This window comes from Bradyrhizobium sp. HKCCYLS1011 (assembly GCF_051167795.1).
Classification (GTDB): Bacteria; Pseudomonadota; Alphaproteobacteria; order Rhizobiales; family Xanthobacteraceae; genus Bradyrhizobium.
In genome coordinates, this window is sequence record NZ_JBNPTT010000010.1 from 54,582 (window position 1) to 111,307 (window position 56,726).

Consider the following 56,726-nt stretch of genomic DNA (forward strand, 5'->3'; position numbering starts at 1 on the left):
TCGCCACGGACGATCGCCTCGTAGACCTTGGTACGGCCGGCGACGTCGTCCGACTTTACGGTCAGCATCTCCTGCAGCGTGTAGGCGGCACCGTAGGCTTCGAGCGCCCACACCTCCATTTCGCCGAAGCGCTGGCCGCCGAACTGGGCCTTGCCGCCCAGCGGCTGCTGGGTGACCAGCGAGTACGGACCGATCGAACGCGCGTGGATCTTGTCGTCGACGAGATGGTGCAGCTTCAGCATGTAGATGTAGCCCACCGTCACCTTGCGATCGAACGGATCGCCAGTGCGCCCGTCATAGACGGTCGACTGGCCGGAGGCGTCCATGCCGGCGAGCTTCAACATCTCCTCGATGTCGCTCTCCTTGGCGCCGTCGAACACCGGCGTTGCGATCGGCACGCCGCGGCTCAGATTGTGACCAAGCTCGAGCAGCTCATTGTCGTTGAGCGTCCGGATGGTCTCGTCCTCGCCGTAGATCCGCTTCAACGTCTCCTTCAGCGGCTTGATGTCCTGCTTCGACAGATAGGCATCGACGGTCTGCGCGATGCGCCGGCCGAGGCCGGCACAGGCCCAGCCGAGATGGGTCTCGAGGATCTGGCCGACATTCATGCGCGAGGGCACGCCGAGCGGATTGAGCACGATGTCCGCGTGCGTACCGTCTTCCAGGAACGGCATGTCCTCGATCGGCACGATCTTGGACACGACGCCCTTGTTGCCGTGACGGCCGGCCATCTTGTCGCCGGGCTGGATCTTGCGCTTCACCGCGACGAAGACCTTGACCATCTTCATCACGCCGGGCGGCAATTCGTCACCGCGCTGCAGCTTCTCGACCTTGTCGAGGAAGCGCTGCTCGAGCCCCTTCTTCGACTCGTCGTACTGCTTCCGCATCGCCTCGATTTCGGCCATCAGCTTGTCGTTCGGCGAAGCGAACAGCCACCATTGCGACTTCGGATACTCGTCGAGCACCGCGCGGGAGATCTTGGTGTCCTTCTTGAAGCCCTTCGGGCCTGCGATGCCCTGGCGGCCTTCCAGCATGTCGGCAAGACGGCTGTACACGTTGCGGTCGAGGATCGCCTGCTCGTCGTCACGGTCCTTGGCGAGACGCTCGATCTCCTCGCGCTCGATCGCCAGCGCACGCTCGTCCTTGTCGACGCCGTGGCGGTTGAACACGCGGACTTCCACGATCGTGCCCTGCACGCCCGGAGGCACGCGAAGCGACGTATCGCGGACGTCGGAGGCCTTTTCGCCGAAGATGGCGCGGAGCAGCTTCTCTTCCGGCGTCATCGGGCTCTCGCCCTTCGGCGTGATCTTGCCGACCAGGATGTCGCCGGCGCGGACCTCGGCACCGATATAGACGATGCCGGCTTCGTCGAGGTTCTTCAGCGCCTCTTCCGAGACGTTCGGAATATCGCGGGTGATTTCCTCAGGGCCGAGCTTGGTGTCACGGGCCATCACCTCGAACTCCTCGATGTGGATCGAGGTGAAGACGTCTTCCTTCACGATCCGCTCGGAGAGCAGGATCGAGTCTTCGAAGTTGTAGCCGTTCCACGGCATGAACGCGACCAGCACGTTGCGGCCAAGCGCGAGTTCGCCGAGGTCGGTCGACGGACCGTCGGCAATGATGTCGCCCTTCTTGACGATGTCGCCGACCTTCACCAGCGGACGCTGGTTGATGCAGGTCGACTGGTTGGAGCGCTGATACTTCATCAGCCGGTAGATATCGACGCCCGACTTGGTCGGATCGAGATCCTCGGTGGCGCGGATGACGACGCGGGTGGCGTCGATCTGGTCGATCACGCCCGAGCGGCGCGCCGCGATCGCGGCCCCGGAGTCACGGGCCACCACGCCTTCCATGCCGGTACCAACGAACGGTGCCTCGGCGCGAACCAGCGGCACCGCCTGGCGCTGCATGTTCGAGCCCATCAGCGCGCGGTTAGCGTCGTCGTTCTCGAGGAACGGGATCAGCGCCGCGGCCACCGAAACCAGCTGCTTCGGCGACACGTCCATGTAGTCGACCTTGTCCGGCGTCATCGGCACGACTTCGCCGGCATGACGGCAGACCACGAGATCCTCGGTGAAGCGGCCCTTCGGGTCGAGCGGCACGTTGGCCTGCGCGACGCGATAGCGCCCCTCTTCCATCGCCGACAGATAGACCACCTCGTCGGTGACCCGGCTGTCCTTGACCTTGCGGTAGGGCGTCTCGACGAAGCCGTATTTGTTGACGCGCGCGAAGGTCGCGAGCGAGTTGATCAAGCCGATGTTCGGACCTTCCGGCGTCTCGATCGGGCAGATGCGGCCGTAATGCGTCGGGTGCACGTCGCGCACCTCGAAGCCGGCGCGCTCGCGGGTCAGACCGCCCGGGCCAAGCGCCGAGAGGCGCCGCTTGTGGGTGATCTCCGACAGCGGGTTGGTCTGGTCCATGAACTGCGACAGCTGCGAGGAGCCGAAGAACTCGCGCACCGCGGCTGCCGCCGGCTTCGCGTTGATCAGGTCCTGCGGCATCACGGTGTCGATGTCGACGCTCGACATGCGCTCCTTGATGGCACGTTCCATGCGGAGCAGACCGATGCGGTACTGGTTCTCCATCAGCTCGCCGACCGAGCGGACGCGGCGGTTGCCGAGATGGTCGATGTCGTCGATCTCGCCCTTGCCGTCACGCAGGTCGACCAGCGTCTTGATGACCGCCAGAATGTCTTCCTTGCGCAGCGTGCGCTGGGTATCGGGCGCATCGAGCTCGAGGCGCATGTTCATCTTGACGCGGCCGACCGCGGACAGGTCGTAGCGCTCGGCGTCGAAGAACAACGACTGGAACATCGCCTGCGCGGACTCCAGCGTCGGCGGCTCGCCCGGACGCATCACGCGGTAGATGTCGAACAGCGCGTCCTCGCGCGTCATGTTCTTGTCGGCATTGAGCGTGTTGCGGATGTAGGGGCCGACATTGACATGGTCGATGTCGAGCAGCGGCAGGTCCTTGTAGCCCTGCTCGTTCAACAGCTTCATCAGCTTGTCGGTGATCTCCTCGCCCGCTTCGGCATGGATCTCGCCGGTCTTCGGGTTAACGAGATCCTCGGCGATGTAGTTGCCGAGCACCTCCTCGTCGCCCATGCGCAAGGCCTTCAGCCCCTTCTCCTGGAGCTGGCGGGCGGCACGCACGGTGAGCTTCTTCCCGGCATCGAGTACGACCTTGCCGGTGTCGGCGTCGATCAGGTCGTTGCTGGTCGAGTAGCCGCGGAAGCGGTTGGCGTCGAACGGCACGCGCCAGCCATCCTTGGCGCGCTTGTAGATGATCTTCTTGTAGAAGGTCGACAGGATCTGCTCGCCGTCAAGGCCGAGCGCGAACATCAGCGACGTCACCGGCAGCTTGCGGCGACGGTCGATGCGCGCGAACACGATGTCCTTGGCGTCGAACTCGATGTCGAGCCAGGAGCCGCGATAGGGAATGACGCGGGCGGCGAACAGGAGCTTGCCCGACGAATGGGTCTTGCCCTTGTCATGGTCGAAGAACACGCCCGGCGAACGGTGCATCTGCGAAACGATGACGCGCTCGGTGCCGTTGACGATGAAGGTGCCGTTCATGGTCATGAGCGGAATGTCGCCCATGTACACGTCCTGCTCCTTGATGTCCTTCACCGACTTGGCGCCGGTCTCCTCGTCGATATCGAACACGATGAGGCGCAAGGTCACCTTGAGCGGCGCAGCAAAGGTCATGCCGCGCTGACGGCACTCGTCGACATCATATTTCGGGGGCTCGAATTCATAGCGGACGAATTCCAGCATCGAGGTGCCCGAGAAGTCGGAGATCGGGAACACCGAGCGGAACACCGCCTGCAAGCCCTCGTCCGCCCGCCCGCCGGTGGGCTCGTCCACCATCAGGAACTGGTCATAAGACGCTTTCTGAACCTCGATGAGGTTCGGCATCTCCGCGACTTCCTTGATGTGTCCAAAAAACTTGCGAACGCGTTTGCGACCGGTGAATGTCTGCTGCGCCATCGTGGCCTCTCATTTCGTCGCCCGGAGGGGCGGACCTTCCGAAACGGCGGCTGCCACCGCCTTTCGGGTTGAATTTCGATCCATTTCGAAGGTCGGAAGCGCGAGGCTCGGAACCAAAACGTCCCAACTTCGTTCTTCAGACCACCAAAACGCAAAACGACGCGCGAGGCGCAAACGCGCACCCGCTCGTCAGAACCATCTCGTCACGGACTGCAAAAGCCCGAAATTGCCTATCTCCCAACGGCCCGCGCGGGACACCTCGCCGTTCCCTGCGCCACCGGCTTTTCGTGCTGCCGACCCAATATGGGGCGACCATAGTCGAGATTCGAGGGGCAAGCCCCCAAATCCCAACACTTTTTCGTGTGTTACGCGCATCGGGCGATCCCTTTGCACGCCTCTTGCAACGTCACGGGCCCCGGCGCCGGATACCGCTACCGTCTCTTGGACGCGATGGCCGGGAGGACTTCCGTCACCCGACCACCGAAACCTTAGGCGATAGATCCCGGGTCTCGCTGTCGCTCGCCCGGGATCTTCGCTCACGTAACCTGCGGTTACTTGAGCTCGACCTTGGCGCCAGCCTTCTCGAGCTGGGCCTTGATCTTCTCGGCCTCGTCCTTGTTGACGCCTTCCTTGACCGGCTTCGGCGCACCCTCGACCAGGTCCTTGGCTTCCTTCAGGCCCAGGCCGGTGATGGCGCGAACTTCCTTGATGACCTCGATCTTCTTGTCGCCGGCCGAAGCCAGGACAACGGTGAACTCGGTCTTCTCTTCCACCGGAGCGGCAGCGCCGCCACCAGCACCCGGAGCGGCCACGGCCACTGCGGCTGCAGCGGAGACGCCCCACTTTTCTTCCAGCAGCTTGGCGAGCTCGGCAGCCTCGAGAACGGTGAGGCTGGAGAGGTCGTCGACGATTTTCTGCAGGTCAGCCATTGATCTATTTCCTTAAGATGGTTGGTTCGAAACCAGATTGTCGAGGGATTGCGAAGGGCGTCAGGCCGCTTCGCCCTTTGAGGCATAAGCCTGAATGACCCGCGCGAGCTTGCTCGCGGGCGCAGTGGAGAGCTGAGCGAGCTTGGTCGCCGGAGCCTGGATCAGGCCGACGAGCTTGCCGCGCAGTTCGTCCAGCGACGGCAGCGAGGCGAGCGCCTTGACGCTGTCGACATTCAGGACGGTTTTACCCATCGAACCGCCAAGGATGACGAACTTTTCGTTCGCCTTGGCGAATTCGACGGCAACCTTGGGCGCCGCGACGGGATCGCTCGAAGTTGCGATCACGGTCGGCCCCTTCAACAGGGGACCGATGCCGACGACGTCCGTGCCTTCAAGAGCAATTTTGGCGAGACGGTTCTTCGAGACCTTCACCGACGCACCCGCGTGCCTCATCTGCTTGCGCAGAGTCTGCATCTGGGCGACGGTGAGGCCGGAATAATGAGCGACGACCGCAACGCCCGTGGCCTTGAAGACCTCGTGCAGCTGGTCGACCGCCTCTTTCTTTGCCGCTCGTTCCACAGCAAGCTCTCTCCGGTTGGCGGCCTTCGCCTTTGAAGCGGGACCGCCGGATTGCACCCATCGTCCCGCCAAACCTGACCTCGGTTGAGAACCTCAGAGGACACGCAGGGCGGCACGACGACTTCAATAGCCTGCCCTTCCGCCCCGGTTGGGAGACGGAGTGTCGAGGTTCGAACCAAACCTGCACCTACCACCCGAAGGGCAGCGTGATGCGAGAAATCCGGTCTTCACCCGTCTATGCAGGCCATCTGATTAAGCCGTGGAGGACATTTGCATATCCTCGCGGGCGCCTGCAGTCTCGGACAGGATCGGGGCCACTCGGCAAGCCGAAGGACCCCTCACCCGCACGCCAAAAACAAAGAATGGCCATCCGTCCTTTCGGGGATCCGCAAGGGACGTCCTGAAAGGAATGATCTCCTATTCGTCTCTATTCGGAATGCGAGCGCGCACGTGCCAGCCAAGCCAGCACGTCCAGGGGGCGGTTCTTAGCCGGTCTGCGCCGGCTTGCCAAGAGCAAATTTCGCACCAGTTTGGGGGTAGCCACCCGTCCCGGAAGAAATTTGAGCCGCCCGCGTCACATCCGGCCGTTTCCGTTCGTCTGGAGCCGAACGGGCCGCTTCCCGCGGCCTTTTACCCCGGAACCGAGGAGCAAACCATGCGGACATTTATTGCGCGGCGGATGCTGCGCTCTTTTGGCAGACGCTACGGCTATGACACCAGCTATGCGGAGATGATCCTGAAGGAGGCACCCGCGGCATTCTTCAAGTTCGCACCTCTCATCAAGGCGGCCGAGCATCGCGAGGTGGTGCCGGTGGATGCGGCGTTCGCCGCCAAGATCACCGGCGCACTCGCGGAGGATTGCGGTCCCTGCACCCAATTGACGGTCGATATGGCGCTGGAGGCCGGCATGTCCAAGGGCCAGATCGAGGCCGTGCTGCGCCGCGACCTGGGCGCAATGAGCCCGGACACCGCGCTTGGCTTCCATTTCTCGGACGCGGTCATCCGCCGGTCGATCGAGGACGAAACGTACCGCAATGCCGTCCGCGCACGCTGGGGCGACAAGGGCGTGATCGAGCTTTCGATGGGACTGCAACTGGGCCGAATGTTCCCGATGCTCAAGCTGGCGCTCGGCTTCGCCAAGGAATGCCGCCGCGTCACGGTGGCGGGTGACCAGGTCGATGTCGTCAAGCAAGCCGCATAATTCCGATCCCATCGCGCCCTACCGCGGGCGGCTGCTCGGGCTCGCCTATCGCATGCTCGGCAGCCGCAGCGATGCGGAAGACGTGGTGCAGGACGCCTATCTCCGCTTTGCGTCCGTCCAGGATGCGCGCAACCCGGAAGCGCTGCTCGTCACCATCGTCACGCGACTGTGCCTGGACCGATTGAAGAGCGCGCAGGCACAGCGCGAAATCTATGTCGGCCAGTGGCTGCCCGAGCCTGTGTTCGACGCCGACGGCCTCTCCGCCGACACCGCGACCGAGCTCGCAGATGATCTGTCGTTTGCGCTACTGCTGACGCTCGATCGGCTGTCGCCGCTCGAGCGCGCGGCCTTCCTGCTGCACGACGTATTCGACCGGCCATTTGGTGAAATCGCCGGGATGCTGGAGCGGAGCGAGGCGGCTTGCCGGCAGCTGGCGGCGCGTGCCCGGCGCGCGGTGCGCGACAACCACCCTCCTCTCGCAACCGCGCCGGAAAGGCACGCCACCCTGTTGCGTGCGTTCTGCGAGGCGGCGGCCAGCGGCGATGTCTCCGCCCTGGCGGGGCTGCTGCGCGACGACGCGATCGCCATCACCGACGGCGGCGGCCGCAAGACCGCGGCGCTCAACCCGATCCGCGGGGCGCAGAAGATCATCCGCTTCCTGATCGGGATAGCCGGCAAGAACGCCGGTCGCGACATCCGGATGGAGCCGAAGACGATCAACGGAAGCGCGGGCGCCATCGTCTTTATCGACGACGAGATCGACCATACGCTGAGCATGGCGATCGACGGCGAACAGGGCAAGATCGCCGCGATCTATGTCGTCCGCAATCCCGACAAGCTGCGACACGCACCGCTGCCGGGCTGACGCTCAGCCTGGTTATCCTTTCGGACAGGCCGCGCCGGCATCGACCCAGGCTTTGATCAGCTCGCCGAACTGCTGCTGCGTGCCCGGCGCAGGCGTCCGCCCGGCGCCCGGATGCCAGCCCCAGCCAACCAGCTCATCGTCAGCCATATGATGAACCAGCTGAGCCAAGCTCTTGCCGCCATTGCGGTTCGGATCCTTGATCTGGGTACAGATCTGACCCAGCGTCTTGCCCTGCCAGGCCATCTCGATCGGCGCGAGCTGCCATTTCGGATTGCCGGGCACACCGGCGGCATCGAAATTGGCCTCGTGATGACAGGTGGTGCAAGCAAGGCCAGCAGATGCGCCCATGCCCGCCTCACCACGGACCACAAGCGGCTGATGCGGAATCATCCGGTCGGTCTGGGTGGGACGGTCGCCGGCCGGGTGGCAGTTCATGCAGCGCGGCGACTGCAGCACCTTGCCGGCTTCCTCGAACAGCGCGGCCGCGCGCTCGTCCTTGTTCTTGATCTGGGCAAAGTCGGACACCGGCTTCAACCCGCCGGCGACGCGAGCGGCTTCAGGGGCCGCGTCGGCGCGCTGCAAGCCTGACAATGACGCCAGCGCCGCAGCCGCGAGGCTGCCGACGAGCAGCGCCGCGGCTCCAGTCCTGAGCAGGCTCATGCCGTGTCTCCCGGCCGGATCGGCAGCTGGGTTGGTCGCGGCAGGCCGAGCTTGGCCATCGCATTGGCGACCGCCGGTCCAAGCGGCGGAACGCCGGGCTCGCCGACCCCACTGGGCTTCTCGGTCGACGGCACGATCACGACTTCGATCTCGGGCATCTCATTGATCCGCAGCGAGCGATAGGTGTTGAAATTGCCGGACACCGGCACGCCCTCATCGAGGGTCTGCTGGGCGTAGAGGATGTGGCCGAGCGCAAAGCCGATGCCCCCTTCCATCTGGGCGCGGATGATGTCCGGATTGACGGCGACGCCGCAATCGACCGCGCACCAGACCTTGTGCACCACCGGTCCCTCGGAGCCCATCGACAGCTCGACGACCTGGGCCACGAAGGTGTTGAAGCTCTCGACCACGGCGACGCCGCGGGCGCGGCCGGCTTCGACCTTGGCGCCCTTCCAGTTCGCGAGTTCAGCCACCGCTTTCAGCACCCCGGCATGCCGTGGCTTGTCCGCCATCATGGCGAGCCGCCCCTCGACCGGGTCCTGCCCGGCCGCTTCCAGGAGCTGGTCGACGAAAGACTCGACCGCATAGCCGGTATGGGTATGACCGACCGAGCGCCACCACAACACGGGCACACCGACATCGACCTGATGCAGGTCGCAGCGGAAATTTGGCACCGCGTAGGGGATGTCGTTGGAGCCTTCGTAGGCCGTCGAGTCGAGACCGTTCTTCATGGTCATCGCCTCGAACGGCGAGCCCTTCATGATGGACTGGCCGACGATGGTGTCCGCCCATGCGACGATCTTGCCGTCACGCACGACGCCGCGCATGCGGTGAACGCCGAACGGCCGGTAGTAGCCGCCGCGCATGTCGTCCTCGCGGGTCCAGACCAGCTTGATCGGCCGGCCCGGTCCGATCGCCTTGGCCGCCTGCGCCAATTCCATCGCAACATGCGTCGATTGCTGCGCGCGCCGGCCGAAGCTGCCGCCGGCGAGGATCGTCTTCAACTCGACCTTGCTGATGTCCAGGCCGAGGACCTGGGCAATGACCGCGTGGTCGGGCGTCGGAAACTGGCTGCCATAGCGGGCGGACGCCGTATCACCTTTCCAATCGATGAAGGCGTTGATCGGCTCCATCGGCGCGTGCGCGAGATACGGAAAGACAAACTCGGTCTCGAGCAGCCGGCCGCCTTTGGCGATCTCGGCCTCGACGTCGCCCTCCTGCTTCACCAGCGCGCCGGGCGTCTTCGAGAGCGCCCGGAACTCGTCCAGGAGCTGTCCGGTGCCGCGCTTCTCGGCCTTGCTGTCGTCCCAGCTAACCTTGAGCAGGTCGCGCGCCGTCTTGGCCGGCCAGAAACCTTCGGCATAGACCGCAACACCATTCGGCACTTCCTTGATGTCGACGACGCCCGGCACTGCCTTGGCCGCGGAGGCATCAAACGAGGCGACCTTGCCGCCGAACCTTGGCGACCGCGCCACCAGCACCGTCAGTGTGCCGGGATCATGGATGTCGAGCGTGTACTCCGCCGTGCCGTTCGACTTCGCGATGGTGTCGAGGCGCTTGACCGCCCCTTCCTTGCCGATCAGCTTGAATTCGGACGGGTCTTTCAGCTTCGGATTGGCCGGCACCGGCAGTTGCATGGCCTTTTCGGCAAATGCGCCGAAGCCGCTCTGCTTGCCGGAAGCATGCTTGATCACGCCCTTCTCGACCGTGATCTCGCCGGCCGACACCTTCCACTCGTCCGCCGCCACCGCAACCAGCATCTCGCGCGCGGCTGCGCCAACCTTGCGCATCTGTTCATAGGAATTCGAGATCGCGCTCGAGCCGCCGGTGCCCTGCACCCCGAACAGCAGGTTTTTGTACAGGACGGGGTTCGAAGGCGCGTGGTCGGCGCGCATCTGCGCCCAGTCGGCATCGAGCTCCTCGGCAACCAGGGTCGCCATGCCGGTGAACGGTCCCTGCCCGAACTCGATGTGTTTGCAGAGCACCGTGACCGTGTCGTCCTTTCCGATCACGAGGAAGGTGTTCGGCACGATATTGACCGACTTCGCCGCCGGCGCGTCCTCGGCAAAGGCGATCCCGGACCGCGCGACATAGACCCCGAGCACCAGGCCAGCACCGGCCTTCAGCAGCGAACGACGCGACAGCTCGGTCGCGGGCTTCACATGCGCATTCATGGCTTAGCCCTCCAGCGATTTCGCGGCCGCATGGATCGCGGCACGGATGCGCACATAGGTGGCGCACCGGCAGAGATTGCCGTTCATGGCAAGATCGATGTCCTGATCGGATGGCTTCGGATTGAGCTCCAGCAGCGCAGTGGCGCTCATGATCTGGCCGGACTGGCAGTAGCCGCATTGCGGAACGTCGAGCGCAGCCCAGGCTTTCTGAACCGCGCCGCCCTCCTTGCTGTTCAGGCCTTCGATCGTCGTCACCTCGCTCTTGCCGACCGCGGAGACCGGCAGCGAGCAGGACCGCACGGTCTGCCCATCGAGATGAACGGTGCAGGCGCCGCATTGGGCGACACCGCAGCCATATTTCGTGCCGGTCAGGCCGACATTGTCCCGGATGGCCCATAACAAGGGCGTGTTGGGGTCGACATCGATCTGATGCTCGCGCCCGTTGATCTTAAGAGTGAACGCTGCCATTTGCCGCTCTTTCGTGAAACCCGGCGACTGCTCTCCAGCAGTCACTTTGGGGCGGAAACTTAGAGGCAGCTTAGAATGACTCGCAACTCACAGAGCCGTGGGAAGTAACGGAATATTTCTGAGCCGCTGCTGGAACTAAATCGAGCCAATTGCGTTTGATTGGGTTGGCATCGGCGAATAGTCGCAATGCGATGACTATGACGTGCATCTCACCTCGTAAGGCAGTTTCTCCCCAGCAAAGAACGCCGTGAGATTGGCCAGCACGCAAGCCTGCATGGCGACGTGAGACTCCTGCGTATTGCCGCCGATATGCGGGGTCAGCACCACGTTCGGCAGCTTCGTCAGTTCGCTCGGGGCATGCGGTTCGGTCTCGTACACATCGAGGCCGGCACCTGCGATCGCATGGCTCTTCAAGGCAGCAACCAGTGCCGGCTCGTCGATCACCGAGCCCCGGGAGATGTTGATCACGTAGCCGTCGGCGCCGAGCTTGGCGAGGAGATCGGCATTGACGACATGGTTCGTATCCGTGCCGGCGCGGACGGCGATCACGAACACACTGCACCATTCGGCGAGCGCGTCGAGGCTCGGCAAATATCGATACGGCAGGTCGTCGTAGCGCGTGCGGCTGAAATAGCCGACCTCGGCCTCGAAGGCTGCGACACGCGCGGCGATCTTGCGGCCGATCTCGCCCATGCCATAGATGCCGACCTTGCGGCCGGCAAGGCCCATCGGCGGCTTCATCAGGGGGGAAGGCTTGGCGGCGGCCCAGTCGCCGCTGCGCACATAGGGATCGACGACCGGGAGCCGCCGCATCGTCGCCAGCAACAGCATCATCGCAACGTCGCCGACCGACGACGCATTCGCGCCCGGGCTGTTGCCGACCACGATGTTGCGCGCGGCTGCAGCCTTGAGGTCGACGCCATCATAGCCGGTGCCGTAGCAGATGATGGCCTTAAGCGCCGGCAGCTTGTCCATGTCGGCCGCGCGCAGCGGCGTGCCGCCGGCTGTGATCAGCGCCCGAACCTGCGCCAACTCGTCCGCGGCGAACATCTCCTCCACTGGCTTGCCAACGGCATCGAGCAGGTCGAAATGCGCCGCGAAGCGCTGGGTCATGGATCGCGGAAGACGGGAATAGATCAGGACTTTGTCAGGCATGGCGCTCTCAGTCTGGCGCAGTTCACACGGCGCCCACTCATGGCGCCCCACTAAAGCAAGAGCGGGACCAGTTGCCTGGCCCCGCTCGCAATCTCTCTACAATGTCGCGCCGTATCAGGCGAGCACGGTGCCCGGCTCGACCTTGACACCCGGGCCCATGGTCGAGGACACCGCGACGCGCTGGACATAGGTGCCCTTGGCACCAGCCGGCTTGGCCTTGACGACCGCGTCCGCCAGCGCCTTGATGTTCTCGACCAGCTTGTCCTCGGCGAACGAGGCCTTGCCGACGCCGGCCTGGATGATGCCGGCCTTCTCGACCCGGAACTCGACCGAGCCACCCTTGGCACCCTTCACAGCGCCGGTGACGTCCATGGTCACGGTGCCGATCTTCGGGTTCGGCATCATGCCGCGCGGGCCGAGCACCTTACCGAGACGGCCGACCAGCGGCATCATGTCGGGGGTGGCGATGCAGCGGTCGAAATCGATATTGCCCGCCTGCACCTTCTCGACCAGGTCCTCCGCACCGACCACGTCGGCACCGGCAGCCCTCGCCTCGTCGGCCTTGGCGCCGCGCGCGAACACGCCAACGCGAAGCGTCCGGCCGGTGCCGTTCGGCAGCATCACCACGCCGCGGACCATCTGGTCGGCGTGACGCGGATCGACGCCGAGATTGATCGCGACCTCGATGGTCTCGTCGAACTTGGAGCTGGCGCGCTCCTTGATCATCTTGACCGCTTCGGGAAGCGCGTAGAGCTTCGTGCGGTCAATCCCCTCGCGGGCCTTCTTCAAGCGTTTTCCGATCGCCATGGCGCCTTACCCCGCAACTTCCAGACCCATCGAGCGGGCCGAGCCCTCGACCATCTTCATGGCCGCTTCGACGGTGTCGCAATTCAAGTCCTTCATCTTTTTCTCGGCGATCTCGCGCACCTGCGCTTTGGTCACCTTGCCGGCCTTGTCGCGGCCCGGAGCTTTGGAGCCGGACTGGATCTTGGCGGCCTGCTTCAAGAAGTAGGACATCGGCGGGGTCTTCATCTCGAAGGTGAAGGACCGGTCCGCATAGATCGTGATGACCACCGGGATCGGGGTGTTCTTCTCTTCCTTCTGGGTCTGGGCGTTGAACGCCTTGCAGAACTCCATGATGTTGAGACCGCGCTGACCGAGCGCGGGGCCGATCGGGGGCGACGGGTTCGCCGCCCCGGCCGGGACCTGCAATTTCAGGTATCCCGTTACTTTCTTTGCCATTGTTCAATCTCCAATGCGTCCGCGATTTTGCCTGTTGCGGACACCCGCCGAGGGCTCAACAGACCCTCAAGCGATGGTTTGGGACCGTGGTGCGGCACGCTTGGTCCGGCTTGGCAATGCCGGCCGTGCCTCCCACGAGCGGAATGCCCCCGACGCCAAGCCGGGAGCGATGCGCGCCCGATACACGAGATCGGGCGAAAAGGAAAGCCTCAAGCAGGGCGCGCGCCCTGCCCCAGCTCAACCGGCGATCTTCTCGACCTGGTTGAACTCGAGCTCGACCGGGGTCGCGCGGCCGAAGATCGAGACCGCGACCTTGAGCCGCGAACGGGCCTCGTCGATCTCCTCGACCACGCCGGAGAACGAAGCGAACGGACCGTCGGCAACCCGGACATTCTCGCCGATTTCGAACGAGACCGTCGATTTCGGCCGCTCCACGCCCTCCTGCATCTGATTCAGGATGCGCATGGCCTCGCCTTCGGAGATCGGCATCGGCTTGTTCTCGGCGCCGAGGAAGCCGGTCACCTTGGGCGTGTTCTTGATCAGGTGAAACGCCTCGTCGGTCAGCTTCATCTTCACCAGCACGTAACCGGGGAAGAACTTGCGCTCGGCGTCAATCTTGCGGCCGCGCCGCACCTCGGTGACCTTCTCGATCGGGACCAGCACCTGCTCGAACAGCTCCTCGAGCCCACGCTGCTTGGCCTGCTCGCGGATCGATTCCGCGACCTTCTTCTCGAAGTTCGAGTAGGCGTGAACGATGTACCAGCGCTTGTCAGCGGTCTGCGTTGCGGTCGCCATCAGTGAATGCCCAATACCAAAGTGACGAGATAGCGAATGATCTGATCGGCGGCGAAGAAGAAGATCGAGGCCAGCGCCACCATCACGAACACCATGATCGTGGTGATCATCGTCTCGCGACGGCTTGGCCAGGTGACCTTGGCGGTCTCCGAGCGCACTTCCTGCAGGAATTTGAACGGGCTGGTGGCCATCGTCGTGGGGTCCACATGGTCTTCAGACGATCAGGTCTTCGGACGATTAAAGAGTTTGCAAGGAATCCGAACAGTCTTCTTGAACAGCCATCTTCAGCCCACCCTCGTGTCGAGAGATGAGCCGGAGTGCGGGCTCGATTGTTCGGGGAGTGAAAAGCCGCGCCGGAAATCCGCTTTTGTGACGGGCCGGCAGCAGGTTGCGCGATATCTACTGTCAGACCGCGCAAAGGTCAAGATATGGGCAGATCACGCGCGCCGCGCACTGTCCTTCATGCCGTTCTTGGATTTGCGGCTTAAGTGCTTGATCTCGCTGGCAGGAGTGGAGAGGCTCGAACTCCCAACCCCCGGTTTTGGAGACCGGTGCTCTACCAATTGAGCTACACTCCTAGCGAACCGCGACTGCGTCGGCGGTTCGCGCCGGTTGAAGCATAGTCGCAGCCCCCAATGCAAGGGCGCAGTGGGGCAAATCCGCTGTTCAAACCACGGCATCTCGGCCAGACTTGATGCAATCCGACAACAAGCCTTCCGGGAGAGCCCATGACCGCGCCAGCCGCCCGCCCCTCGTCTTCCCTCCACACGCCGCCTTTGCCGCATGCAAGGCCTGAGCAGCTCGGGCTGTCGCCCGCCCGTCTGCAGCGGGCCTCCGACGCGTTCAAGCGGGAGGTGGACAAGGGAACCGTGCCCGGCGTCACCCTACTGGTCGCCCGCAAAGGCCAGGTCGGCTGGTTCGATGCGATCGGCCGGCAGAGCCCGGCGTCCGCCGCGCCGATGGCCAAGGATTCGATCTTCCGCATCTTCTCCATGACCAAGCCGATCGTCTCACTCGGCACCATGATGCTTGTCGAAGACGGCGAGCTCCTGCTCAGCGATCCCCTGGTCAAATTCATCCCGGCGTTTGCGAACCCGAAGGTCGGGGTCGAGATTGGCGGCCGCGAACTGGAGTTGATCCCGGTCGAAAGGCCGGTGACGATTCAGGACCTGCTCCGCCATACCTCGGGGCTCGCCTATGAGCACACCGGCACCGGCCTTGTGCACCAGCGCTACCAGCAGTCGCGGGTGCGCAGCCGCAAGCTCAGCAATGAGGAGCACGCCACGATCGTCGCCGGTCTGCCGCTGATCTGCCAGCCGGGCGCCGAGTTCAACTACAGCCGCTCCACCGACATCCTGGGCCGCGTCATCGAGGTCGTCTCCGGCAAGCCGCTGGGCAGCTTCATCACCGAGCGCATCCTGGCGCCGCTCGGCATGGCCGAGACCGGGTTCTTCACCGCGCCGGAGAATGCCGGCCGCCTCGCCGAGCCGTTCGCGACCGATCCCTGGACCGGCGAGTCGACGCAGCTCTTCAACATGCTCGAGCGCCCGACCATGGAATCCGGCGGCGGCGGACTGGTCTCGACCACGATGGATTATGCCCGCTTCTGCCAGATGCTGCTCAACGGCGGCACCCTGGACGGCGTCAGGCTGGTCGGCCGCAAGACCGTCGAGCTGATGGCCTCCGACCATCTGCCTCCCGGCTGTCGGATCCAGGGCAGCATCCTGTCGCCCGGTCACGGCTTCGGCCTCGGCTTCGCCGTGCGGACCCAAACGGGGCTGGCGCCCTTCCCCGGCTCGGCCGGCACCTTCTTCTGGAGCGGCATCGCCGGCACCTTCTTCTGGATCGACCCGAAGGAGGAGCTGTTCTGCGTGTTCATGGCCCAAGGCCCCGGCCAACGCGATTACCTGCGCACGCTGGTGCGCGATGTGGTGTATGCGGCGGTGGAGTGACGCTGGCCGCCGCGGAGCCGCTGTTGTCCTTGCGAGCGGGACGCTACCAAGTTTGCCGCGCTAAGGCGGCAACCACATCCGTCGTCCCGGCGAACGCCGGGACCTCGGCGCGAGCGCTTCGCGCTCGTCGCCATACCGCGTGATCTTTCGTGGAATGTCGCTACCAGTTGCTAGTCACATTCCGGCCGGTGGTTATGGGTCCCCGCTTTCGCGGGGACGACAGTTATGAGTGTGGCGGCACCACCGGCCTGACTAAGAGTGCCCCTCAACTGATCGTCGCGCCGCCGTCGATCACCATGGTCTGGCCGGTCATGAAGTTGCCGGCGGCCGAGCCCAGGAACACCGCGGCGCCCGCGATCTCGTCGGGGATGCCGATGCGGAGCATCGGTGTGCGCGAGGTCGAGGCTTTCAGGTTGTCCGGATTGTCCCACAGTGCCTTGGCGAAATCGGTCTTGATGAGGCCCGGCGCGATGCAGTTCACCCTCACATTGTGCGGCCCGTATTCGCAGGCGAGATTGCGCGCGAGCTGCATGTCGGCGGCTTTCGAGATCGCGTAGGCGCCGAGGATGGTCGAGCCCTTGAGGCCGCCGATCGAGGACACGATGACGACAGAGCCGTCCTTGCGGGCGATCATCTGCGGCACCACCATGCTGATCAGCCAGTTGTTGGCGACGATGTTGTTGTCGAGGATCTTCCGGAACTGGTCGTCGGAGATGCCAGCCAGCGGACCGTAATAAGGATTCGACGCGGCGTTGCAGACCAGCACGTCGATCTTGCCGAAGACGCGGTTGGACTCGTCGACCAGATGCTGCAGGTTCTCCTTGCTGGAGATGTTGGCCGCGACCGAGGCCGCTTTCCCCGCGCCGTATTTCGCGTTGATCTCTTTCGCCACTTGATCGCAGACATCAGCCTTGCGCGATGAGATCACCACCTTGGCGCCGTGCTCGGCCATACGCTCGGCGATGGCAAGGCCAATGCCGCGGGTCGAGCCGGTAATGACGGCGACTTTGCCGGTCATGTCGAATAGGGTCATTGTCGTTTCCTCCTTGGCCTATTTGAATGAGACTAGTTGTGTACCTTCAGCGCCGTCATGCTCCGCCCCCGGGTCGGCGCGTAGCGCCGCCCGAAGACAGGCTCCGGCGGAGCATCCAGTACGCCGCGGCGGTCGTGAGACTCGATGGCCGGTGATTACTGGATCGTCCGCCTTCGCGGGCGATGACAGCTGTGATCAGGGCTGCGCCGGCAATCCGCCCCATCCTTCACTCCTTCAGCTTCCGGTCACGCGCGCTTCACGCCAGCTTGCTGGTCGTCACCTCCGGCCCGGCCGGCTGATGCATTGCGGCGTGCGCGACGTCGGCCATCCAGGGCTGCTGATTGACCATCGGCAGGCGCCAAGTGCTGTTGTCACCGGCGGCGATATGATCGAGCCGCGTGACCGAGCAATTGTCGATATCGAAGGCCAGCGCCTTTTCGACCAGGCCGCCGAGCGCCAGGCCGACCGCGGCCTTGATGGTGCCACCATGACCGACGGCGATCACATCCCTGCCCGCCTGTTCAGCGCTGATCCGCGCGATCGCGGCTACGACGCGATTGTAGAGATCCAAAAAACTCTCGCCGCCGGGCGCGGGCTGATCGATCGCGGCAAACCAGTTGCTGCCGGCCGGTTGGCTGGCCAGGAAGGCCTTGCGATTCATGCCTTGCCACTGGCCGAGATTCTGTTCGGCAAAGGCGGCCTCCTTTGCCATCACAGCCGGCTGCGGAAAGCCGGTAGCCCAGATCGCCTCCGCGGTCTGATGCGTGCGCCTCAGATTGCTCGCATACCAGACCGCACTGCGCGGCAGGATCTTCGCCACCGCCTCGAACACGATGCGGTCGCTGGTGTCGCAGGCAATATCGGTCTGGCCATAGATGTTGCCGCCGTCGTCGCGGACCGGCGCATGGCGCACCCACCACCAGCGCGTGGTGACGACGCCTGGTCTGTCCTGATTGTCCGACATGAGGATCACCCTTCCCTCTCCAGCCTTGTGGCTGTACGTGAGTGACAAAGCCGTCTCAAGCAGCTTCGCATATTGAAGCATGTTTGAAACGGCGTTTGAATTCCATCGCGCGGACTGCGCCTGGATAGAACGAAGCAGGAGGAAACCATGGGCCGCCTCGAAGGCAAATCCGTCATCATCACCGGCGCGGGCAGCGGCATCGGCCGCGCCGCCTCGCTCATGTTCACGAAGGAAGGCGCCAGGCTGATCGCGGTTGACCGCACGGACGGCGTCAAGGAGACGGTCGATCTCGTCAAGCAGCAGGGCGGCGTCGCCGAGGCCGTGCTCGCGGATGCCGGCTCGGAGGCGGACGTGATCGGCTTCATCGACCGCGCGGTCGCAACTTATGGCCGGCTCGACGTGATCTGGGCCAATGCCGGCGTCTCCGGCGGGCTAAAGCCGATCGCCGAGCAGACGGTCGACCATTGGCAGGAGGTCCTGCGCGTCAATCTGATCGGCCCGTTCCTCGCGGTCAAACATGCGACCCCGCACATGGTGCGGCAGCAGCGCGGCGCGATCGTCTGCACGGCCTCGGTCGCGGGCCTGAAGGCGGGCGCCTCGGGACATCCTTATGCGGCGAGCAAGGCCGGCGTGATCAGCCTGGTGCAGACCACGGCCTATTCGCTGTCCGGCACCGGCGTGCGCATCAACGCGGTCTGTCCCGGGCTGATCGAGACTGGCATGACCAAGCCGATCTTCGACGGCGCCAAGGAGCGCGGCACCGAGGGCAAGATCGGCCAGCTCAATCCCTTAAAGCGCGCCGGCCAGCCCCACGAGATCGCCGCGATGGCCCTGTTCCTTGCCAGCGATGAGGCGTCCTATGTCAACGGCCAGGCGTTTCCAGTCGACGGCGGCCTAACCGCCTCGATGCCGTATACGGGCAAGCCGGTGTAGTCCTGCGGCAGCTGCCACGTATTCCGCTGTCGTCCCGGCGCACGCCGGGACCCATACTGCGGAGTCTCTCGAGGAAGCTCGCTGCCAGGCACCCGTGACATGATGGCCGTGGTTATGGAGCCCGGCTCGGCGCGCGGGAGAGCGCGCTTGGCCGCAACGACAGTCTGCGCTTCATCGACGCAGCAGTGGTAGCTGCGCGGCCATGCCATTCCGGTCCAACCCCTAGCCGCCCGGCACCAGACTTCGTCCTTGCGCGGGAGAATAGTCGACCGGCCTCAGCAGGCGGTCCTCGATCGTCCCGACCATCAGCCCATGCTCGGCATGCGTGACCCGCTTGATCTCCGTCCATTCGGCATCGGCCATGAACGCAGACCAGGCTGCAATCTTCGTCGCCTCGTCGGGCCACTCCAGCACATAGACGAACTCGGTGCGACCGCCGAACGTGGTCTCCCACATCGCGACGAACTTGAAGTCGTATTTCGTGCGCATGATGCGGGCGGCGTGATCGCGAAAGCGCGCATGAAACGCCGCCTTGTTGTACTCATAGATCTCGTAGATGCGAAGCTGCTGGATCATGATCATTCTCCTGGCGTGAGATATGGTGGCAGACAGAATGCTTGCCAGAGCATCGCGGGGATCAGCTGGTACTACACATCAAAAAATCTCGATGTCATCGACGAGAGCTACCAACGCGATACAATTTGTTACGCTTATGTGCGCGCACGTGACGTGCTCCCCAGGATAAGTTCGCAATCATCTTGGAGACCTCGCCATGACCTTCCGCCTGCTGTCGGATCCAACCGCTCGCGCGACGCAATCGCTGTCGAAGCGTCTCGTCACGATCGGGCTTGCGATCGGCCTCTGGGCGGGCACGGTGGTCGCCAGTGCCGCAGGCAGCACCGATGCAGGCAGCACCGATATTGTCATTCCGAGCCGCGACGGGCCGCGCAGGGCCATCGTCCAGGCCTCACGCCGCGGACCGCAGCCGACGGTCATCGTGTTGCACGGCGCGACCATGACGGCCGAAAGCACCATCCGCGTCTCCGGCTTTGCCGAGGCTGCGGCGCGTAACGACTTCGCGGCCGTCTTTCCCCAGGGGCTCGACCGCCAATGGAATGACCAACGGGCCGGAGGTCCCGGCGGCGCCGACGACGTCGCGTTCCTGCGCGCGCTGGTCGAACGCCTTGTTGTGGATGGCATCGCCCTGCCCGGCCATATCTATCTGGCGGGCATTTCCAACGGTGGCATGATGAGCTTCGCCATGGCCTGCAAGGCAGGCGATCTGTTTCATGGCATCGGCACCGTGATCGCCAACATGCCCGCCGGCATCGCGCCCTGTGATGTGCCGCCACTGCCGCTCGTCATGATCAATGGTACCGATGACCCGATGGTGCCCTATCAGGGCGGCGGCGTCGGCTTCTCGGGAGGTCGCGGCGAGGTCTGGAGCGTGAAACGCACCGCAGAGCTCTTCATCCGCCGCAACGGCTGCAAGGCGCATGAGGAGCAGGTGGTGCCGGGTCGCGGCTGGTCGGACGCAACGACAACGACCAAGGTGACTTGGACGTCCTGCCAATCCGGCAAGCCCGTCACGCTTTACCGGATCGACGGCGGTGGTCACCAGATCGCAGGCCGACGCGCCTTCCTGCCGCGCCTGCTCGGCCAGAGCACGTCTGATTTTTCGGCGGCAGATGAAATCCTCAAGATCTTCGCCAACGAGGAGCGGGCCACGGCGCAATTGTGAGCAGCGGCTTGGCCGCTTCGCCCGCACGTGTCAGAAGGTCACGAGACGGCAGTCCTCGGTCCCATATTCCGGCACAGCCGCGTGTCAGCATCGGGCGCGCGGTAATCGTCAGCTTCCCTTCACACCTCCGATCGGTGATAATCGACGGCAGGCTGGCCTCGGCGTGGTGATACCGCCGCTCTCGGCCTGACGAGCCGCGACAATCACAATTCCAGACTGCCATGCCAAGTGAACGTACCGATCGTATTCGCAAGCTTTTGGCCGACCTCGTCGGCTTCAACACCGTCAGCGACAAATCGAATCTCGCGCTGGTTGGCTATGTCGAAGTCTATCTCGCCGGCTTCGGCATCACTGCACGGCGAATCACCGATGACACCGGCCAGAAGGCCGCGTTGTGGGTGACGATCGGCCCGGCCGATACACCAGGCATCGTGCTCTCCGCCCACACCGACGTGGTGCCGGTGACGGGTCAGGACTGGAGCGCCGATCCGTTCACGCTGGTGGAGCGCGACGGCCGGCTCTACGGCCGCGGCGCCGCCGATATGAAGGGCTTTGTCGCGGTGTGCCTCGCCATGGTGCCGGAGGTGGCGCGCGCCAAGCTAGCTACGCCGATTCACCTCGCGCTGTCCTATGACGAGGAGGTCGGCTGTGTCGGCGTGCGTCCGTTGCTGGACGAGATCAACAAGCTCTCCGTCAAGCCGCTCGCCTGTCTGGTCGGCGAGCCCACACTGATGCAGGTCGCGATCGGGCATAAGGGCAAGCATGCGCTACGCGCGATCTTCCGGGGCCTTGCCTCTCACTCGGCGCTGGCGCCCCAGGGCGTCAATGCTGTCGAACATGCCGCCGACCTGATCACCGAGGTACGCCGCCGCGCGCGAGAGATCGCCGCCCACGGCACGCGCGACGAGCTCTATGAGGTCGCCCACACCACTATGCTGAGCAGCGTAATCCACGGCGGCACCGCGCTGAACATCGTGCCCGACAGCTGCGAGCTGCAGTTCGAGGTGCGCGGGCTCGGCGTGCACGAGGCCAAACAGCTGACCAGTGAGATCGTCGCCTGGGCCAAAAGCGAGATCGAGCCGGCGATGCGGCGCGGCCATCCCGACAGCGGCATCGACTTCGAAGACATTCTCGACTATCCCGCGCTCGACATGGCGGCCGATCACCCGCTGGTGACCTTCGCCAAGACGCTCGCAGGGCGCAACGACAACATCAAGGTCTCGTTCGGCACCGAGGCCGGGCTGTATGTGGCGATGGCCGACATCCCGACGGTGGTGATCGGCCCCGGCTCGATCACCCAGGCGCACAGGCCTGACGAGTTCATCGCGATCGCCGAGCTCGAACGCTGCGCCGAGATGATCGAGAGACTGATCGCGCAATGCGAGAAGGCGGACGGGCTTGAGGCGTTGCGGCGCGCTTGAGCTAACTGCGATGCGCCCAACTAAGAGAAGGCGCGCAAATCCATCCTCGCGTCATCCGCCGACACAGCATGCGGACGGATGGATTCCGGTCGCCGGTATCTTGTCCCGGACGCGGTGCGGCACTAAGTGACGCACCGCAGAGCCGGGACCCAGAAGACCTTGGCGGCGCTGTTCAGACATGCAATCTTAGATAGCACACTCTCCGCCGAACGGCCGTCCCGACATGCCCTTCTTCGTGTACATCCTCGCGAGCAAGCGAAACGGTACTCTTTATGTCGGAGTGACCAACGACCTTGTCCGCCGCATGACGGAGCACAAAGCCAAACTCGTACCCGGCTTCACGCGACAGTACGACGTGACCTTGCTCGTCTATTTCGAAGCTTTCGATTCGATCCTCGAAGCGCGAGCGCGTGAACATTCGTTGAAGCGTTGGCGACGTGCGTGGAAGCTCAAGCTGATTGAGCAAGACAATCCCAATTGGCGTGATCTGACCAACGAGCTGAACACTTTGGCGACGTGACTGGGTCCCGGCTCTGCGGCGCAGCACTTCGTGCCGCACCGCGTCCGGGACACAAGAGCGGCGCGCGAAAGGCGCAGCGCAAAGAACGGAATGACCGATATCTTGTCCCGGACGCAGTGCGGCACGAAGTGACGCACTGCAGAGCCGGGACCCAGAGCACCTCGGCAGCACTCTTCAGAGACGCAAATCTAGGTGGCGCTCCGACCCCGCCGTCTCGTATCCCGGCGTGACTGGCCGCGCCATGTCGCCGCGAGCAGCGATCCGGTTCAAGCGGCAATGCGCGCGCCGGGGATTATTTTTGCGCCTGTCCCCGAACCGCCTTCTTTTCCGGGCCGTCGAACCCCGCAAGCGGACCATTCCGGTTTCGCCGAACCGAAGGATGGATCACATGTCGATGAAATCAAGATTGCCCCTCGTTGCCTTGATCGGCGTCATTGCCGCGAGCGCCACGCCGATAACAGGCGCCAATGCGCGTCAGCTCTACCTTTCACCTTGCGACCTGGTCTCGTGGGGAGCCTGTGGCGATAGCGCGGTGACGGTGTCGCCCTCGATCAGTCGTTCCCGCGGTCGCGACATTTCGCCGACCTACATGAAGCAGAGCGACCCGCGCTACACGACGTCGATGACCAATGCCGGCGGGGGTGGCGGAGGTGGTGGTGGTGGAGGTGGAGGCCGCTGAGCGGGTCAGGCCTCGTTCAGTCACAGCCGAGCATTGAACAATGGATATCGTGTCCCGGACGCGGTGCGGCACGGAGTGACGCACCGCAGAGCTGGGACCTTGAAAGCTTCAGGCGGCACGACGGCGTGACCCCGCTCGTCCATCTCGAATCTTTCGAGTCGATCCTCGAAGCCCGAGCACGTAAACATTCGTTGAAGCGTCGGCGACGTCAGTGGGTCCCGGCTCTGCCGTGCAGCACTTTGTGCTGCACCGCGTCCGGGACACGAGAACGGCGCGATGATCTCGAAAGCGGCGCGGCAAAACAAGCGCGGCCATCGGCCGCGCCCTCGTGTTGTTCAAACCGCTCCCGCCTTCTGCGCGTAAGCCCATGAGGCCTTCGCCAGCGGCACGGTGCGCTTGGCGGATTCGATCGCCTTCGCATTGGCCGCGGTGCCGTCACGGATGCGCCCCGCAATGCCCTGCGTGATGCCGGCGAGGCGGAACATGTTGTAGGCGAGATACCAGTTGAGGTCGGGCATCTGAACGCCCGTGGCGTCGCAATAGATCTGCGCCGCCTCCTCCATGGTCGGGATATTGAGCGGCCTGGGGTCGACGCCCTCCAGGCCCGGCATCAACCATTGCATCAGGAGATACGTGAAGTCGGCCATGGGATCGCCCAGAGTCGACAGCTCCCAGTCCAGCACCGCAATTACGCGCGGTTCGGTCGGATGAAAGATCATGTTGTCGAGCCGGTAGTCGCCATGCACGATGGAGACGCGCTCCTGCTTGGGCAGCGTGCGCGGCAGCCATTCGATCAGCTTCTCCATCTCGGGGATGTGCTCGGTCTCGGACGCCCGGTACTGCTTGGTCCAGCGGTCGACCTGGCGCGCGAAATAGTTGCCTGGCTTGCCGAAGTCGGCGAGCCCGATCGCATTGGGATCGTACATGTGCAGCTTGGCCAGCGTCTCGATCTTGCTGGTAAAGATCGCGCGCCGCTGATCGGCATCGACATGCGGCAGGGTCGGATCCCAGAACACCCGGCCCTCCTCCATCGACATGATGTAGAAGGCCGCGCCGATGACGGAATCGTCCTGGCAGAGCGCATAGGCATGCGCGACCGGAAACCCCTGTTTGCCGAGCGCGGATATGACGCGAAACTCGCGGTCGACCGCATGCGCTGATGGCAACAATTTGCCGAACGGCTTGCGCCGCATCACATAGGACCGCGTCGGCGTGTTCAACCGATAGGTCGGGTTGGATTGGCCGCCCTTGAACTGCAGCACGGTCAAAGGCCCGGCAAAGCCCTCCACATGCTCCGCCATCCAGGCGGCGAGCTTGGCCTCGTCGAAGCGATGCCGCTCCTCAACCGGCTTGGTGCCGGAATATTCTTCGTCCTTCCTCACGGCATCAGCCAAGATGAGGCTCCCTGTCTTTCTTATTGCTCATTCTGGGCCCGATGCCCTGCGCAGAGCAGCTTCGTTGCCTTGGCGGCTAGCATCGCCCGGAATGACGGAAGAGCGTTAGCGACGCTCTTCCGTTCTCACTCAGTGGTTCGTGTTTGCATACTTCCGGATTTCGAGCCTGGCAATGGCGCGGTTGTGCACCTCGTCCGGACCGTCGGCGAGCCGCAGCGTGCGGATGCCGGCATAGTCCTTGGCAAGGCCCGCCTCGTCGGAGACGCCGGCGCCGCCGAAGGCTTGGATCGCCTCGTCGATGATCTTGAGCGCCATGTTGGGCGCGGCGACCTTGATCATGGCGATCTCGAGCTGCGCGGTCTTGTTGCCGACCTTATCCATCATGTCGGCGGCCTTGAGGCACAGAAGCCGCGTCATCTCGATGTTGGTGCGGGCTTCGCCGATGCGCTGCTCCCATACCGAATGCTCGATGATCTTCTTTCCGAAGGCGGTGCGCGACATCAGCCGCTTCACCATCTTCTCTAGCGCCTCCTCGGCCTTGCCGATGGTGCGCATGCAGTGATGGATGCGGCCCGGGCCGAGCCGGCCCTGCGCGATCTCGAAGCCGCGGCCCTCGCCGAGCAGGAGGTTGCTGACGGGCACGCGGACGTTCTCGAGCAGCACCTGGGCATGGCCGTGCGGTGCGTCATCGAAGCCGAACACCGGCAGCATCTTCTCGACCTTGATGCCGGGCGTGTCGAGCGGCACCAGGATCTGCGACTGCTGCTGATGCTTGGCGGCGGACGGATCGGTCTTGCCCATCAGGATCGCGATCTTGCAGCGGGGATCACCGACGCCGGACGACCACCATTTGCGGCCGTTGATGACATAGTGATCGCCATCGCGCTGGATGCGGGTCTCGATGTTGGTGGCATCGGACGAGGCCACCGCAGGCTCGGTCATCAGGAAGGCCGAGCGGATCTCGCCATCCATCAGCGGCCGCAGCCATTTGCGCTTCTGCTCCTTGTTGGCGTAGCGGATCAAGACTTCCATGTTGCCGGTGTCCGGCGCCGAGCAGTTGAACACCTCTGACCCCCAGGAGATGTGGCCCATCTCTTCGGAGAGCAGCGCATATTCGAGATTGGTGAGGCCCGCGCCGCGGAATTCGTCGTCCTCATGCTCCGACGGCGGCAGGAACATGTTCCACAGCCCTTCCGCCCTGGCCTTCGCCTTCAGCTCCTCCAGGATCGGGATCACCTTCCAGCGGTCGCCCTCGGCGTCCTGCTGCTTGTAGATCGGCACCGCCGGGCGGACATGCTTGGTCATGAAGCTACGTACGCGCTCCAGCCATTCCTGCTGCTTCGCCGACATCGTGAAATCCATCGGGCCCTCCTTCTCGTCTTTCCTCGCTTGTTTTGCCGCAGTGTTCGTCCGCAACCTGCGCGCCGCAAGCCTCTTGTTGCAGGCGCCGATCACGATGCGAGCTGCTGCAGCGCCGAAATGCCGCCTCGCGAAATCCCTCGCCTTGACATTCCGGCCGCCTCAAACGATAGTTTCATACAAATGTTTGAAAAGCAACTGCCGTCGTTCTGAGGCCATGGCCAGCGATCTGACCCGCACCGCGATCCTCACTGCCGCCGAGCGGCTCTATGCCGAACGCGGCTTCTCCGACGTGACCTTGCGCGACATCGTGGCGGCGGCGAACGTCAATCTCGCCGCGGTGAATTACCATTTCGGCTCCAAGGACGAGTTGATTGCCGAACTGTTCGTGACGCGCTCGATCGCGCTCAACCGCGAACGCCTGCGCGAATTACGGGCGGCGGAAGAGAAAGGCGGCGGCCGTGCCGAGATCAGCGACATCCTGCGGGCGCTGGTCGGCCCCACTTTGCGCGGCTGCCTGGGGCCGGAAAACGAGCGCTCCACGGCTGCGCGCTTCATGATCCGCGTCAACATTGAATCGGTGCCGCCGATCCGCCGAATCCGCAACCGCGAGATCGATCATTTGCGCAAGTTCATCGCCGCGATGGCGCGCGCCCTGCCCGGCTGCGGCGAGGTCGAGCTCTATTGGGGACTGCATTTCGCGCTCGCCATGGCGCAACAGACAGTGCGCGACAGCGAACGGCTTCAAAAGCTCTCGGACGGCAAATGCGATGTCGACGACGTCGAGGCCGTGGTCGAGCGCGTGGTGGCTGTTGCCGCAACGGCGCTGACGGGCGGCAGGCCGACATCCCTGCCCTCGGCTGCCGCCAAGCCGGCGCGCCAGCTGCAGTAACGCCGACGCGCGCCTTGCTTATTTTTTGCGCCTCTCAGATCATAGCGATGCAGTCGATCTCGATGTCGAACGGCCCGGTCCATTCGGGGATGCAGACGAAGATCCGCGCCGGCGGATTGTCCTGGAAATAGCGGGCATAGACCGCGTTCACCGCGCCGAAATACTTCGACGAGGTGCAGTAGATATTGCACTTCATCACATTGTCGAGCGTGGCGCCGGCCGCCTCCAGGCATAGTTTCATTTGTTCCAGCGCACGCTCTGTCTGCACGTCGATCGCAACGTGCCCAAGCTCGCCGGTGTCGGGATCGAACGGCGGCAGCCCGGAGACGAACACCATGTTGCCGGCCCGCGTCACCGGCGAGGCCCGGACCGTGCTCCATCGTTCGAGAAAGGACGAGATCGGCTCGACCCGCAGCGCTTCGCGTTTCATCTGTCATCTCCGCTTGTCAGGAGACGACAGGCTAGCCTCGCACCGCGCCATCATGCTTCGGAAGCGATCGAAGCATGCCCGACAGCCAGACTAGATCGCGCCCTGCGCCTTGAGCGCCGCGATCCTGCCCGCATCGTAGCCGAGTTCGCCTGACAGGATCTCCTCGGTGTGCTCGCCCAACAGCGGCGGCGCGCGATAGTCGGTGACCGGCGTCTCCGAGAAGGTCAGCGCGTTGCGGATCAGCGACAGGTTCGATTCGAACGGGTGATCGACCTTCACCTCCATGCCACGCGAGCGGACATGCGGATCGGCGAACACATGGGCGAAGTCGTTCACGGGGCCGCAGGGCACGCCGGCCTTCTCCAGCTCATCGAGCCAATGCGGCACCGTGTTCTTCAGGAACAGGCCGGCGAAGATCGCCATGATCTCCTTGCCGTTGACGACGCGGTCGTTGTTCTTGACGAATTTCGGGTCGGTCGCGAGTTCCGGCGCGCCGAGTACGGCGCAGGTGCGCGCGAACTGCGCGTCGTTGCCGACCACCAGCATCAGCTCGCCGTCGGAGCAGCGGAACACGCCGGCCGGCATGCCGCCATTGCCCCAGGTGCCGCGGCGCGGCGGCGACTTGCCGTTGATGAGGTAGATCTGGGCGTAATGCGACAGCGAGGCGATCACGGTGTCGAACAGGCAGACGTCGATATGCTGGCCGCCGCCACCATTGACATCGCGATGGTAGAGCGCAGCCAGGATGCCGATCGAGGTGTTCATGCCGGTCATGTAATCGACGATCGACGGGCCGACCTTCATCGGCCCCGCCCCCGGCTCGCCGTCCATGTGACCGGTGACGCTCATCAAGCCACCCATTGCCTGGAAGATCGCGTCATAGCCGGCGCGCGGCGCATAGGGCCCGGTCTGGCCGAAGCCGGTCACCGAGCAGTAGATCACGTCCGCGTTGACCGCGCGGATCGCTTCATAGTCGAGGCCGTAGCGCTTGAGGTCGCCGACCTTGTAGTTCTCCATGAAGACGTCGCAGTCCTTGGCGAGCTCGCGGATGATCTCCTGGCCTTCCTTGCAGGCGATGTTGACCGTGACCGACTTCTTGTTGCGGTTGGCGCAGAGATAGAAGGAATTGTTGTTGTTGACCTGGCCCTCGGGATCTCTGAGGTAAGGTGGGCCGAAGGCGCGGGCGTCATCGCCGGTGCCGGGCCGCTCGATCTTGATCACCTCGGCGCCGAGATCGGCGAGCATCTGCGCGGACAAGGGACCTGCAAGCACGCGCGTGAGATCGAGAATCTTGATGCCAGACAGCGGCAGAGCCGACATGAACCTTCCTCCGGGAGCCTTATTCCTTGTCGCGGGAACACCGAGCATCCCCCCGCGAAGCTTCCCTCGCGGATACACCATTTTCAGACCAAGAGCACTGCGCTGTCGGCATGCCGCCATCCCGCCGGCTCTGGCGAGGTGATACGGCGTGCCTTCAACGGAATGGGCAGGCCGGTCGCCTCATAGCGAGGGAATGTCGGCTGCGGCCGCCTCGCGCGCCTGGGCGGCGAGCCGGATCGCGGCGTTGGCTGCGCCGAAGCCGTTGTAGTTCCGCCGCTCGACGATCTCGAAGAAGAAGCGCTCCTCGAAGGCGCGGGTGTAGATCTGAAAGAACTCGCCCTCGCCGTCCCGGTCGTAAAGGATCCTGTTGGCGCGGAGCGCCGCGATCGTGGCGGGGGCGAGGTCATATCGGGCCTCGATATCGTCGTAATAATTATCGGGGATATCGAGGAACGCGGCGCCCTGCGCCCGCAACTCCGCCACCGTGGCAAAGATGTCGGTGCAGGCAAAGGCGATGTGCTGCACGCCGGAGCCGAAGAATTCGTCGATGAAGCGGGCCGACAGTGTCCGCCGCGCCTGGGAACCGTTGAGGATGATGCGCAGGCTGCGATCGCCATTGATCAGCGCCTGGCTGTGGACGAGGCCCCTGATGTCGGCAATCTCAAGCTGCGGCATGCGGGCGAGATCGAGAATGCCGGTGTAGAACAGCAGCCACGACAGCATCTCCTCATGCGGCATCGACTGCGAGATGTGATCGACGGCGGCGAGACGATCGGAAGCGTCCTGATGCTCGACGGTGACAAAGTCGACGTCCCAGTTCGTATCGCCGGTGTCGAGGAAATAAAGCAGGCTGCCGCCGACGCCATGAATCGCCGGAATCTCCAGTTCGCCCGGCCCGACCGGCTGGTGGAAGGTCTTGGCTTTCAGCGCCTCGGCACGCGCCATCACGGATCCGGCATTGGCAACGTCAAGGCCAATGGCGCAGACGCCCGGCCCATGCGTGACATAATGCGAATGGGCAAAGCCGGTCGGATTGGCGTTGATGACCAGCTCGATCGCACCCTGCGACCAGCGCTCCACCGCCTTGCTGCGATGCTGCCCGGTCTTGCGGAAGCCGAGCTGACTGAACAGCGACGCCAGCGCGGCCGCGTTGGACTCGTTGACCGCGAATTCGATGAAGCTGACGCCGCGGCTCACCGCTTTGGGCGGAAGCGCCGTGGACATGGCCGCCGGCGCAGCCGCCTGCGCCTCCTCCAACAGGATCAGCGAGCGCATGCCGTCGACCGCGGTCCGCGCGGCGGAGCCAGCCCGGAATTGGTCATTGAAGATCTCGAGCGACAGCGGCCCGGCATAGCCAGTCGCCTGCACGGCCTGCATGAAATCGGTCACCGGCAGGTCGCCCTGCAGCGGAAAGCAGCGGAAGTGGCGGCTCCAGGACAGGACATCGAGTTCGAGACGCGGCGCGTCCGCGAGCTGCACCAGGAAGATCTTGTCGGCCGGGATCGACCGGATGGTGCGCTCAGGGAATCTGGGCGCGAGCGTATGGAAGCTGTCGAGGATGATGCCAATAGCGGGATGATCGGCACGCCGCACGATCTCCCAGGCGTCGCGGTGGTCGCTGACGTGACGCCCCCAGGCGAGCGCCTCATAGCCGACGCGCAGGCCGCGCTTGGCGGCGCGCTCGCCGAGCGCACGGAAATCATCCGCCGCTCGGTCGATACCGCCGAGCGATAGCGGCGAGACATTGCTGCAGACCAGCAGCAGATCGGTGCCGAGCTCCTGCATCAGGTCGAATTTGCGCTCGGCGCGCACGAAGTTGCGCGCGCGTTGCGGCTCGGGCATGCCCTCGAAATCGCGGAACGGCTGATAGGCGCAGATGATGAGCCCAAGATCGGCGCAGAGCTTAGCGATCTCGCGTGGCCGGGCGCCGAACGAGATCAGATCGTTCTCGAAGATCTCCACCGCGGTGAAGCCGGCGGCGGCGATGGCGCGCAGTTTCTCGTCAAGCGCGCCGCTGATGGACACCGTGGCGATCGAGCGCTGGTTCATAGCGACGTCCTTCCTGTCTCTTGTCTCGTAGGGTCGTCAAAGCGAAGCGTACCCACCACTTCTATGCGTACTCGACATCGCGGTGGGCACGGCGCTCCGCGCCTTTGTCCACCCTACGCCAATCATGCCGCCGCGTATCGCCTCGCCATCACGCCATCAAAGGCCCGCGCCATCGCGTCCGCAGAGGGCGCCATGCCGGTGAAGAGCTGGAAGGCATCGGCGGCCTGATAGATCGCAAGATCGCGGCCGCTCATCACCTGCGCGCCCTTGGCCTTAGCGGCCGATAGCAGCGGCGTCCACAGCGGCGAATACACCGCATCCGCCACCCACAACCCGGCATGCAGCAGCGTGTCCGGCACCGGACTGTCACGGTTCGGCAGCATGCCGACCGGCGTGCCGTTGACAAGCCCGACGGCACCGCGCAGTGCAGCACCGACATTGTCCGCCACGCTGACGCCTGGATGGTCGCGCAGCAGCGCCGCCAGCACATCCGCCTTGGCGCGGTCGGCATCGACGATGCGCAGCTCGCTCACACCGAGGCTTGCAAGCGCAAATGCGATCGCCTTGCCGACCCCGCCGGCGCCGACCAGAGCCACCGGCCCGCGGCCTGATGCCGTGACCAGCGGCGCAACGGCGCGCGCAAAGCCGGTCGTGTCGGTGTTGTGGCCGACCAGCCTGCCCTCGCGCACGACAACGGCATTGACCGCGCCAATCGCCTTCGCCTCCGGCGCTAGTTCGTCGAGCAGCTCGACCACGGCCTCCTTGTAGGGAAACGTGACGTTGACGCCGGCAAAGCCCATCTGCCTGACACTGTCCAGCAGGCCGCGCAGCCGTTCCCGGTCAGCGCCGGCAACCTCGATCAGCTGATAGTGACAGCGCAGGCCGAGCGCGCTGGCTGCCTCCTCATGCATCGCGGGCGACGCCGAATGCTTGATCGGCGCGCCGATCAGGCCGGTGAGAACATGGGGTTGCGGCGGGGCCGAGGACACAGGTATTGCGGGCTGGGCCGCTTCGGTCCCGCCTTCGCCGCCGAGATAGGCCAGCACCATATCGACGATCTGCTGCTTGTTGCGCATGCTGGTTTCGGCCTCCGCAAGATCGCGATTGAACAAGGCACCGAACGTGTACTGATTGGCGACGCGGAAGAAGCAGAACGAGCTGATCGCAAGATGCAGGTCGATCGGGTCGACATCGCGCCGGAACACGCCCTCCACACGGCCACGCTCAAGAATCCGCCGCAAGGTCGCGATCACGCTGGCGTTGATCTCGCGCAGCTGCGCGCTGTGCTTCAGATGCTTGGCATGGTGGATGTTCTCGATGCTGACGAGGCGGATGAAGTTCGGGTTGCGTGAATCGTGCTCGAAGGTCGCCTCCACCAGCCGGCTGATCGCCTCGACCGCGCTGCAATTGCGGGTGTCGAGGCTCTCCTCCAGCTCGCGGATGCTGCGATAGGCCTCCTCCAGGACAGCCAGATAGAGCTGCTCCTTGCCGCCGAAATAATAGTAGATCATCCGCTTCGAGGTGCGGGTCTTGGCCGCGATGGCATCGACCCGTGCGCCCGAATAGCCCGATGTCGCGAATTCCGTCGTCGCGACATCGATGATGTTGCGGCGGGTCGCATCCGGGTCGTTCTTTCGCCGGCTCGGCTTCGGCTCCATGGCGGTCCGTTCCAACATGATCACCCTCTAAACATTAGCGAATTTGGATCGATCGTGGGGCCCTGCAGCGAATGCCCGTCACCGCGAACGAACGGACTTGAAACGAACTAGTTCGTACATTATGGTTCGCTCATCAAGAATGCAACCCGGATGGTTGGCGCGGTCCCAAAAATGATCTCGCGCTGGCTCTCTGGGCCAAATGCAGCAAACAACAACCGAGAGGGGAAACATGAGCCCAGTCACGCCCAAGGACCGCCTGCCGCAGCGCGCCGCCGTGGTCAGCTTCGTCGGCAGCATGCTCGAATACTACGACTTCTTCATCTACGGCACCGCCGCCGCCCTGATCTTCCCGAAAGTGTTCTTTGCCAATGTCGACCCTGCCACGGGCACGGTGCTCGCGCTGTTGAGCTTCGGCATCGGCTATATCGCGCGGCCCGTGGGCGCCGTCATTCTCGGCCATTTCGGCGACCGCGTCGGGCGCAAGACGGTATTGGTGGTCACGCTGGTCCTGATGGGCGGATCGACGCTCGCAATCGGGTTGTTACCGGACGCCACCATGATCGGCAGTGCCGCCCCTCTCCTGCTCACGTTGCTGCGGCTGTTGCAGGGCCTGTCCGCTGCCGGCGAGCAGAGCGGCTCCAACTCGCTGACGCTCGAACATTCCGACGGCGGGCGTCGGGCCTTCTTCACCAGCTGGACGCTGACCGGCACCCAGGCCGGCGCGATCCTGGCGACCCTGGTGTTCATCCCGGTGTCGACGCTGCCTGAGGCGCAGCTCCTGAGCTGGGGCTGGCGCATTCCGTTCCTGCTCTCCTTCGTCGTGCTCGTCGTTGCCTATCTGGTCCGCCGGACCATGCCGGAGACGCCGGCCTTCTCCGAGATCAAGACCCGCAACGAGGTTGCGCGGTTTCCGGTGGTGGCGCTGCTGCGCGATTTCTGGCCTGACGTATTGCGCGTCATCGTCTGCGCGCTGATCGCGACCGTCAGCACGGTCACCGCGGTGTTTGCGCTCGGCTATGCGACCAGCAAATTCGGCGTGCCGCGCACGACCATGCTGTGGGCCGGCGTCCTGGCCAATGCGACGGCGCTGCTGACCCAGCCGCTGTGGGCGATTCTCGCCGATCGCATCGGCCGCAAGCCGGTGTTCATCGGCGGCGTGCTCGGCTGCGCGGTGCTGATCTTCCCCTATTTCATGGCGATCACCTCGGCCGAGCCGGCCAAGATTCTTGCGGCAACCTTGATCCTGTCCGGCATCATCTACGCCGCACCGAACGCGATCTGGCCGTCTTTCTATGCCGAGATGTTCGAGACCCGCGTGCGCTATTCGGGCACGGCGATCGGCACCCAACTCGGCTTCCTGGCCGCAGGCTTCACGCCGGTGATCAGCCAGAGCCTGCTCGGCGATGGTCCCACCGGATGGATTCCGGTCGCGATCTTCATCGCCTGCGCCTGCGTGATCTCGGCGGCGGCCGCGGCCACCGCGCGCGAAACCCACAGCGTGGGCATCGAGGATCTTGGCAAGAAAGCCCCAGAGTTGATCAATCATGACAGCAAAGCTGCTTCCGTCATCGGCTGACACCGTTGCGCCGTCGCCGCTGGTCCAGACCAGCAGCGGCGGCGTGATCGGCACAGCTCAGCGCGGCGTGCGCGCCTTCAAAGGCATTCCGTTCGCGCAGGCGGAGCGCTTCCGACGCGCGACCGCCGTGCCGAATTGGGAGACACCGCTGCGTTGCACGGCGTTCGGTCCCGTCGCCCCGCAACGCGGACTGATCGCCGGCAATGCCGAGGCCGAGTGCCTCACCCTGAACATCTGGACGCCGGCCGAGGTCACCAAGCCACTGCCGGTGCTGTTCTTCATCCATGGCGGTGCCTTCATCACAGGCGCCGGCTCCGACTATGATGGCGCGTTCCTCGCCAAGCATGGTCCCGCCGTGATCGTCACGATCAATTACCGGCTCGGCCCGCTCGGCTTCCTGCAGCTGCACCCCTTCGGCGGGGTGCTTGCAGAGGCCAACAATCTCGCCGTCACCGACACGCTCGCGGCACTTATTTGGGTGCGCGACAACATCGCCGCGTTCGGCGGCGACCCTGATAACGTCACCCTGCTCGGACAATCGGCCGGCGCGTCACTGGTGGTGACGATGATGACGCTGCCGCAGGCGCGCGGCCATTTCCGACGCAGCGTTGCCTTCAGCGTGCCCGGGCGCGGCATCATGCCGGCGGCGCAGGCCGACGACATCGCCGATCGATTTCTGGCAGCCCTCGAACTCGCGCCGCATGATGCGGCTGCTATCCGCGATGTGCCGGTGGCGCGGCTGTTGGACACCGCCGAAACGGTCGGTCGCGAGGTCGCCAGTCGCACCGCCCACGGAACGTTGTTCGGCCCGGTGCTCGACGGCGTGGTGATCCCGCGCGATCCGCGCGATGCCATCAGCGCTGGCGCCTTGCGCGAGCAGAACCTCTGGCTCGGCTCCTGTCGCGACGAGATGGTGATGTTCCTGAAGAGCGACCCGCCCGCTGCGATGATCCGGGTGACGGAAGGCCGCATCCGTGCACAATTCGGTGACGACGGTTGGGATCGGTTGCTTGCATCTTATCGCGCGACCGCGCGGGCCGACGAAGACCCCTACGAAGCGCTGTCGTCCGATGCGATGTGGCACCGGCCGATGGGCGAACTTGCAGAGCTGCACCACGAAGCGGGCGGGCGCGTCTGGCTGAGCCGTTTCGACCACCGCCCCGCCCTGGCCCCTTTCCTATCGCAGGGACCGACGCATGGCGCCGACAACGCGTGCCTATGGGCGCACTTGCCCGACTTCGTCGATCGTCCGGTGCTGCAACGCCCGGGCGGTCCGATGACCCTGGCGGACATCGAGGTCGCAGCGCGGCTGCAGGCCTGCGTCCTGCGCTTTGCTGAGCAAGGTCGTCCCGATGATGAAAGTATCTGGCCGGCGTTCACGCCAGCTGAGGCTCAGTTCGCGATCTTCGCGAGCCCGTTCCGCGTGAACGGTGCGACGAACGCGCCGCGGCAGGAGGCCTGGCGGAGCCTGGGCGCAGATCAGGCCAGCGACTGATTGGCGCCTCTCTGCTCAGGCCACGCGCAGCTGACCTACGAACTGATCGACATCGCGACGCAGGTCCGACGACAACAGGGCCAGCGTCTTCGCCGAATCCAGCACCTCTCCGGCCGCACTGCCGGTTTCAGTGGTGGATTGCGACACACCCACAATGTGTCGAGACAGTTCGGTCGTACCTTCGGAGGCCTGCTGCACATTGCGCGCGATCTCGCGTGTCGCTGCGCCCTGCTCCTCGACTGCAGCCGCGATGGCGGAGGCAATCTGATTGACCCGCTGGATCGTGCTGCTGATCGCCTGGATCGCATCAACAGACGAGCGCGTGGCCCCCTGGATGCCGGTGACCTGCGCGGTGATCTCCTCGGTCGCTTTCGCGGTCTGGTTCGCCAAGGTCTTCACCTCGGCCGCGACGACCGCGAAGCCCTTGCCGGCTTCGCCAGCCCGCGCCGCCTCGATCGTTGCGTTCAGGGCGAGCAGATTGGTCTGCTCGGCAATGCCGCTGATCAATGCGACCACGTCGCCGATGCGCTGAGCCGCATCGGACAGCGTGCGCACCTCCTCATTGGTCTTCTCGGCCTGCATGGCGGCAGCACCCGCGATTGCCGTCGACTCCGCAACCTGGCGGGCTATCTCGGCGATCGAGGCCGAGAGCTCCTCCGTCGCTGCCGCAACCATCTGCACATTGCCGGACGCCTGTTCCGATACGTTCGCCACCGACGACGCTTTCGAGCGTCCCTGGTCGGCAATCGCCGACATCGATTGCGCGGTGGCATTCAGCTCGTTCGAAGCCGAGGCAAGCGTCTGCAGCGAGGTCGTCACCGTGGTCTCGAACGCCTTGATCAAGCTCTCGACCGCACTCTGGCGCCGCTCCTTGCGCTCCTGCTCGGCTGCCTTTTCGCCGGCCAACCGGTCGCCTGCGATCATGCTCTCCTTGAACACGGCGACGGTCCGCGACATCTCGCCGACTTCGTCACGACGGTCGAGGCCGACCAATTCGACGGAATAATCGCGATCGGCAAGCCGCCTCATGGCGGCCGTCAGTGACAGAATGGCCGCGGAGATGCGGCGCTGCACGACCAGCAGGCCAGCGACAGCCACCACGATCGCTACAACCATCATCGTGATATCGGCAAGAAGGCTCGCGCGCGCTGCACTGATCTGCCGTCCCGCAGCGGCGACCATTTCGGCCAGCGCGGCGTTGGCGGCCTCGACGCTATAGTTCAGGATGGCCGTATTGAGCTTCGAGAGGTCAGCGAATTTGATGTCGATCGTCTGATTGTTCCGCAGCGCCTTGACGTAGGCGGCCTGCTGCTCGGCCAAAGCTTGCGCATCGGGCTGCCTGGAGCGATTCACCACGTCGATCAGCGCAGCCGGTGCATCCGGCCGCGCGGCCGCCATCAGCACCTGGCTCCATGCCTGGGCCTGCCGTCCGACATCCTCGGCACCGGCCACAATGTCAGGCGGGCTCCATGGCTTGCCGGAGGCTGCGGCGTTCTCGATGCGCACCGCGAACAGGCCACCAAAGTTGCGCGCCGCCCAGGCCGACTGCTTGACGTTGACCATCTGGTCGACGACGGGATCGACAAGTTTGAGGGTCTCTTCAAGGTCAGCTGCCAGCGCGAGAATGGCGTCGAGATAATCCTGCGCCGCCTTGCGGAAGGCGTCCGCGACCTGCGTATCGCGCGACGCCCTCGGCTGGTGAATGGCGCGCTCCGCATCGGAGCGCAGCGATGCAAGCCGGTCATGCGTCGCAACGAGCGTACTGAGCCGGCCGGCGATCCTGGGATCCGCAAATGCGGAGATCGCGTCGCGCACATTGTTATAGGCCGCATCCGATATCTGGCGATTGGTTGCGATCCGTGCATCGGCAGCTGCATCGGCCGCTCCTTCCGCAACCAGGGTCGCGAGGAAGGTACCGCGCTCGAGGCGAAAGCCGATCAATGTCGCGAACAGGTGCTGGTCGGCTCCGGCGAGCTGCGCCACCCGCTGAGCCGCCTGATGGCGGCCGAACGAGTCGGTGAGGCCGACACCGAGACTCCCGACGAGGAGCAGCGCGAGGATGCCGATGATGAGACCGAGAATGGTGCGGATCGAAAGACCGGCGAGCAGCTTCATGTGTCGGTATCCAATCATGGTCAAATTTGCCGATCGGCAATTTGTGCTCAATTCGCGTTAATTTTTCTCTCAGTTGTGAGGACTGCGATAACTACAATGGCTCTCTCTTCTCAGCATACGGTATCATCATCCTCATTGGCCCGAGCAGATGGCGATGTGGGATGCCGCTTTATCCGCGTGGTGGCGCACACCACCCGAATCAACTTGGTGCTAATTAGTTCAGCTCCACCGCCAGAGCGGACGGTCCGTATCCGCGTGCGTCACATTAAGCCGCACGTAATTCCACGGACGTGGGAGAATTTTCTTGCTTCATTGTGTGTTCGATCGGCGGCCGGAAATATCGGGAAATATGGCGCAAGAGCTCATTAAGTCGCACGATTTTACCTGCTCACAGTTTGGAGTGTCACCACTGGGAGCAAGCCATGACATCGATCTCTGCGACTTCGACCTCTGCCTATTCGCCGCTCGACCTCTTGAAGCAGGAGCTCGCCAAGGAGGTCTCCTCCGGCAAAGTGAGCTCATCCGATCAAAGCGCTTTATCCTCGGCACTCGACGACATCGACTCCGCGTTGAAGAGCGGCGCGAGCAGCTCATCATCGAGCTCGAGCGCAAGCTCCAGCACGCCGCCATCGCCGCAGGACATGCAGTCCAAGATCGACAGCCTGATCGACAAGGAGGTCTCGGCCGGCAAGCTCACCTCCGACCAGGCCAGCGAACTGAAGAACGTGTTCGCCAACACGTTCTCGGGCGGCCCCGGCGGAGCGGCTAGCGCCCAGACCAGCGACAGCACCTCGACTGGTAGCAGCTCGAGCACGGATTCGACGTCATCCTCGTCTTCGTCGTCGAGCACGGATTCGGATATCGCGGACCTGTTGAAGAAGCTGCTGGCCGCCCTGCAGGACACCAGCAAGAACTCCTCCTCGTCCTCCTACGGCGCGAACGGCACATCGTCCTCGAACGCGAGCAGCACGTCGCTGGTGCTGGACTACTCGGCCTGAATTGGCTTTGGCGGCGCTGTCTCCCCTGCCATCGCCGTCCTGGCAGGCGTCCGGCCACATGTCTCGATGTGCGGCCGGCCGCTCTGGGCATCGCTCACGACTGGCTCCGGCTCACTCCGGCGGATTGAAGGTTCGCGCGAAATAGACCGGCTCCTTCGCTGCCTTCAGCCGATAGAGCTGCGCCGGCCGGTTCGGCCCCTTGCGCATTTTCGCAATCGGCTCGATCAGATCCGCCGACAGCATGCGGGTGCGGAATGCGCTCTTCTCCAGCGGACGGCCGAGCACGATCTCATAGCTCCGCTGCAGCTCCGGCAGCGTGAACTCCTCCGGCATCAGATAGGCCGGCAGCGAGGTGTATTCGACCTTGTTGCGCAGCCGCTGCACGGCGGCCGCAAGAATCTCGTCATGATCGAAGGCGAGCTTCGGCTTGACGCGCTCGCCGGCCAGCGGAAACCACTGCGCATCAGCTGCCAGCGCGCGGTCCGCGATCGACGCCGGAAGCAGCGCGAAATAGGCGTGCGTCGCCGACCAGAAGCGGGGATCGCGCGCCGCGCTGCCCCAGCTTCCCAGCTGCTCGAGATAGGGACTGACCACGCCGGTCTTCTCCTTCAGCTTCCGCAACGCGCAAGCCTCGAGGTCGCGATCCCTGGCGATATCGACGAAGCCGCCGGGCAAGGCGAATGCGCCAGGAAACGGCTCGTTCTCGCCCGCGCCCCTTTGCACCAGGAGCACGTGGAGCGCGTCGTTTCGGATCGTGAAGATCACGACATCGACCGTGGTCAGGGGCCGCGGGAAATCCAACCCCGCCGTCCGGCCGCCACTCCCCTGGGCCTTTTGCCCCGCCCTCTCCGCCACCTTTGAACCTCTTCGCTTTGCCGCTTGACAATAGCATACTTAGTTGTACTGTCCAACTTACTTAGTTGGCGTGACGCACTTATGGAGGCCGCCATGTTCGGCATTCGTTTCATCAAGGCTCAACCCACCACCTACCTCCTCAAATACCGCGCGGGCCAGGTCACGGAGGAAGGCACCGGTCTCTCCACCTTCTATTACGGCCCGGTCACCTCCCTGGTCGCGATCCCGATCGGCAGCCGCGACGCCGCTTTCATCTTCCAGGAGACGGCACGCGATTTTCAGACGCTGACGATCCAGGGACATGTCACCTACCGGATCAGCGAGCCGAAGAAGGCGGCCGCGATGTTGAACTTCACCCTCAAGGCGGACGGCAAGACGTATGAGTCCGACGATCCTGAGAAGTTGCCGCAGCGCATTCTCGGAGCGGTCGAGGTGCTGGCGCAGCAGGCGGTCAAGGACATGACCCTGAGAGAGGCGCTGCGCGCTTCCGACCACATCGCGGGCACCATCGCGCTGGGCCTCAAGAGCCGCGCCGACATCGAGGCCCTGGGACTCGAGATCCTTGGCGTCTCCGTGCGCGCCGTGAAGCCGACGCCCGAAACGGCGAAGGCGCTGGAGGCGGAGGCGCGCGAGGCGATCCTGAAAACGGCGGATGAGGCGATCTTTGCCCGGCGCAATTTCGCGGTCGAGCAGGAACGCGCGATCGGCGAGAGCGAGCTCGATACGGAAATTGCGGTCGAGCAGAAGAAGCGCTCCATCCGCGAGACCCAGATGGATGCGGACGCCAGCGTCGCCGCCAAGCAGAACGAGCTGCGCGAGGCCGGCATGGTCGCCGACATCGCGCTGGAAGGCCGGCGCAAGGACTTTGTCGAGCTCAACGCGGCCAACACCCGTACCCTCGCGGAGGCCGAGGCCTATCGCGTCGGCGCGTTGATGAAGATCTTCGATGGTGTCGACACCCGTGTGGTCCAGGCGCTGGCCGCGACCGGCATGCAGCCGGGGCAGCTGATCGCGCAGGCGTTCTCGGGGCTGGCCGAGAAGGCCGAGAAGATCGGGCAACTGAACGTCTCGCCCGAGCTTCTGAACGCGCTGATGGACAAGCCTGCTCCGACCGACCGGGAGGCCGCCCGTGTCCGCCGCCAATGACCGCAAGGTGGTGCTGGTCGTCAGAAAGACGCGGCTGGAGGACCTCATCGCGAGGTTCCTCACCGCGGAGCAGGCGAAGTTCTATGTCGAGCACCTCGGCGCCGACTTCTCCGACTACGAGCGCGAGCACGAGATCTACCAGGCCGCGCGCCTCAGTACGGTGCAGACGCTCGAACGATGGGGCCGCTACCAGGTGATCGACCGCGGCTTCCTGCCCAACTTCATCTTCGGCCCCCATGACATCGTGGTGGCGCTGGGCCAGGACGGCGTGGTCGCCAACACCATGAAATATCTCGATGGCCAGCCGCTGCTCGGGCTGAACCCGGATGCCGGCCGCCATGACGGCATCCTGCTGCCGTTCAAGCCGAACGATCTCCCTGCCCTGCTGCCGGAGGTCGCCGCGGACAAGCGCGCGGCGAAGGCGGTGACGATGGCCAAGGCGAGCCTCTCCGACGGCCAGGTGCTCCATGCCGTCAACGACCTCTTCATCGGCGCGCGCTCGCATGTCTCCGCTGTTTACGAGATCGCCACCGCGACGCGGCACGAGCGGCAATCCTCCAGCGGGCTGATCGTCGCCACCGGGCTTGGCTCGACCGCCTGGTTCAAGAGCATCGTCACCGGCTCGCTCGCGATTGCCGGCAGCTTCGGTGCTTCGGGCGCAGCGGCGCATTACGACGCTCTCCCCTGGGATTCACGCGAGCTGCGGTTCGCGGTGCGCGAGCCGTTCCCGAGCCGGAGCTCGCAGGTGGGCCTGGTCTGCGGCAGCCTCGGCACCGATGACATCCTGCGGCTGCGTTCGCTGATGCCGGAGAACGGCGTGATCTTCTCGGACGGCATCGAGGCCGACCGGCTCGACTTCAATTCCGGTACCGAAGCGATCATCGGGATCGCGGAGCGGCAGGGCCGGCTGATCGTGTGACACCGCCGGCCACGCCTACCACCGAGCGAACACCAAGAGCCCGTTGGCCGGAATCGTCAGATGCGCCGAGCAGGGACGGCCATGCATCGGCGGACCATTTGCCATCACCTCGCGATCCTCGGCAGGATGAGCGCCCTCTTCATAATCCTCGCTGCTGAAGGCCAGGTGCCAGACGCCGCCGGCCGGGAAGCCGATCGCATAATCGGTCCACGCGGTCTCGTTCAAGCTCACGACCACCATGACCGCATCATCTGAGCCTGCCGCCCAGCGCTCGAAGGCGAGCACGCGATTGCCATCATGCACGTGGACGATGCCGCTGCCTTCACCCGACAACGCCTTGAGCTTGTGACGAAGGTCGATCAGCTCGCGCGTGAAGCGCAGGAAATCCTGCGTCACCGCGTCGCCGCCATCGAGCCGCGCCCAGGCGATCGATGTATCCGGATGCGGCGTGTCACTCCACGGCTTCTCCTCCAACAGCTCCTGGCCCATGAACAGCATGGGAATGCCGGGCGCGGTCAACAACAGACCGGTCGCGACGCGACTGCGGCTGCGCGCATACCAGGAGCGGGAATCGAGACTGTCTGCGAGCCGGGCGATCCGCGGCTCGCGGCCGGCATAGACGATGTCGTGGTTCTCGATCGAATGCACCGCGCGGGCGCGCCTGCCGAGGCTGTCGTCCGCAATCGCCTCCGCAACGGCCTGCATCGGGACTGGCGCATTGCGGCCGGCGGCTGCAGCATGGACCGCCGCGCGCACGCTTTCGCGCAAGCGATCGCTCCAGGTCGCGTCAAACCCGGCGCCGCCTTCGGCGTGCTCCTTCACCACCCAGGGATTGACCGGCCAATATTCCGCGACCTGGATCGCCTCCGGCTTCTCGGCACGCAGCGCCGATGTTAGCTGCTGGCACGTGGCCCAGCCGCCAAAGCGGTCCATCACGCTGACCTCGTCGAAGCGCAGGCCATCGACGCGATAGTCGCGATAGAAGGACAGCGCATTGTCGACCAGGAACTGCCTGATGTCGGCGTTCCAATAGGCGAAAACCTGCCCGCCGGCCCAGCCCTGATCGGTGAAATACAGGCTGTCATTGGCGTCGCCATACGGCTGGCGGTCGAAGAACCAGATGCTGTTCTCGTCGAAGCCGCCGCCGGCGTGGTTATAGACCACGTCGAACAGCACGCCGATGCCGTGGACGTGGCAGACATCGACCAGCGCGCGGAGCTGGTCGTCGCAATGGCGCAGCAGGTCCGCGCTCTCGTAAGGCGCCTGCCCCGCCTTCACCAGGATCTCGTTGGTCCTGTCGACATAGGCCGCGAGCTTCGCCGCGTCGGCCTCGCCATATTCCGTCTCCGGGCTGAACAGGTCGGTGCCGTTGTAGCCCATGCTGAAGGTGGTCGGGAATTCCTGGATCGGCAGCAGCTCGATGGCGTTGACGCCGAGCGAAGCGAGATGCGGCACCCGTTCGATCACGTCGAAGAAGCAGCCGTCGGGATTGCCCGCCTTCATGTCGAAAGTGCCGACATGAAGCTGGTAGACGACGAGCTCGTTGAAGGCCGGCGGCTTGAAATCCACGTCGTGCCAGGGAAAGGCGTGCGGATTGCGCAGCACCGAATGGCAGACCGGAAACGGCGGCTCGACGGTCAACAGCCGCGCGTGCGGATCGCGCTTGTAGCCGGCCGAGCCCGCCCCTTCGATGAAGTACATATAGGGGTCGCCATCCTTCAGTCCGGGGATGAAGACCGCCCAATAACCGGCGCCGATCGGTGACAGCCGGCAGCTGTCGTCCTGAACCCAATTGTTGAAGTCGCCGGAGACATAGACCGTCTTGGCATGCGGCGCGAATACGCGGAACGTGGCACCGCCCGGCACCAAGGTACCGCCCATCGGGGCTTGCAGGAGGTGCAGCTGTCGTAACGACATCCGTGAGCCCACGTTTGGGAGCATCAGGTTAGCACGAGCGACAGTGGTATCCACGATTTTTGTGACTTGCGGTTGAAGGAATTAAAACAGGCGCCCGCCGTTCGGCACGCGCTGGTCGGGCGCAAACAGCACCACATTGCCCTGCTCGTCCGGAAAGCCCAAGGTCAGCACCTCCGACATGAACTTGCCGATCTGTCGCGGCGGAAAATTGACCACGCCCGCAACCTGGCGGCCGACCAGCGTCGCCGGATCGTAATGCTGCGTGATCTGCGCGCTCGAGCGCTTGATGCCGATGGCCGGGCCGAAATCGATCGACAGCTTCAGCGCCGGTTTACGCGCCTCAGGGAACGGCTCGACCGCGACGATGGTGCCGACACGGATGTCGACGGCGAGAAACTGGTCGAACGAGATTTGTGGCGCCGCGGCTGCCGCGGGATCATGGGAGAGATGCATAGCGAACACTCAATGGGCGTACCGACGCGGAGACGCGCCGCTTCGGCCAGGATGATCTTTCATAGTCGCGGACGATTGGCGTGACAATCCGCGTGCGGCCGTGACCTCGGCATGGGCGATTGCGCGAGGCGTATGGGGCTGCAGATGACGCCTCACATGCAATCCGCTTGCCGCGCGATGGTTGGTCCGCACCATCCAATGGAGTTCCGCTTTCATTCCGTTGGACCGGTGAACACGCATGCTTTCGCATCCTCGCGGCGCAATGTCGCGTCCGAGCTTTTCGATCGGGCTCCCTCCTGATGAAGAGGGCGCAGGGAATGCCGGGTGAAGGCCTCACCCATGGCCCGCCTGCAACAAGAAAAGCAGGCGGCAGTCACCACAGGTCAAGCCGAGCATCCGGCATTCCCTGCGCGATGTTTGACGGATTATACGTGATCTCCCCAGGGACCGGCTTTCTTGCCCCTGTCCGCGTGATGCGAAGCATCATCGCGTGCGACGATGCGCCAAGGGCGCATCGCGCAGGTCTCAGCACCGGGAGACCAGGACCACACGACTTCACCGTCCGCAAAGCACCGTCCGTCCGCACTCAACGAGCGCTTCCGATGTCCGCGGCCACCGCCTCCCCGCCTCGCGTGTCGTGACGATCGCGCGCAACGCCCCTCCGTGATGAGGCGGGATATCGTTAGACAACCACAATTTCTGGAAATACGAAACAAGGAAATTTTTCGCGGCAGGACTGGACACGCCGAGTCGCGTTGAAATCGCTGGCGAACTTCGTGTTTTGGCGCACGCGATCTGGGATGATTTGTGTCGCTCGCGCAATCTCGAACCACCAATGGATCGAAGTCCGCTCGTTCCTGAAGAGCGGAAGCCGGCGTCTTCGAAGGTTTGGTCGGCTTGGGGCCGAGAAGCCGACCTCGCGCGGCTCAACTACTATTTTCAGCGCTGGACATCGAGGATATCCAACACCGGGCACTCCGGAGCCATGTGCCCGTGCATTGTGCGATGGTTTTGGTCAGCAAGCGTTCGAGCTTCCGGAGGTCATTGATTTTTGCGCGGATGTCGTCGAGGTGGTGCGCAGCAATCTCCCGGACTTCGCGGCAAGAGGCTTTTTCAGGACCGCCGAGCCGCAGCAAGGCGCGCACCTCGTCGAGTGAGAAGCCCAACTCGCGCGAGGGGCGCACAAAAGGCGACGATGCGCCGTTCCATCGGACCGTACAAACGACACCCCTTCTCAGCGCGCGAGGGGACGGGCAGCACACCAATTTTCTCGTAGTAGCGGATGGTCTCGATGTTCACGCCGGTAAGCTGTGACAGCTTGCCTATCGCCAGCCCGTCCGCTCGCGGACCCGTGATCGCGCCCATGGAAAACTCCTTGATCCAGTAGTCGCTACAGGATGTAGCCTTGTCATGACAATCAAGCTAAAGCCCATTGTCGGCGGCTCAGAGCACGGCACGACGCTGATGGCTGCGGGCGGCTTGCTGGGCGCGCTCGCCGCTTCGTCGTGCTGCATCCTGCCGGTGGTTCTGTTCAGTCTCGGGATCAGCGGCGCTTGGATTGAGAATTTCACTCAGCTTTCGCCCTAGCAACCGTACTTTCTCGGGGCGACAGCCGTGTTTCTCGGAAGCACCGGCGCAGGTGCTGCGTGGAGGTAGCGCATGGATGCTGTTGATCTCAAATCGACTGTTTTTGCTTATCCGACCGGAGCCTCCGATATCGGCTACATGCCTTGGGAAGATGCCATGATCTTGGAATCCGTGATTACCTGCCCGCGCTGCGCCACCGCGAAGTCGGAGACCATGCCGACTGACGCCTGCCAGTTCTTTTATGAGTGCACCGGTTGTGGGGAGAGGCTACGGCCGAAAGCAGGCGATTGTTGCGTATTCTGTTCCTACGGTTCGGTACCGTGCCCGCCTATCCAGGCCGAACGCTCCGGCGGGTCCGGCGCGGCTCGTTGCTGCCGAGGGTAAGTGAGCCACGTTATACAGGCTTCGCTGATCCACCGCCTACCTCCGGCATTCTTTATTGCGAGAAGGAGAGACATCCGTGCATGCCAATCCCGCATCTGGAAATCTCTCCGATCGGCTGGTCGCTAGTGTCGGTCAAGCCGCAAGCGCCGCACGACACCCGGGCTTTACCGAGCACTGCTGCGGCTCCTCTCCCATGGTGAGCCTATCACCATCGCCGAACTCGCGGCCGCCGCAGGACAATCATTGCGCTGGCACCTCCGGTCAGGGTTGGTCGAGATACTTCTTGATCAACGAGGCGCGCAATTGGGCGAGTTCGCCGCTCGCGTCCATTTCCTCGATCACCCTTCCGACCTTCATGGCGAGCTCGCGATGCCGTTCGTGCAGGTAATGGTAGATGTAAATTCGCGCGATCGGCGGCGAGAGCGGATGGATATGCGATTGTAGCTTCAGTTTTTTCACCGCGACCAGCCCGCTGAAGAGATCGGTGACAATCACGTCGAAACGGCCGGCATCCAGCATCTCGATCATGTTCTCCAGGCTGGTGGTCGCTGTGACGCGGCTCATGCCGCGCGTGCCGGCTTCGGAGGAGCCGACGCCGCGCACAATGCCGATGCTGTAGTCCTTGATCGAATCCCAGCCGCGAACATCGAAATGAAGCGTCGTCGTGAAAACCGACGGCTCGATATAGTTGATCGGTGGTGAGATCTGCACCAGCGTCGGATAATCGCGCGAGAGATCAGCGATACGCTGGATTTCCCCGTCGAGCTCGCCGGCACTGCTGAGCGCCAAGGCGCGCTTGCCGGGGACGTCCTCGAACTGGACAGTGATGTTCAACCGCGCGTAGACCGCCCGCAAGAGTTCGCCGCCGACATATTGATCAGGGATGTCGGCTATTCTCGCCAGCCGGATAACGGACTGCGCGCGGCAGGGCATACCGGACAGAAGCATCCACAGGCAAAGGAAGATCATTCGCCACATGACGCGTTTCCTTGATCGTCCCCGCGACCGGGTTTCTGAGATCGAGGCGATCTACCAAAGGTAGTTGTGGGCGAACTGCCGCAACGATCCGCCGGCTGCGCCCACGCACGGCCCTTCGGCAACTTTCACCGATACTCTTCTGGCATGGGGGTGCTAGTCTCGGCCTGCTTCCCGGTGCCGGGCGCAAATTTACCGCCAATGATCAGCCTTCGCCAGGGCGCCGGCAACGGGGACATGAAGGTCAGGTCGATAGACGCGGAGGTAACCGCTGCTGTGGCGGCGACGTGCGCGCCGGAACTGGGAATGTGCCGCAGTCCTTGGTGGAGTGGTGCATGGGCCAGGACAGTGATTTCGGTGGCAAGCGCGTGACTGCGCCTGCTGCGGAGGACGATGACCTGAATAGGATCAAGTCATCGCTCGCTAACCTGTTGCTTGGACCGCGGCTCGCCGAGCGGATCCAAGCGTTTCGCGGCAGTATCGGTTTCCGGCTTCTCGCGGCCGTCCTGCTCTTCAGCTCGGTCGTGACGCTGGTGCTGACAGCCGTCCAGCTTTACCTGGATTACGACCGGGAGGTCAGTATCATCGAGACGCGGCTCGACGAGATCGGCCGAAGCTATCTCGGCAGCCTCGGCCAGAGCCTTTGGAATCTCGACCAAAACCAGTTGAAGCTGCAGCTCGACGGGATTCTCCGCTTGCCCGACATCCGGGCAGCCGAAATCCGCGAAATCGCCGATCGGTCCAATCCGATCCGCTTTGCGGTCGGCGAGCGGTCCACAAGGTCAATCATAGCCCGCGAGTATCCCGTCTACTACGTGATGCACGGAGCTAATCGCCAGATCGGCGTGCTCTACGTCGAAGCGACGCTCACTGAGGTATATCGACAATTGATGACCAGGGCCCTGGTGATCCTGGCGAGCCAGGCGGCCAAGACATTTCTTGTCTCGCTCTTCATCCTTTATGTGTTTCACTGGCTGGTTACCCGCCACCTCGCCGCCATTGCGGGGTTTGTCAGCGGCTACAATCTGGCGCGGCCACCTGCGCCGCTCCGTCTGGACCGGCGGCAGCCGCACGCGGCCGATGAACTGGACAAGGTCATTGAATCGTTCAACGGGATGTGTGCGAAGCTGGAGCGCGCCTATGGCGAACTCCGTCAGGTTAACCTGCAGCTCGAGCGCGACCTTGTCGTTCGACGGCAGGCGGAAGCGGACGCGCATACGAGCGAACAACGATTTCGCGATTACGCCGAGACCGCGTCCGACTGGTTCTGGGAGACCGGACCGGACCACGTCTTCACCTATCTCTCGTCGGAGTTCGGCGCTTTCGGTTTGGATCGGCAGCAAGTGATCGGCAAGCGCCGGATCGATGCGGCGGCCGACACCACGGCCGAGCCGCAGAGATGGCGTGAGCACATGGCCATGCTTGATCGGCATGAGCCGTTCCGGAACTTCGAGTATCTCAGCCGCGATCGGGCCGGCCGGCCGCGGCACGTCAGCGTCAACGGCAAACCCGTTTTTGCCGCGGACGGTCGTTTCCTTGGCTATCGCGGAACCGCAACCGACCTGACCAAGCAGCGCGTGGCGGAGGAACGGCTGCGCCAATCCGAGAAGATGGATGCAATCGGAAAGCTGACAGGCGGTGTTGCGCACGACTTCAACAATGTCCTTACCGTTATTACCGGCACGATCGACATCATTCAGGACGGCGTGGCGGACCGGCCACAACTCGCTGCGATTGCCCAACTCATCGATGATGCGGCCACGCGTGGCGCCAAGATCACCTCGCAACTCCTGACCTTCGCGCGCCGCCAGCCGCTGGAGCCGTGCGAGATCGATGTCAACGACCTCGTGGCCGAGACGACCAAGCTGCTCAGACCGATCCTGGGCGAGCACGTTGAAATGGAAACAGTGCTCGCGCGCGAGGCCTGGCTCGCGCTTGCCGACCCCTCACAGCTTTCGGCCGCCATCGTCAATCTCGCCGTCAATGCCCGCGACGCCATGCCCGACGGCGGCAAGCTTACGCTGCAGACTGCCAATGCGCGATTTGACGACGCCGATGTGCCCGACAATGGCGAGATAAAGCCCGGCGAGTTCGTGGTGATTGCGGTCGCCGATACTGGCCAAGGTATCCCCGCCGATATCCGTGATCGCGTGTTCGAGCCATTTTTTACCACCAAGGGCGTTGGCCGCGGCACTGGATTGGGGCTGAGCATGGTCTATGGATTTGCGCGGCAGACCGGCGGAACAGTCACCATCGACAGCAAGGAAGGCCGCGGGACGGTGGTCAAGCTCTATTTGCCGCGATTTGCAGGGCAGTCCGTGATGAAAGCGGAATCGGTGGCGGCGCCCACAGTGCTCGGTGGGCACGAGACGATCCTCGTGGTGGAGGACGACGCGCTGGTGCGTGGCTGTGCGATCGCCCAGCTTGGCAGCCTGGGATACAAGACGCTGGTCGCGGACGATGGAGCGGCAGCACTGGCGCTCGTCGACCAAGGTGCTCAATTCGATCTCTTGTTCACCGACATGATCATGCCCGGTGGAATCAATGGCCAAGAATTGGCGGATGCGGTTCTCAGGCGTCGCCCCCGGACGAAAGTGCTTTACACGTCAGGCTATACCGACAACGCGATCTCGCAGGAGGGGCATCTTGAGCCCGGGGTCAATTTGCTGAAAAAGCCTTATCGCAAAGCGGAGCTGTCGCAGAGAATCCGCAAGGCGTTGGGAGCATGATCCCGCACGGTAACTCCGGGGCAGATGAAAGCCGATCCATTGCTGGCGCTGCACGCTGCTCATATCAGCTTGTTAGCAGCTGCGACGTCAAGCAATGCAATGAATCACGTCGCCTTACTCAGACCGTCTAGCCCATTGATGTTCCGGCGTCGCCGGCCTCCATTACCCCCTGCTGTTTCCGTGCTCGCGACCAAACGCCGCGACGTGAACAGGTTCACATTACCGCTTACCCGAGTTGTGATATTTTAAAGCCAAGCGCAAGGTCGTCAGTTCTGGCAGGGAAGCAGATGGCGACTCACCGGACCGAACGACATAACTTTGTTTATGCTTCCGGGCGGCACCATTCGCTCGCGCGCTGTCACGGCCGTCTGGCCTTGCGTGATCTCCCCCACATCTGCAACAGGCTCAAGGAGGCACACATGCGTTTGAGCCATTTGGCATCCGCCATCATACCAAGTGCCTGGCTTGCCATCGGCGTTTCCATTTCGGCAAGCGCGAACGTCATCACCGACTGGGACGAGAAGGCCGTCGCTGTCGTCATGCCCGCGGGGGCCGCTGGCGTGTCGCAGACGGTCTACGCAGCAGAGCGAACAATGGGAATGGTCCACGCCGCGATGTTCGATGCAGTCAATTCGATCGAGCGACGCTACCAACCATATGTCGTGCAACTACCCGCGGACCGCGCCACCTCGAAGGACGCCGCAGCGGCGGCCGCTGCGGCGACAATCCTGGCGGCGATTGATGCAAAATCCGCAAGCGCGATGAAAGACGCCCTCGCGAGCTATCTCGCGTCCATTCGTGACGATGACGCGGCCAAAGCGGATGGCGTCAAACTCGGCCTGGCCGTTGCTGCCAAGATCTTGGATGCCCGCGCAAACGATGGCCATGATGCCGTCGACGAGTACCGGCCTAGAACGTCGCCGGGCGTGTATGTGCCGACCGCGATCACCGCGGGCTCGAATTGGTCGAAGGTGAAGCCGTTTGCCATGACCTCGGCATCGCAATTCCGGCCAGATGCGCCGGTTGCACTGTCGAGCAAGGAATGGGCAACCGACTACAACGAGATCAAGGACTATGGCGGCAGGACCAGTGCAAAGCGTTCGCCTCAACAGACAGAGAACGCCCGGTTCTGGCTCATGGTTGGTCCACCCGCTTATCATCCCTTCGTACGTCAGCTCGTCATTGCCAAAAAGATGAGTATCAGCGAAAGCGCGCGGTTCATGGCGCTCGCCTCTGTCGGCCTCAACGATGCGCTCATCGCTGTGTTCGACGCCAAGTATCACTACAACTTCTGGCGCCCAATCACGGCCATTCGCAACGGCGATATTGATGGCAACGACCTCACGGAGCGCGAGGCGAGCTGGCAGCCGATCGAGAATACGCCGATGCACCCGGAATACCCCTGCGCGCATTGCATCCTCAGCGGCACGATCGCGGGCATTGTCAAGGCGGCACTCGGAACCGAGGACATTCCGGAGATCGCGATCACGAGTCCTGCTGCGCCCGGCGTGACCCATCGCTACACCAATATGACGGCTTTCGCCGATGAGGTTGCAAATGCTCGCATTTGTGCTGGCTTCCACTACCGATTCTCGACTCGCGTCGGCACGGATATGGGTCTGAAGATCGGTGAATACGTTGTCGGTAACGTCATGCAGCCGGCCCAGACCGCGGGACGTTAAGAACCATCGTTGCTGTCACAGGGGTCGTTCTTGTGAACGCAACAAGCGTAGGAGTATCCCGGCGGGCGCCTCAGAAGTTGAGCCAGCCGGGAAGCGCTTTGCGGGCGACTTGAGTAGGACCTAGCTCCATTCGCCGGCGATCTCCGGTAACCATGCGAAGCCGGGATGCACTCTCTTTGACGAGCTCTGACAAAGTACGAGGACACAAGCTTGTGAGCGCGTGAACAGCGGCGGCGGCAGGTTGCACCAACTGTCAGCAGCCGCCTCTCATTTTGGAAGGCATTCCACATTATAGGCAATGATGATCTGGGCCGGGTCGGACTTGCCCAAGCTCTTCAAGTCCTCCAGACCACTTCTCAGTCTCGCCCCTGCGTCCTTGAGGCTGCCCTCGAGCGTCGATTTGGCGGTTCTGCATCGTTCTTCGTTTGGGAACTCTTGAAACACCACCGTTGGCATAAGCCTCCAATCCGCCCGATCGTTTGTCGCCGCTGGACTGACTGAGTAGGAAAAGACGTACATCAGGACCCACATCTGTAGCTCCAGACCTGCTGCAATGACGGTGAAAGCCTTCCCCGATCCCCTTTCTTCTGCAGCCCTAAGAGCGGTGGGAATCGTTGACATAAATCAAACCTAGGTCAGGCGCTGCTGCCCATCTGTACCTTGCGGGCGCGCTCAAGCCCCCTTTTGCGCGCCGCAGCCCTCGGCGACCCCGGCCATCCACCCCCCAACGGAGGCCGGGGTCGTTCGCTGCGCTATGAGCGTGTGCCCGTGCGATCCGAAGCTGGTGGCACCCACTTCCGGTCGATCGCGTCGGGTAGTAGCGTCGAGTAAGGGTAGGAACAGCCAGCAGATCTCCATCCCGGAAAGTCTGCTGCCGAAGCCAACGGAGGAGATGTATGGGCATTATCTGGACGATTATCATTGGCTTTATTGTCGGAGTGATCGCCAAATTCATCATGCCCGGCGACAAGTTAGAGCCCCAGGGCTTCATCCTCACCACGGTTTTGGGAATCGTCGGCGCGTTCGTCGCGACCTACCTTGGCCAAGCCGTTGGCTGGTACAGACCTGGAGAGAGCGCAGGCTTCATTGGCGCGATTGTCGGCTCGATCATCTTGCTGTTTGTCTACGGCCTGGTGATGGGACGCCAAGGGCGGGCCTGATCGAGCATCCGTCAGTAGGTCTACAGCAGGCGCGCCTAACGGGCGCGTGCCGTCTTCGGTTCGGCCGCGGCGCCCTGACGCGCAGGTACGGGATCGGCAGCTGATAAGCTCCCTCACCTGCTCCCTCACCTGGCACACCAGCGTTTCGCATCGCAGCAACCTCAGATGGTCATCGACCGGTTATGCGGCGCGGGTTAGCATGATCGTCCTACACAACATAATGATCCGGGGAGGACTATCATGCATCGAGCCTATCTCGTCGGGGCGGGGTCGGGCCTATTGGCCCTGTTCGCGCTGGCCAGTACGCCTGCGGCGGCGTCGCCGTGCACCAATCTGCAGACGCTCAACCTGGTGCACACCACGATCACCTCGGCGACCGATGTCACCGGCGGGACCTTCACGCCGCCGGGCGCTGCGCCGATCACCGGGCTGCCGCCGTTCTGCCGCGTGACTGCGACGCTGACGCCGACGGCCGACTCCAATATCAAGATCGAGGTTTGGCTGCCGGAGAACAATTGGAACGGACGCTTCCTCGGCACCGGCGGCGGCGGCTTTCAAGGCGTCATCACCTATTCCGAGCTCGCGATCGGTATCCAGACCGGCTACGCCACTGCCAACACCGATCTCGGCACCGGCTCAGCCGGCTGCAATCCGCTGTTCTGCGGCTCCGACGGCAACCAGGGCAATCAACTCGCCGCAGCCTTCGGCGACCCGGCCAATCCGTCGACCGGACTGTTCGGACACCCCGAACGGATCAAGGATTTCGGCTATCGCGCGATCCACCTAATGACGGTGCGAGGCAAGGAGGTCGTCAAAGCGTTCTATCCGCAAGGCGCCAACCGGGCCTATTTCGCGGGATGCTCGACCGGTGGCCAGAATGCGCTGATGGAGGCGCAGCGCTTCCCGCGCGACTATGACGGCATCGTCGCCGGGGCCGCCGCCTTCAACCGCACACACCTGCACATGGGAGCGCTGTCGCTGTGGCAAGACGCCCATGCGAGCGCCACGCGGTTCATCCTGCCGGCGCAGATGCCTGTGATCAACAAGGCTGTGATCGCGCAATGCGTCGGCCAGGACGGCGGCGCCAAGACCGACCAGTTCCTGACCGATCCGCGCGACTGCCGCTTTGATCCCAAGGTGCTGCAATGCAAGGGCGGCGAGGTGCCGCCGGCCTGTCTGACCCCAGACCAGGTCACCACGATGCGCAACTACTATGTCGGCACGGTCGATCCCGTGACCAAGGAGATCGTCGTTCCCGGCGTCGCGCCTGGCGCCGAGTCCGACAACGTGCTGGCGCTCGGGCTCGTCCTCTCCGAGCAGCTTCCTGAGCCCGCCTTCGATGGCCTGTTCTACTGGGTCTACGGCGCGAGCTTCGGCATTCCGACCAGCCCGACCAATTTTGCCAATTTCGACTTCCACCACGACATCAAGACGGTGGACACTCAGCTCGAGGGCGTGCTGAACGCGACCAGTACGGACTTGAGCGAGTTCCGCGAACATGGCGGCAAGCTGTTGATGTATCACGGCTGGGCTGATCCGCTGCTGCCGTCGCAAGAGAGCATCAACTACTTCAATGCGCTGGTGCGCGACGGCCGCGGCTTCGCGCAGCCCGCGCGATTCGGCCTTGACGATCCCGCGCTGAGGGAGACTCAAAGCTACGCCCGGCTGTTCATGGCCCCCGGCATGTATCACTGCTCGGGCGGTCCCGGGCCGAACACGTTCGACGCGCTCACCCCGCTCGTCAACTGGGTCGAAAAGGGCGTCGCGCCGGAGACGATCCTGGCGACCAAGTTCGTCAACGACACGCCTGCGCAGGGCGTGCAGATGACGCGGCCACTCTGCCTGTTCCCCAAGGTCGCGAAATACAATGGCAGCGGCAGCACCAGCGTCGCGGCGAACTTCACCTGCGTTGCCGATGAGCACGACTTCAACGAGATGCCGGCCCCGCAATACGGGCCATGAGGGGCGCGCTGCCCCGGCGGGACCATCGCCGGGGCAGCAGGCGCAGTGCCTCGCCGCTCAGCATCCCCGGCAGATCCTGAGCTTGCGGTCGAGCGCCGCGCTCTCCGCATCGATGCGTTCGATCATGCTGGCCTCGTCGAAGGTCACGTCCTTCACGCCGGGCTGGCGGTGGCCGACCGGTGCGGTGCGCGGCGACAACGGGTCCGACATCGTCACGGACGCGGGCGGCATCACAGTCGGTGTCACCGTCTGGGCGGCCGCGGCACGGGCGTTGAGCAACATCGCCAGCAGGAACGTCTTCATCAGCCTGTGCCTGGATCTGTCCCCATTTTGCGGGATGCGAGTCATTGGTAGCTCTCCATCGCGTGGTGGATGGTGACGTTCTGAAGCCTGCGAATGACCGAGCGATTTCAAGCATCCGGAAAACGGTTGCCGCTGTAAGCGGGGTGGTTACACCTGGATCTGACAAGGTGGACGCGGCCTGCTGTGCCATTCGGACCGTGGCCCCAACGCATCAAGCCGACATCAACAGCCGGGCAACGCATCCATCTGTTTCATTTGTAGCCCGATCCGCGTTGCGGATGCGCGGCCACGCACTAAGTTGCAGCTCGCACAGATTCGAACCGAACCCACGCTGTGCGATGTGACAGCGTCATGACCATCACGCGAAGAGAAATTCTCCTGGGCGCGGCCGCATTGCCGACCGCAGCTGCATTGGCGGCCACGACGGTTGCGGGTGCGCGCGAGGGCACCACGCAGACTCCCCATGGCAGGATCTGGTGGAAGATCGCAGGCGCCGGCCCGCGCACACCCTTGCTGCTGCTCCACGGCGGCCCGGGCGCCGGACACAATTATCTCGAGCCGTTGTCGGCGATCGCCGATCAACGTCCCGTGATCTTCTATGACCAGCTGGGATGCGGCCGCTCCGACAAGCCTGATTCGGCCGCCCTGTGGACCGTCGATCATTTCGTGCAGGAGATCGACCTGTTACGCGCCGATCTCGGCCTGGACCGGGTCATTCTCTACGGCCATTCCTGGGGCGGATGGCTGGCGCAGGAATATCTCGCCCAGCGCGGCGACCAGGCCAAGGTCGAGGCGCTGGTGCTCGCGGGAACCTCGGCCTCGACGCGGCAATTCGTGGCCGGCGCGTTGCAGCTGCTGTCGCGGATGCCGGGCGGGCTCGACGCCAGGCGTCGTGAGCTGGAAGCCGCCGGCAAGACCGACACGCTCGAATATCAGGAGATCGTGCAGGCGTTTCTCGACGCCCATGTCTATCACGACAGCTGGCCTTCACACCGCTTCGCCAAGACGATCGAGAACATCTCGACCTCGAGAACCTATGCGGCGATGAACGGCCCCAATGAGTTCACCGTGACCGGCACGTTGCGGGATTGGGACCGGGAGAGCTCGCTTGCGGCGATCGATGTCCCGACCCTGGCGCTCACCGGGGAAATGGACGAGGTGACGCTCGACTGCCATCTCACGCTTCAGCGCGGGATCAGGAATGCGCATCTGGTCGTGATGCCCAAGGCGCGCCATCTGGCGATGCTGGAGCAGCCGGAGAGCTACAATTGGATCTTGCGGGGATTCCTGTCGAACAAGGCGTAAGCCCCGCTTTCCGAGGTTCGCTCGCTGTCGCAGCGTTCCTGAAAGCGAAGCTCGGATTCGAAGGGCTGAAAAACTTATTTTCTCATGTAGTTTGGTCAGAATTCGCAGCGCGCGCTCGCCGTGAGCTTAGCGAATATCTGAAGCGCGCCACGCGCGGAGCTCCGAACAGCGATCGCGCGGCAGGTAGGAGCGCGAGCGCCAGATCCGCGCCCCCTGGTCCGATCGTTTGGAGATGCGCGTTCAGCGCGGCTTGCGGAGCAGGCCGTCGTCGCGCTGGACGGACGCGACGAACCGGTAGCCGACGCCGCGCTCGGTTTCGATGACGGGACCCTCGGCCGATGTTCTCTCCAGGATGCGCCGAAGTCGCAGCACCTGCACGTCGATGGTCCGGTCGGAAATGTCGGTGCGTAGGCGCGTCGCCTGCGACAGCTGCAGCCGCGTCAAGGTTCGTCCCGGCGCGTCGAGAAACGCCGCCAGCAGCGCGTGATGCGTCCGGTTGAGCGTCACTGTCTTGCCCTCGGGATCGATCAGCGCGCGCGACGCGCGGTTCAGCGTCCAGCCGTTGAAACGATCGACGCCGCGTTCGGCGGCAGGAGCATAGGTCTGGCGCGCCAAGCACTCGCGACGGCGCAGGGCGCGCGCGGTCGCCCAGAACTCCTGCAATTCGCTTGTCTTCGCGATACAGGCGTCGGCCCCAAGCTCCAGCGCCAGAATGCGGTCGGCGGCCTCGAGCCGGCTTCCGGTCGCAATGATGGGAACGGCG

Annotated in this window: 51 protein-coding genes, 1 tRNA gene and 2 pseudogenes (2 of these 54 cut by a window edge); 22 read left to right on the top strand and 32 right to left on the bottom strand. The window is 63.9% G+C overall.

What is annotated here, in order from left to right; genetic code table 11:
- The 3 genes from rpoB to rplJ all read right to left on the bottom strand — a co-directional run.
- Positions 1-3,989: the 5' portion of a DNA-directed RNA polymerase subunit beta gene (gene rpoB, locus ACQR1W_RS29600; protein WP_434854079.1), read on the bottom strand. The gene continues 130 nt to the left of window position 1, outside the view; only the first 3,989 of its 4,119 coding nucleotides appear in the window; it begins with the start codon at positions 3,987-3,989; its stop codon lies beyond the left edge, outside the window.
- A 551-nt stretch (positions 3,990-4,540) separates the two neighbouring features.
- Positions 4,541-4,918 (bottom strand): 50S ribosomal protein L7/L12, encoded by a 378-nt coding sequence (gene rplL / locus ACQR1W_RS29605; protein ID WP_008971722.1) that lies wholly within the window; start codon positions 4,916-4,918, stop codon positions 4,541-4,543.
- A 60-nt stretch (positions 4,919-4,978) separates the two neighbouring features.
- Positions 4,979-5,497 carry a 50S ribosomal protein L10 gene (gene rplJ / locus ACQR1W_RS29610; protein WP_008971723.1) on the bottom strand — a complete coding sequence of 173 codons (519 nt, stop codon included), beginning with the start codon at positions 5,495-5,497 and terminating at the stop codon, positions 4,979-4,981.
- Positions 5,498-6,152: 655 nt separating this feature from the next.
- On the opposite strand from rplJ, the gene ACQR1W_RS29615 reads away from it, so the two are divergent.
- Positions 6,153-6,698 carry a hypothetical protein gene (locus tag ACQR1W_RS29615; RefSeq protein WP_434854080.1) on the top strand — a complete coding sequence of 182 codons (546 nt, stop codon included), beginning with the start codon at positions 6,153-6,155 and terminating at the stop codon, positions 6,696-6,698.
- Complete coding sequence (gene sigJ / locus ACQR1W_RS29620; protein ID WP_434854081.1) at positions 6,676-7,563, top strand: RNA polymerase sigma factor SigJ; 888 nt, start codon at positions 6,676-6,678, stop codon at positions 7,561-7,563. The genes ACQR1W_RS29615 and sigJ overlap by 23 nt, the downstream gene beginning before the upstream one ends.
- 12 nt (positions 7,564-7,575) lie before the next feature.
- Here the strand turns inward: sigJ and ACQR1W_RS29625 are convergent, their stop codons facing one another.
- The 9 genes from ACQR1W_RS29625 to ACQR1W_RS29665 form a co-directional block, all read right to left on the bottom strand.
- Positions 7,576-8,223: an Isoquinoline 1-oxidoreductase subunit gene (locus ACQR1W_RS29625; protein ID WP_434854082.1), complete on the bottom strand. Its 648-nt coding sequence runs from the start codon at positions 8,221-8,223 to the stop codon at positions 7,576-7,578.
- Positions 8,220-10,397, bottom strand: a complete 2,178-nt coding sequence (locus tag ACQR1W_RS29630) for a molybdopterin cofactor-binding domain-containing protein (RefSeq protein ID WP_434854083.1) — start codon at positions 10,395-10,397, stop codon at positions 8,220-8,222. Before ACQR1W_RS29630 ends, ACQR1W_RS29625 begins: the two co-directional genes overlap by 4 nt.
- Before the next feature lie 3 nt (positions 10,398-10,400).
- A complete protein-coding gene (locus ACQR1W_RS29635; RefSeq protein WP_434854084.1) occupies positions 10,401-10,865 on the bottom strand; it encodes a (2Fe-2S)-binding protein in 465 nt (154 codons plus the stop codon).
- A gap of 195 nt (positions 10,866-11,060) precedes the next feature.
- Positions 11,061-12,020, bottom strand: coding sequence for a 2-hydroxyacid dehydrogenase (locus ACQR1W_RS29640; RefSeq protein ID WP_434854085.1), 960 nt, complete (start codon positions 12,018-12,020; stop codon positions 11,061-11,063).
- A gap of 114 nt (positions 12,021-12,134) precedes the next feature.
- Entirely contained in the window at positions 12,135-12,827 is a 693-nt protein-coding gene (gene rplA / locus ACQR1W_RS29645) for a 50S ribosomal protein L1 (protein WP_008971730.1), read from the bottom strand.
- A 6-nt stretch (positions 12,828-12,833) separates the two neighbouring features.
- Entirely contained in the window at positions 12,834-13,262 is a 429-nt protein-coding gene (rplK, locus tag ACQR1W_RS29650; protein WP_035982612.1) for a 50S ribosomal protein L11, read from the bottom strand.
- Positions 13,263-13,499: 237 nt separating this feature from the next.
- A complete protein-coding gene (nusG, locus tag ACQR1W_RS29655) occupies positions 13,500-14,057 on the bottom strand; it encodes a transcription termination/antitermination protein NusG (protein ID WP_008971732.1) in 558 nt (185 codons plus the stop codon).
- On the bottom strand, positions 14,057-14,248 hold the full coding sequence (gene secE / locus ACQR1W_RS29660) for a preprotein translocase subunit SecE (protein WP_035982613.1): 192 nt from the start codon (positions 14,246-14,248) through the stop codon (positions 14,057-14,059). Before secE ends, nusG begins: the two co-directional genes overlap by 1 nt.
- A 311-nt stretch (positions 14,249-14,559) precedes the next feature.
- Positions 14,560-14,635: transfer RNA gene (locus ACQR1W_RS29665), tRNA-Trp, on the bottom strand.
- A gap of 150 nt (positions 14,636-14,785) precedes the next feature.
- On the opposite strand from ACQR1W_RS29665, the gene ACQR1W_RS29670 reads away from it, so the two are divergent.
- Positions 14,786-16,009, top strand: coding sequence for a serine hydrolase domain-containing protein (locus tag ACQR1W_RS29670; RefSeq protein ID WP_434854086.1), 1,224 nt, complete (start codon positions 14,786-14,788; stop codon positions 16,007-16,009).
- Between the two features lie 265 nt (positions 16,010-16,274).
- Here the strand turns inward: ACQR1W_RS29670 and ACQR1W_RS29675 are convergent, their stop codons facing one another.
- Both ACQR1W_RS29675 and ACQR1W_RS29680 read right to left on the bottom strand, forming a co-directional pair.
- Positions 16,275-17,042, bottom strand: coding sequence for an SDR family NAD(P)-dependent oxidoreductase (locus tag ACQR1W_RS29675; protein WP_434854087.1), 768 nt, complete (start codon positions 17,040-17,042; stop codon positions 16,275-16,277).
- Between the two features lie 256 nt (positions 17,043-17,298).
- Positions 17,299-18,006: a histidine phosphatase family protein gene (locus ACQR1W_RS29680; protein WP_434854088.1), complete on the bottom strand. Its 708-nt coding sequence runs from the start codon at positions 18,004-18,006 to the stop codon at positions 17,299-17,301.
- A 147-nt stretch (positions 18,007-18,153) separates the two neighbouring features.
- Here ACQR1W_RS29680 and ACQR1W_RS29685 point away from each other — a divergent pair, with 147 nt between their 5' ends.
- Positions 18,154-18,939: an SDR family NAD(P)-dependent oxidoreductase gene (locus tag ACQR1W_RS29685; protein ID WP_434854089.1), complete on the top strand. Its 786-nt coding sequence runs from the start codon at positions 18,154-18,156 to the stop codon at positions 18,937-18,939.
- Positions 18,940-19,161: 222 nt separating this feature from the next.
- Here ACQR1W_RS29685 and ACQR1W_RS29690 read toward each other — a convergent pair whose 3' ends face one another.
- Positions 19,162-19,515 carry an NIPSNAP family protein gene (locus tag ACQR1W_RS29690; protein ID WP_434854090.1) on the bottom strand — a complete coding sequence of 118 codons (354 nt, stop codon included), beginning with the start codon at positions 19,513-19,515 and terminating at the stop codon, positions 19,162-19,164.
- Between the two features lie 196 nt (positions 19,516-19,711).
- On the opposite strand from ACQR1W_RS29690, the gene ACQR1W_RS29695 reads away from it, so the two are divergent.
- From ACQR1W_RS29695 to ACQR1W_RS29710, 4 genes are all read left to right on the top strand, one after another.
- Positions 19,712-20,680 (top strand): alpha/beta hydrolase family esterase, encoded by a 969-nt coding sequence (locus ACQR1W_RS29695; protein ID WP_434854091.1) that lies wholly within the window; start codon positions 19,712-19,714, stop codon positions 20,678-20,680.
- A gap of 221 nt (positions 20,681-20,901) precedes the next feature.
- Positions 20,902-22,101 (top strand): acetylornithine deacetylase, encoded by a 1,200-nt coding sequence (gene argE / locus ACQR1W_RS29700; protein ID WP_434854092.1) that lies wholly within the window; start codon positions 20,902-20,904, stop codon positions 22,099-22,101.
- A 223-nt stretch (positions 22,102-22,324) separates the two neighbouring features.
- Positions 22,325-22,621 carry a GIY-YIG nuclease family protein gene (locus tag ACQR1W_RS29705; RefSeq protein WP_434854093.1) on the top strand — a complete coding sequence of 99 codons (297 nt, stop codon included), beginning with the start codon at positions 22,325-22,327 and terminating at the stop codon, positions 22,619-22,621.
- A 388-nt stretch (positions 22,622-23,009) separates the two neighbouring features.
- On the top strand, positions 23,010-23,300 hold the full coding sequence (locus ACQR1W_RS29710) for a hypothetical protein (RefSeq protein ID WP_434854094.1): 291 nt from the start codon (positions 23,010-23,012) through the stop codon (positions 23,298-23,300).
- 335 nt (positions 23,301-23,635) lie between these two features.
- Here ACQR1W_RS29710 and ACQR1W_RS29715 read toward each other — a convergent pair whose 3' ends face one another.
- Together ACQR1W_RS29715 and ACQR1W_RS29720 are read right to left on the bottom strand one after the other, a co-directional pair.
- A complete protein-coding gene (locus ACQR1W_RS29715; protein WP_434854095.1) occupies positions 23,636-24,694 on the bottom strand; it encodes a phosphotransferase in 1,059 nt (352 codons plus the stop codon).
- A gap of 129 nt (positions 24,695-24,823) precedes the next feature.
- Entirely contained in the window at positions 24,824-26,056 is a 1,233-nt protein-coding gene (locus ACQR1W_RS29720; RefSeq protein WP_008967309.1) for an acyl-CoA dehydrogenase family protein, read from the bottom strand.
- 214 nt (positions 26,057-26,270) lie between these two features.
- Here ACQR1W_RS29720 and ACQR1W_RS29725 point away from each other — a divergent pair, with 214 nt between their 5' ends.
- Positions 26,271-26,945, top strand: coding sequence for a TetR/AcrR family transcriptional regulator (locus ACQR1W_RS29725; RefSeq protein WP_434854096.1), 675 nt, complete (start codon positions 26,271-26,273; stop codon positions 26,943-26,945).
- A gap of 34 nt (positions 26,946-26,979) precedes the next feature.
- On the opposite strand, the gene ACQR1W_RS29730 is transcribed toward ACQR1W_RS29725, so the two are convergent.
- From ACQR1W_RS29730 to ACQR1W_RS29750, 5 genes and pseudogenes are all read right to left on the bottom strand, one after another.
- Entirely contained in the window at positions 26,980-27,375 is a 396-nt protein-coding gene (locus ACQR1W_RS29730) for a RidA family protein (RefSeq protein ID WP_434854097.1), read from the bottom strand.
- Between the two features lie 90 nt (positions 27,376-27,465).
- Positions 27,466-28,695 (bottom strand): CaiB/BaiF CoA transferase family protein, encoded by a 1,230-nt coding sequence (locus tag ACQR1W_RS29735; protein ID WP_434854098.1) that lies wholly within the window; start codon positions 28,693-28,695, stop codon positions 27,466-27,468.
- Between the two features lie 180 nt (positions 28,696-28,875).
- A complete protein-coding gene (locus tag ACQR1W_RS29740; RefSeq protein WP_434854099.1) occupies positions 28,876-30,744 on the bottom strand; it encodes a bifunctional sugar phosphate isomerase/epimerase/4-hydroxyphenylpyruvate dioxygenase family protein in 1,869 nt (622 codons plus the stop codon).
- Positions 30,745-30,866: 122 nt separating this feature from the next.
- Entirely contained in the window at positions 30,867-31,739 is an 873-nt protein-coding gene (locus ACQR1W_RS29745) for a shikimate dehydrogenase (protein ID WP_434854301.1), read from the bottom strand.
- A 60-nt stretch (positions 31,740-31,799) separates the two neighbouring features.
- A pseudogene (locus ACQR1W_RS29750) lies at positions 31,800-32,420 on the bottom strand (TetR/AcrR family transcriptional regulator); the annotation flags it as partial.
- Positions 32,421-32,631: 211 nt separating this feature from the next.
- Between ACQR1W_RS29750 and ACQR1W_RS29755 the strand changes: the two are divergent.
- On the top strand, positions 32,632-33,978 hold the full coding sequence (locus tag ACQR1W_RS29755) for an MFS transporter (protein WP_434854100.1): 1,347 nt from the start codon (positions 32,632-32,634) through the stop codon (positions 33,976-33,978).
- Positions 33,947-35,473: a carboxylesterase/lipase family protein gene (locus ACQR1W_RS29760; RefSeq protein ID WP_434854101.1), complete on the top strand. Its 1,527-nt coding sequence runs from the start codon at positions 33,947-33,949 to the stop codon at positions 35,471-35,473. Before ACQR1W_RS29755 ends, ACQR1W_RS29760 begins: the two co-directional genes overlap by 32 nt.
- Positions 35,474-35,488: 15 nt before the next feature.
- Here the strand turns inward: ACQR1W_RS29760 and ACQR1W_RS29765 are convergent, their stop codons facing one another.
- Positions 35,489-37,588, bottom strand: a complete 2,100-nt coding sequence (locus ACQR1W_RS29765) for a methyl-accepting chemotaxis protein (protein WP_434854102.1) — start codon at positions 37,586-37,588, stop codon at positions 35,489-35,491.
- Between the two features lie 422 nt (positions 37,589-38,010).
- Between ACQR1W_RS29765 and ACQR1W_RS29770 the strand changes: the two genes are divergently transcribed.
- On the top strand, positions 38,011-38,586 hold the full coding sequence (locus tag ACQR1W_RS29770) for a hypothetical protein (RefSeq protein ID WP_434854103.1): 576 nt from the start codon (positions 38,011-38,013) through the stop codon (positions 38,584-38,586).
- A gap of 111 nt (positions 38,587-38,697) precedes the next feature.
- Here the strand turns inward: ACQR1W_RS29770 and ACQR1W_RS29775 are convergent, their stop codons facing one another.
- Positions 38,698-39,441, bottom strand: a complete 744-nt coding sequence (locus tag ACQR1W_RS29775) for an NUDIX hydrolase (protein ID WP_434854104.1) — start codon at positions 39,439-39,441, stop codon at positions 38,698-38,700.
- Positions 39,442-39,534: 93 nt separating this feature from the next.
- Between ACQR1W_RS29775 and ACQR1W_RS29780 the strand changes: the two genes are divergently transcribed.
- Together ACQR1W_RS29780 and ACQR1W_RS29785 are read left to right on the top strand one after the other, a co-directional pair.
- Positions 39,535-40,587, top strand: coding sequence for an SPFH domain-containing protein (locus tag ACQR1W_RS29780; RefSeq protein ID WP_434854105.1), 1,053 nt, complete (start codon positions 39,535-39,537; stop codon positions 40,585-40,587).
- A complete protein-coding gene (locus ACQR1W_RS29785; RefSeq protein WP_434854106.1) occupies positions 40,571-41,506 on the top strand; it encodes a sugar kinase in 936 nt (311 codons plus the stop codon). The genes ACQR1W_RS29780 and ACQR1W_RS29785 overlap by 17 nt, the downstream gene beginning before the upstream one ends.
- Before the next feature lie 15 nt (positions 41,507-41,521).
- Here the strand turns inward: ACQR1W_RS29785 and ACQR1W_RS29790 are convergent, their stop codons facing one another.
- The 4 genes from ACQR1W_RS29790 to ACQR1W_RS29805 all read right to left on the bottom strand — a co-directional run bounded on the left by ACQR1W_RS29790 (position 41,522) and on the right by ACQR1W_RS29805 (position 45,241).
- Positions 41,522-43,423, bottom strand: coding sequence for an alpha-amylase family glycosyl hydrolase (locus ACQR1W_RS29790; protein ID WP_434854107.1), 1,902 nt, complete (start codon positions 43,421-43,423; stop codon positions 41,522-41,524).
- 81 nt (positions 43,424-43,504) lie between these two features.
- Positions 43,505-43,876 carry a tRNA-binding protein gene (locus ACQR1W_RS29795; RefSeq protein ID WP_434854108.1) on the bottom strand — a complete coding sequence of 124 codons (372 nt, stop codon included), beginning with the start codon at positions 43,874-43,876 and terminating at the stop codon, positions 43,505-43,507.
- Between the two features lie 926 nt (positions 43,877-44,802).
- Entirely contained in the window at positions 44,803-45,060 is a 258-nt protein-coding gene (locus ACQR1W_RS29800) for a MerR family DNA-binding protein (protein ID WP_434854109.1), read from the bottom strand.
- Complete coding sequence (locus tag ACQR1W_RS29805; protein ID WP_434854110.1) at positions 44,990-45,241, bottom strand: MerR family DNA-binding transcriptional regulator; 252 nt, start codon at positions 45,239-45,241, stop codon at positions 44,990-44,992. The genes ACQR1W_RS29800 and ACQR1W_RS29805 overlap by 71 nt, the downstream gene beginning before the upstream one ends.
- 45 nt (positions 45,242-45,286) lie before the next feature.
- Between ACQR1W_RS29805 and ACQR1W_RS29810 the strand changes: the two genes are divergently transcribed.
- The 3 genes and pseudogenes from ACQR1W_RS29810 to ACQR1W_RS29820 all read left to right on the top strand — a co-directional run.
- Positions 45,287-45,463, top strand: a complete 177-nt coding sequence (locus ACQR1W_RS29810; protein WP_434854111.1) for a mercuric transporter MerT family protein — start codon at positions 45,287-45,289, stop codon at positions 45,461-45,463.
- Between the two features lie 156 nt (positions 45,464-45,619).
- Positions 45,620-45,847, top strand: a complete 228-nt coding sequence (locus tag ACQR1W_RS29815) for a GDCCVxC domain-containing (seleno)protein (protein ID WP_434854302.1) — start codon at positions 45,620-45,622, stop codon at positions 45,845-45,847.
- A gap of 159 nt (positions 45,848-46,006) precedes the next feature.
- Positions 46,007-46,081, top strand: a pseudogene (locus tag ACQR1W_RS29820) (hypothetical protein); the annotation flags it as partial.
- Positions 46,082-46,108: 27 nt separating this feature from the next.
- On the opposite strand, the gene ACQR1W_RS29825 reads toward ACQR1W_RS29820, so the two are convergent.
- Positions 46,109-46,825 (bottom strand): substrate-binding periplasmic protein, encoded by a 717-nt coding sequence (locus tag ACQR1W_RS29825; RefSeq protein WP_434854112.1) that lies wholly within the window; start codon positions 46,823-46,825, stop codon positions 46,109-46,111.
- 332 nt (positions 46,826-47,157) lie between these two features.
- Between ACQR1W_RS29825 and ACQR1W_RS29830 the strand changes: the two genes are divergently transcribed.
- The gene (locus tag ACQR1W_RS29830; protein ID WP_434854303.1) at positions 47,158-49,551 is read left to right on the top strand and encodes an ATP-binding protein; all 2,394 of its coding nucleotides are present in this window, start codon (positions 47,158-47,160) and stop codon (positions 49,549-49,551) included.
- Between the two features lie 419 nt (positions 49,552-49,970).
- Positions 49,971-51,233 (top strand): vanadium-dependent haloperoxidase, encoded by a 1,263-nt coding sequence (locus tag ACQR1W_RS29835; protein ID WP_434854113.1) that lies wholly within the window; start codon positions 49,971-49,973, stop codon positions 51,231-51,233.
- Between the two features lie 267 nt (positions 51,234-51,500).
- On the opposite strand, the gene ACQR1W_RS29840 is transcribed toward ACQR1W_RS29835, so the two are convergent.
- Positions 51,501-51,854, bottom strand: coding sequence for a hypothetical protein (locus ACQR1W_RS29840; protein ID WP_434854114.1), 354 nt, complete (start codon positions 51,852-51,854; stop codon positions 51,501-51,503).
- 275 nt (positions 51,855-52,129) lie between these two features.
- Between ACQR1W_RS29840 and ACQR1W_RS29845 the strand changes: the two genes are divergently transcribed.
- A complete protein-coding gene (locus tag ACQR1W_RS29845; protein ID WP_008972894.1) occupies positions 52,130-52,393 on the top strand; it encodes a GlsB/YeaQ/YmgE family stress response membrane protein in 264 nt (87 codons plus the stop codon).
- Between the two features lie 240 nt (positions 52,394-52,633).
- Entirely contained in the window at positions 52,634-54,355 is a 1,722-nt protein-coding gene (locus ACQR1W_RS29850; RefSeq protein ID WP_434854115.1) for a tannase/feruloyl esterase family alpha/beta hydrolase, read from the top strand.
- A gap of 57 nt (positions 54,356-54,412) precedes the next feature.
- On the opposite strand, the gene ACQR1W_RS29855 is transcribed toward ACQR1W_RS29850, so the two are convergent.
- Entirely contained in the window at positions 54,413-54,658 is a 246-nt protein-coding gene (locus tag ACQR1W_RS29855; protein WP_008972896.1) for a hypothetical protein, read from the bottom strand.
- Positions 54,659-55,009: 351 nt separating this feature from the next.
- On the opposite strand from ACQR1W_RS29855, the gene ACQR1W_RS29860 reads away from it, so the two are divergent.
- Positions 55,010-55,963: a proline iminopeptidase-family hydrolase gene (locus ACQR1W_RS29860; protein ID WP_434854116.1), complete on the top strand. Its 954-nt coding sequence runs from the start codon at positions 55,010-55,012 to the stop codon at positions 55,961-55,963.
- A gap of 240 nt (positions 55,964-56,203) precedes the next feature.
- On the opposite strand, the gene ACQR1W_RS29865 is transcribed toward ACQR1W_RS29860, so the two are convergent.
- A protein-coding gene (locus ACQR1W_RS29865; protein ID WP_434854117.1) for a winged helix-turn-helix domain-containing protein crosses the window boundary here: on the bottom strand, positions 56,204-56,726 show its 3' portion. It continues 296 nt past the right edge of the window; 523 of the gene's 819 nt are visible here — the last part of the coding sequence; its start codon lies off the right edge, out of view; it ends in the stop codon at positions 56,204-56,206.

Coding starts and splice junctions, on each gene's coding strand:
- rplL (WP_008971722.1), bottom strand. CDS start 4,918: ATGGCTGACCTGCAGAAAATCGTCGACGACCTCTCCAGCCTCACCGTT.
- ACQR1W_RS29615 (WP_434854080.1), top strand. CDS start 6,153: ATGCGGACATTTATTGCGCGGCGGATGCTGCGCTCTTTTGGCAGACGC.
- sigJ (WP_434854081.1), top strand. CDS start 6,676: ATGTCGTCAAGCAAGCCGCATAATTCCGATCCCATCGCGCCCTACCGC.
- ACQR1W_RS29625 (WP_434854082.1), bottom strand. CDS start 8,223: ATGAGCCTGCTCAGGACTGGAGCCGCGGCGCTGCTCGTCGGCAGCCTC.
- ACQR1W_RS29630 (WP_434854083.1), bottom strand. CDS start 10,397: ATGAATGCGCATGTGAAGCCCGCGACCGAGCTGTCGCGTCGTTCGCTG.
- ACQR1W_RS29635 (WP_434854084.1), bottom strand. CDS start 10,865: ATGGCAGCGTTCACTCTTAAGATCAACGGGCGCGAGCATCAGATCGAT.
- ACQR1W_RS29640 (WP_434854085.1), bottom strand. CDS start 12,020: ATGCCTGACAAAGTCCTGATCTATTCCCGTCTTCCGCGATCCATGACC.
- rplA (WP_008971730.1), bottom strand. CDS start 12,827: ATGGCGATCGGAAAACGCTTGAAGAAGGCCCGCGAGGGGATTGACCGC.
- rplK (WP_035982612.1), bottom strand. CDS start 13,262: ATGGCAAAGAAAGTAACGGGATACCTGAAATTGCAGGTCCCGGCCGGG.
- nusG (WP_008971732.1), bottom strand. CDS start 14,057: ATGGCGACCGCAACGCAGACCGCTGACAAGCGCTGGTACATCGTTCAC.
- secE (WP_035982613.1), bottom strand. CDS start 14,248: ATGGCCACCAGCCCGTTCAAATTCCTGCAGGAAGTGCGCTCGGAGACC.
- ACQR1W_RS29670 (WP_434854086.1), top strand. CDS start 14,786: ATGACCGCGCCAGCCGCCCGCCCCTCGTCTTCCCTCCACACGCCGCCT.
- ACQR1W_RS29675 (WP_434854087.1), bottom strand. CDS start 17,042: ATGACCCTATTCGACATGACCGGCAAAGTCGCCGTCATTACCGGCTCG.
- ACQR1W_RS29680 (WP_434854088.1), bottom strand. CDS start 18,006: ATGTCGGACAATCAGGACAGACCAGGCGTCGTCACCACGCGCTGGTGG.
- ACQR1W_RS29685 (WP_434854089.1), top strand. CDS start 18,154: ATGGGCCGCCTCGAAGGCAAATCCGTCATCATCACCGGCGCGGGCAGC.
- ACQR1W_RS29690 (WP_434854090.1), bottom strand. CDS start 19,515: ATGATCCAGCAGCTTCGCATCTACGAGATCTATGAGTACAACAAGGCG.
- ACQR1W_RS29695 (WP_434854091.1), top strand. CDS start 19,712: ATGACCTTCCGCCTGCTGTCGGATCCAACCGCTCGCGCGACGCAATCG.
- argE (WP_434854092.1), top strand. CDS start 20,902: ATGCCAAGTGAACGTACCGATCGTATTCGCAAGCTTTTGGCCGACCTC.
- ACQR1W_RS29705 (WP_434854093.1), top strand. CDS start 22,325: ATGCCCTTCTTCGTGTACATCCTCGCGAGCAAGCGAAACGGTACTCTT.
- ACQR1W_RS29710 (WP_434854094.1), top strand. CDS start 23,010: ATGTCGATGAAATCAAGATTGCCCCTCGTTGCCTTGATCGGCGTCATT.
- ACQR1W_RS29720 (WP_008967309.1), bottom strand. CDS start 26,056: ATGGATTTCACGATGTCGGCGAAGCAGCAGGAATGGCTGGAGCGCGTA.
- ACQR1W_RS29725 (WP_434854096.1), top strand. CDS start 26,271: ATGGCCAGCGATCTGACCCGCACCGCGATCCTCACTGCCGCCGAGCGG.
- ACQR1W_RS29730 (WP_434854097.1), bottom strand. CDS start 27,375: ATGAAACGCGAAGCGCTGCGGGTCGAGCCGATCTCGTCCTTTCTCGAA.
- ACQR1W_RS29735 (WP_434854098.1), bottom strand. CDS start 28,695: ATGTCGGCTCTGCCGCTGTCTGGCATCAAGATTCTCGATCTCACGCGC.
- ACQR1W_RS29740 (WP_434854099.1), bottom strand. CDS start 30,744: ATGAACCAGCGCTCGATCGCCACGGTGTCCATCAGCGGCGCGCTTGAC.
- ACQR1W_RS29755 (WP_434854100.1), top strand. CDS start 32,632: ATGAGCCCAGTCACGCCCAAGGACCGCCTGCCGCAGCGCGCCGCCGTG.
- ACQR1W_RS29760 (WP_434854101.1), top strand. CDS start 33,947: ATGACAGCAAAGCTGCTTCCGTCATCGGCTGACACCGTTGCGCCGTCG.
- ACQR1W_RS29765 (WP_434854102.1), bottom strand. CDS start 37,588: ATGAAGCTGCTCGCCGGTCTTTCGATCCGCACCATTCTCGGTCTCATC.
- ACQR1W_RS29770 (WP_434854103.1), top strand. CDS start 38,011: ATGACATCGATCTCTGCGACTTCGACCTCTGCCTATTCGCCGCTCGAC.
- ACQR1W_RS29780 (WP_434854105.1), top strand. CDS start 39,535: ATGTTCGGCATTCGTTTCATCAAGGCTCAACCCACCACCTACCTCCTC.
- ACQR1W_RS29790 (WP_434854107.1), bottom strand. CDS start 43,423: ATGTCGTTACGACAGCTGCACCTCCTGCAAGCCCCGATGGGCGGTACC.
- ACQR1W_RS29795 (WP_434854108.1), bottom strand. CDS start 43,876: ATGCATCTCTCCCATGATCCCGCGGCAGCCGCGGCGCCACAAATCTCG.
- ACQR1W_RS29805 (WP_434854110.1), bottom strand. CDS start 45,241: ATGGGCGCGATCACGGGTCCGCGAGCGGACGGGCTGGCGATAGGCAAG.
- ACQR1W_RS29810 (WP_434854111.1), top strand. CDS start 45,287: ATGACAATCAAGCTAAAGCCCATTGTCGGCGGCTCAGAGCACGGCACG.
- ACQR1W_RS29815 (WP_434854302.1), top strand. CDS start 45,620: ATGATCTTGGAATCCGTGATTACCTGCCCGCGCTGCGCCACCGCGAAG.
- ACQR1W_RS29825 (WP_434854112.1), bottom strand. CDS start 46,825: ATGTGGCGAATGATCTTCCTTTGCCTGTGGATGCTTCTGTCCGGTATG.
- ACQR1W_RS29830 (WP_434854303.1), top strand. CDS start 47,158: ATGGGCCAGGACAGTGATTTCGGTGGCAAGCGCGTGACTGCGCCTGCT.
- ACQR1W_RS29835 (WP_434854113.1), top strand. CDS start 49,971: ATGCGTTTGAGCCATTTGGCATCCGCCATCATACCAAGTGCCTGGCTT.
- ACQR1W_RS29840 (WP_434854114.1), bottom strand. CDS start 51,854: ATGTCAACGATTCCCACCGCTCTTAGGGCTGCAGAAGAAAGGGGATCG.
- ACQR1W_RS29845 (WP_008972894.1), top strand. CDS start 52,130: ATGGGCATTATCTGGACGATTATCATTGGCTTTATTGTCGGAGTGATC.
- ACQR1W_RS29850 (WP_434854115.1), top strand. CDS start 52,634: ATGCATCGAGCCTATCTCGTCGGGGCGGGGTCGGGCCTATTGGCCCTG.
- ACQR1W_RS29855 (WP_008972896.1), bottom strand. CDS start 54,658: ATGAAGACGTTCCTGCTGGCGATGTTGCTCAACGCCCGTGCCGCGGCC.
- ACQR1W_RS29860 (WP_434854116.1), top strand. CDS start 55,010: ATGACCATCACGCGAAGAGAAATTCTCCTGGGCGCGGCCGCATTGCCG.